Origin of the sequence: Lentibacter sp. XHP0401 (genome assembly GCF_025751535.1) — a bacterium.
GTDB lineage: Bacteria > Pseudomonadota > Alphaproteobacteria > Rhodobacterales > Rhodobacteraceae > Lentibacter.
Genome location: NZ_JAOWLC010000001.1, coordinates 387,340 through 442,236 on the forward strand (window position 1 = coordinate 387,340; position 54,897 = coordinate 442,236).

Genomic DNA, 54,897 nt, shown 5'->3' on the forward strand with positions numbered 1-54,897 from the left:
GGCGGCGAAGGGAATGCCTGCTGTTTCGCCGCCTGCGATATTGTCGAACGCTTCAAACCCGGCATTGCGCATGACTGTGACAGTGAGAAAATCCATCAGTGTGCTGCGGATGCGCGGGAAGCTGATGAGCTTGCGGCAGTCGATGTAGCTGGGCGAGGGCAGGCCGGAGGCCAGCGTGTAGGGTTCGTCGGTGTTAAAATTGACAGCGCCGATTTCGAGCAGCATGCGGGCCGTGAGGCGGGCCATTTCTTCGGGTGTCGGGTAGCTTGTCGGGATCATGATCGGGCCTTTGACGTTTGCGGAGGGGCAGGAGCCTCCGGCTGGGATATTTTGGAGAGAAAAAGTGCTTAGGGGGCGGACCAGTAGACGGGAGAGCCCGGATTGAAGACGGTGACGGGATCTGCGCCGTTCTTGATCTCTTTCGGGAAGGTCACGGGGCTGTCGGATTTGGTGAGGATTACTGTATCGGTGTTGACGGGCAGACCATAGAAGGCAGGGCCGTGAAGGGATGTGAATCCTTCGAGCTTATCAAGCGCGCCTGCGTCATCGAATGTCTGCGCAAGGCAGGCGAGGGCGACGGGGGCTGTAAAGCATCCTGCCGAGCAGCATTCGCTTTCTTTGGCATGGGTCGGATGCGGGGCGCTGTCGGTGCCCAGAAAGAAGCGCGCATCGCCTGATGTTGCGGCGGCAAGGAGCGCTTCGCGGTGATCACGGCGTTTGAGGATGGGCAGGCAATAATAATGCGGGCGCATCCCGCCGACCAGCATATCGTTGCGATCGAGCATGAGGTGCTGAACGGTGATTGTGGCGCCCAGACGCTCGGGGTTGGCTTTGACATAATCGGCGCCGTCTTTGGTTGTTATGTGTTCCATCACCACCCGCAGTTCGGGGACGGCGCGGCGGATCGGATCAAGCACGCGGTCGATGAAGACGGCTTCGCGATCGAAGATGTCGATGTCACGGTCGGTGACTTCGCCGTGGACGCAGAGCGGGCAGCCGATTTCGGCCATGCGTTCGAGCACGGGGCGGACTTTATCAAAGTCGGCCACACCCGAGGCGGAGTTGGTTGTGGCGCCTGCGGGGTAGAGTTTGACTGCCGAGATCAGACCTGCGGCATGGGCGGCGGCGAGATCATCGGGGTTTGTCTCTTCGGTGAGATAGAGCGTCATAAGGGGGGTGAAGCTGTCACCTTTCGGCATCGCCGCGAGGATGCGGGCTTTGTAGGCGCTTGCATCGGCCATGGTGACCACGGGGGGCACAAGATTGGGCATGATGATGGCGCGGGCGAAGTGGCGTGTTGTTTCGGGCAAAACGGCCTTGAGCATTGCGCCATCGCGCAGGTGCAGGTGCCAATCATCGGGGCGGACGAGCGTGAGTGTGTGTGTCATGGCCGAGCGCTTACACAAAATTCGCGCGCTGTGCCAGATGATTTAGCGCTTAGCTGTCGGCTTCAGTGAGTTCGGCCAGACGGGTTTCCAGGCCTTTGAGGCGGCGCTCGAAAGCCGGGACGCCTTCCATGCGGGCGATCACGTTTTTACAGATGACATAAGAGAGCTTGGTGCGGCCCTTGTCATCGGTATGGCGGAGAAGGTTGCGCAGATACTGGCGGTCTTCGCGACGTGCGCGGGCCAGTTTGGCGAAGATCTCGGGGGTGAGGCGACCCGTGCTTGCAAGCGCGATGAGACGCGACAGGATTTTCATGTTGCGCAGGGAATACTGGAGCGAGCCGCCCGCGTGGCGCAGGCGCAGCTTGTGCACATTGGGCCGTGTGAAGAGGGCGGCGTGCATGGCATCTTCTGTTTCTTCGGGGTCGTAGATGACGAAGGCTTCGGCTGCGGCGTCGATCATATCAGGGGCGTAGCCGTAGCGGGAGGTGAAATCGAGGCGGCGCTGGCGGATGAAACGATCATCCCATTCGGCGACGCGCGGATCAAGTGTGGCTTGCGGCTGAAGGGCCAGCACGCGCGCGCCGGGGGCTGCGATGGAATAGGCGGCTGCCGCGTAACCACAGGGGCCGGCACCGTAGAAGATGACATTGTCGAACTCTTCAAAGAATCCGTCATCCACCAGATCATCGAAATAGGCGTAGATCTCGCGATCCCGGAACCACGATTGACCATCGGAGATGAGCGAGAGGGAGGACCAGCCCAGCACCTTGGCCACTTCCCACCCGAGCGGGTGGGCATTGGGGGAAATACGCTGGATGCCATCGTAGCTTTCAAATGTCACAAGCAGCGTTTCTCCGCCTGCGATGTAGGAGGAGAAATGCTTGCGGCCGAGCGGTTGGAAATGGCCGTTGTTTTCGGAAAGGTCTGCCAAAGCTGTCAGCCAGTCACGCTTGGACAGTTCTGTCAGCGAGCCTTCGAGTGTTTTAGCCAGATCCTGCATGTCTCAATACCTTTTTGCGCGCAGTTAACCCGCGCTTTGGAGGCAGATTAGTTTTGGAATGGGGCAAAAATGCGGAAGAGACGTGTAAATTTATGGCTTTGTACGGCTTATTTGGGAATGGCTCAGGATGAGCCGGGCATACTCGGGGGGCACAGGGCGCGAGGGGGGCGTTTGGAGCAGGCGACCAAAGAGGGCGCGGTAGGGCTCGATGTCCATCAGTTGCGAGATGCGCTTTTGCCTCCAGGCAACTGATTTAGCGTGTAATTTGTCCAGTACTTTGTCGGACTTCAGCGCGGTGAGCTCGTCTTCAAACACCCTATCGAGCGCGAGGATGCTTTTGTCTTCATCGGTGTTGTAATTGCGCTCGACCCAGTAATCGACATCGAGCATGTGGTCGGAATGCACCGCGCGGCCACGGTCGGCTTTGACAAGGTAGCCTTCCATCGTGCCGAGTGCGTAGTGATTGAGCTGAACAAGGCCATAATTGTCGCGGCCATAGTCTGAAAAGATGCGTTTAGTGGTAAAATCTTCACCAAGAGCGCGGCCTTGGCCATCATACCAGCGGGCCGAGCCGAGCTTTGATGTATCGGGCTGGCGGGGGCGGTGAACGCCTATTTTGCCGTAGGTCCCATCATTTTTGTAGAGCGTTTTGAACATGGCGGCGCGCCATGGCCAATTCATGACAGCGGGGGCGGCGCGCGTGAACTGACGGGTGACGGGGGTGTCGGAGTAGCGGACCTGATCGGCATTGCCGAAGAGCCGCCATGTGAGGGTGATGGCTGTGGCCTCGGGAAGGGTTTTGAGCAGGGCTTGCAGCGTATGATCGCCGACATGGATGTTGACGAACTCGTCAATGTCGAGCGCCATGATCCAGTCGGCCTCACGCGCCAAGGGGTGTTTTGAGGCGAGGTTAAGGGCGGTGAACTGGATGCCCCTTTTATCAAAGGGGCCATCATTGCGGATGTGGGTGAGAAGGCCGAGCGCGGCGAGGCGCTCCAGCATGGTGTCGGTTCCATCATCGCAATCGTTTGACAACACGAGAAAGTCGGTGAAACCGACTGCCCTGTGGTGCGCCAGCCATTCCAGAAGGAAGGACGCTTCGTTGCGCACTGTCAGGACAGCGAGGGCTTTCACTTGGTGTCCCATTCCTTGCGAAAGCAGACCACTTTCTGATCGGAAAGGCGCGGGAAATAGGTGAGGCCGGCTTCATGCATGGCATCAAACACCGCGCGCACGCCTTTGGCTCCGATCCATTGCGGGTGCAGCTCGATGACTGCGGCTCTGAGGCCCGAATATTTCAGGTGCGGGAGCAGGTCTGCCTCGGCGCCTTCTATATCGCAGATAAAGACATCGGGCTTGATCTGGTTGAAGGTGGCATTGATGCCGAGCACCTCGACCTCTTCGACCGACTTCACCGGCATGTTCGTGACCTCGGGCTCAAGCGAGGAGGCGAGGAAGTTTTCGCGCACATAAAACTTCTGCGGCTTGCCTTTTCGGGCGGCGAGCAGGGCGTTGTAGGTTGTGATTGTGTCCACATCGTTGAGCGCGTGCATCTGGTGCTGAAAATTGATCAGGTGCGGGTTGGCTTCGAAAGTATGGATCGCTTTGACATCGCGTTTTTTTGCGAGAATTGTCGAGACAAACCCGATGCCGCCGCCAAGCTCGAGCACTGTATCACCGGCCTTTACGACGCGCATGGCAGCGTTGACTTCTTTGCCTTCATAGCCGTGCAGGCGCAGGGAGCGCTTGATTTTGGGGGTCATCACCGAGGGGTTTTTGGGCACGCGCACACCGCGCGAGCGGATCACGGGGGTGTCGGCGGTGGGGGTATCTGTCTGGTGGGTGTCCATGGTTCAGCTCTCCATATCAAGAGCGAGGGAATAGGCCACGCGCTCGGTTTCGTTGAGTTTGACTTTGAGTGCCTGCGCGTAAAGCTCCTGAAACTCGGGGGTTTCGTGCAGGTCTTTGACTTTTTCCTTGTGCCACTTCAGCCCCTCTTCGTGGAGCTTGCGCAGTTTCTTGTCGCTCATGAGCCTGTCATATTCGGCGCGGGTGCGCGCGACATTGCGCTTGATGGTGATATCGCGGTGATCGGACCAGTCCATGCGGATCCAGTAGTTTAGGCCGATGGAGCGATCAACGTGCAGCGCACGGCCACGCTGGCGCTTGATGAGGAAGCTCTCGGCGGAGCGCAGCGCATAGTGATTGAGCTGCACAAGGTCGTAACCGATTGTTTTTTTGGAGCTTCTCCAGCCGCCTTTGATGTAGTCAGCGCTCACATCTTCGCCTGATCCGTTGACCCATTTGAGCAGGCCGCGCTTTTCGTCGACCACCTGATTGGGGCGATGACAGGAGATTTTGCGGTAGGCATCAAGGTTCTGGAACATGGATTTGAAGCCCCAGACGGTGTGCGGCTTGGGGCAGTATTTCGGCGCGCAGGTCTCGAACTGCTCGATCACGAAATCATCGGAGAGCTCGTGCACATCGTTGTGGCCGAAGAGCCGCCATGTCATCGCAATATTGGTGGCGCCTTTGGTGGCTTTGAAAAGGTCTTCCAGCGTGCCGTTGCCCGTGCGCACGTTGATGAACTCGTCCACATCAATGTGGATGATCCACTCGGCGTTCTGGATCACAGGTTCTTTTTGGGATTTGTTGAGCGCGAATTGCTGGGGCGATTTGCCCTTCCAGTTGTTGTTGTCGCGGTGCTGGAGCACGCCCATCTCTTGCAGGTGGTCGAGAAGCTCTGTCGTGTTATCTTCACAGCCGTTGGTGTAGATCAGGAAGTTATCAACCCCCATAGCGCGGTGATAGGCGACCCACTCGACGATATAGGGGCTTTCGTTTTTCATACAGCCGACGATGACATTGCCTGAGTTGCCCTTGGGCAGCACACGCCGCGGCACTTCGGAATATTGGGGCTGTTCCTGATCTTCTTTCACCTTGCCCATGTCATTGTGCGGGCGGATGTGTGTGGACATGACGATCTGGTGGTTGACCTTGAACATTTCGAGGAACTCGCCGCGCTTGTCAGATGTGCCGCTTTGGTGCTTTTCCTCAAGCTCGGCATCTATCGGCACAAACTCGGCCAGACGCGCGGCGCTGTCTTCCTGCTCGGCGGTGAGCGCCTTGATATCGTCAAAGCTGGGCGCCTGCTTGCGGATAAAATGCGTTGAGGCGGCCATATATTGTGTGGCGCGCCAGCCCTCTGTCATTTCGGGCTCGTGCCAGAGCGCGGTGGGCTTGGGCGGGGTGAACCAGCCGTCTTCCAGCGTGTCAAAGCGCTTGGTGAGGGCTTCGTTATCGGCCTTAAAACGCTCGGCTATGGGGTAGAGGCTTCCTGCGTCAATGGCCGGGCCGCGCACACGGTGCGGGTAGATCAGCTTTTTGCGCATATCAAACGGCATCGAAAGCTCTTTGGCCTGCATGTAGCGCACGAAAATATCGTTGAGCTGGCGCGCGCGCGCCAGTGTCTCGGCACCTGGGCTTTTGTCCTCCTGCACAGGGTCCATCTGCCCCATGGGAATGTCGGTGCCAAGGATCGCGTTAAGCTCGGCTGCACCATTTTCGGAGCCGAGGCGCTCCATATCGAGCGAGCGTAGCGTCACGTTGCCCACACCGAAGACCTCTTCCCAGTGATCGAGCAGGGCGGTGTAATCGACCCAGCAAGGTGGGAAGTGAATATCGTTGAACTCGGCGGAGAGCGGATTTGGCTTGGTGCGCATGGCGAGGGAGGCATCCCACCAGCTTTCGGCCTTGGCCAGCTCCAGCTCGAGATCGAGCGGGAAGCGGCGGCCGTCCATCACGGTTTTCTCGTAGTTTTGCACAAGCGCATGGCTCGGCTCATCGACATAGGCGTGAATTTGGATATCGTCGGAGAAGGGCGCGAAGAAGGCGCGCAGGCGCTCAAGCTCGCTTTTCTTGTGCATGAGCGCGCCAAGTTGACCCGAACTGATGACCAGGTGATCGGGCTGCTCGGCCTCAAGCGAAGCGGCAATTTGCGATTGCAGGTGTGAATAGAGCGCTTGCTGGGCAGCGAGCAGCTCGAACCCGCGCAAATAACGCACGAGGCCCACCTCGGAGTTGGACGAGCAGGCCATATAGATGCGGATATGGTTCCAATCGGGGCTGTAAACCTTGTGTTTGGCGAGGAGCGCAGACTTTTTCTTCAGCACGGTGCGAAAGCGCGCTGTGCCGTAGTCTGTTGGTCCGATGATCAGGCTGATTTTCATGCGTTACTCGTTCTTACACTGGTTGGTCGGCAGGGGCCGCAGGCTTTGCGGGCGCCGATTTGTTTTCGTTTGCGCGGCCCCACCACGGCAGATCAATGCCAAGGAATGCGCCAACTTTCTTGGGTGCGTCAGGATCGGTGATATCAAAGGCGAGGAAGTTATCGGCGCCTGAAAAGACGCGTTCGCAGAACATGTAATGCCCCAGAACCCAGCGGGCGAGGTGGCTCTCTTCGGCGCCATAGCCTTTGGGCAGGCCGGGGACATTGGTGTTGGGCAGGCGCAGCGTGCCGAGGTTGCCCCACCGCATAATGGAAGAGGCGGTTTCAGCGGGATCGCGCATGTTGAGCAAAAAGCGCGTGTCGGGGTGGTGACGCTGGATTGCGTCGATCATCCCCCAGTCGGTTTGGGGCCAGATTGTATAGTGCAGGCCCGCTTGGCTGAGTTCGTTGAAAGCGCGGAAGTCGTTGAGGCGGTGGAACGGATCACCATGATCGAAATAATCACGATACATGACGGTGCCGAGATGTTTGCCGACAAGCTCCGGATCGGTGCTTTGGCGGCGGTGGATACGCCAGTCAACCGTGCGGATTTGTGCACGTCTGAGCGCGCGTGTCAGCGTGGTTGTGCCGGTTTTGGGCAGGCCGAGGTTGACGATTTTGAACGTATCGCTCATGCGGGCATGCCGATAAGCTCGCGCAGCTCGGCCTCGTTTGGCGGATAGGGCGAGCAGGTTTGAAGCTGCTTGCGCATGGCTTGGTAGGTATCTTGTGCCATCAGCTCTTCAAGCTTGGCCTTGTGCAGTGCGACGCATTCGTCGTGCAACGCGCCGATGCCATCAAGCGCCTTGAGGCGGTCCATTTCGGCGGCGAGCTTGTCTTTGTAGCGCAGGATACTGTCATCGAAGTAGGCGGCATCGTTGCGCTCGCGCCAGTAGGTGTCATCAAATTCGCGGAACTCGCGGTTCACATCACCACGGTCGTTTTTGACCAGATAGCTGTCAAGCGAGCGCACGGCGTAATGGTTGAGCGTGGCAAAGTTGCGCACCCCTTTGGAGGGGTATTTGCGGATGCGGCGTTTGTTGACCATCTTGATGAACTGGATCATCACAGGCTGGCCTGATCCGTCTGTCCATGTGGGCTGCTTGCGACGGGGAAGATTTTTGCCATCATGAAACGGACGGTGCGCGCCAAAATAGGTCATCGGGAAATCGGAGCGCACGAGAGATTTTACCTCGATCGCGGTTTCATGTGTCCAGATGTCGGGGTTGTGTGAATAGAGGAACTGCTCGATCACCGGCTTGTCTTCATATTTTTCGATGCCACAGCTGGCGAAGAACTGGAAAGTCACGGAAATGCACTGCGGGTTGCCGCAGGCCTCGATGAGCGCGGGGATGGTGTGATCCCCGACGTGGATATTGAGGAACTCGTCAACATCGGCGACCCAGACCCAATCGGCCTTTTTGATCGAGGCGCGGCGGCGCGACTTTTTGAGCGCTTCCATCTGGTAATTGCGGCCCTTGGCGGGGTTTACCATCGTCTCGACGATGCCGTGCTCCTGAAGCTTTTCAAGCAGGCGGTCGGTGCCATCGGTGCAATCGTTATGATAGATCATGAAATCGGTCACGCCGATCACGCGGTTGTAGGCGATCCATTCCAGAAGAAAGGGGCCTTCGTTTTTCACACAGGTCAGGGCTGTGATGTTCATGACAATCGCCCCGCGCCTGTGCCGGTTCTGTGATGCATCTGACTGCTCGCCTCTTTCATGTGCCGCGCCTTTTTGGCTTCGCCTTCGGCATTATGGCATCTTATTGTTTCCAAAAACTATGCCATTTGCATGGGTTAGCGTCAATATCCACAAGGGTATGCGCAAGTTTTTATGTAATACATGTGTGATTTTAGCGGTATTGGAAACAATGCAGATCACATGCGAAATTTGACATGCATCAAGTTTGTGTGGGCGGTCCTGTGATATTCGAAATGCGGAATGTAACAGGAGGAAACACCATGGTTTTGGATTGGAAGATTGGCGGCTTGCTGCTCGGGGGGGTCTTTTTCCTTGCCGTGTTGCTGGTGAAGCCGATCGGTGTGAGCACACAGTTTGTTATTTTGGACGGAATCATCGGCGATGTTGTGAACAGCGAGCTCGTGACACAAACGGACGAGGGTTACACCTCGACCAACGCCTATCTGGCGAAATCGGGTGGCAAATACGCCAAATCGGTTGCCAACCCGCTGAACTATTCGTTCATCTTCGTGCTGGCGATGATGGCAGGCGCTTTTCTCTCGACACGCTTGCGCGGCGGGCTGTCGGCTGAAGAGCGCAACATGCCCGAAATCTGGCGCAACACCCAAGGCTCATCGACTGCCAAGCGCTATGCGGTGGCCTTTGTTGGCGGCTTTATCGTTCTTTACGGCGCGCGCCTTGCTGGCGGTTGCACCTCGGGTCACATGATGAGCGGCATGATGCAGACGGCTGTGTCGGGCTATATCTTTGCGGCAGGCGCTTTTGCAGCGGCGGTTCCTGTGGCGATATTCATGTTCCGGAAGGAGAGCTGAGATGGAAATTCTACTCGCAATCGTAATCGGCGCGCTCTTCGGGGCTGTGCTTGACCGTGTCGGCGCAACCAACCCCACGTGGATTGGCCGGATGCTGGCGCTGACGAATTTGAACCTGATGAAAACCATTCTTCTGGCGATCGGCTTTGGCTCGGTTCTGATGTTTGGTGGCCAGATGGCCGGGCTTGTGGATGTCGGGCATATGAGCGTGAAAGCGGCCTATGTCGGTGTGTTTGTCGGCGGCCTCATGTTGGGTGCCGGCTGGGCGGCCTCGGGCTTTTGCCCGGGCACAGGTGTCTGTGCGGCGGCCTCGGGACGTAAGGACGCTCTGTTCTTTATCGCCGGCGGCTTGCTTGGTGCTGCGGCCTATATGGTGACTTATCCTGCATGGAAGGCCAGCGGAATGCTGGACGATGTTATGGGCGGAAAGGTCACGCTCGGGGCTGTGCCTGACTCGGGTTATGAGGGCTTGACGGCAATGTCCGGCGACTTGATCGGCATTGTGATGGGGCTGGCATTTGTCGTTATCGCCTTTGTCTTGCCTGAGCGTATTGGGGGAGGCGGCGTGTCTGTGCCTGCCGAGTAGTTTGTTTAAGAACCCCATGGGTAGGCGGCTCGTGCTGGAAAGCGCGGGCCGTTTGCTTGTTCGGGGGAACCATCGGGGCGGCTTGCGCCGCGCAGGTTTGATTAGGAAGAGGGGGCGCTGCCCCCGAAATGCAAAACCCTTGGTTTTGCATCATCCCCCGGGATATTTAGGGCAAGAAAAAGATCAGGCGGGTTTGCGGGCGATGAAATCGATCAGGGCGGAGCGGCCTGAATGGCCTGAGCCTTCGGTGATTTCGCGGATGTAGTCTTGGCAGGTGAGCACTTCCCAGCCAGCGAAGAGGCCGCGCAGGATGACCTCGGTATACATATTGTCAACGTGGGGTGGGCCGCCTGTTTTGTAGTCAAGCTGCTTGGGTGTGTAGCCGTGCAGCAGGATGAGGCCGCCGGGTTTTACTGCGGTCTTCATGCCCTGGAAGAGGCGGCGGCGGGACTCGGAGCCCATGAACTGGATAAAGATGCCGACGACGATGTCGTATTGATCGGTGAAGTCGTAGGCCATGACATCGGCCTGCCTGAAATCAACCGTGACGTTGCGCGCCGCTGCGAGCTTGCGGGCTTTTGCGAGAGCGGAGGGAGCTTGTTCCAGCGCAGTGACGGTGAGGCCTTTTTCGGCCAGAAAAACCGAGTTGCGGCCCTCGCCATCGGCGACGCTGAGCGCGGTTTGGCCTTCGGTGAGCAGAGCCTCATGGGTTTTGAGGAACCGGGCGGGCTCGGTTCCGAAGACGTAGTCCTGGGTTTGGAAGCGTTTTTCCCACTTAGGCATCTCCTGTTGCCCTGAGGGGGCGCTGTTTTGAGGCAGGGTCTTTAAATGCAAAACGCCCCGTGTCTGAGACGGGGCGTTTTTTAACTGTTGGCAGATTATTTGCTGGCGGTTGGACCGATCAGCATGACCATCTGGCGGCCTTCCATCTTGGGGAAGTTCTCGATCTTGCCGAGTTCTGCTTCGGTCACATCTTTGGCCACGCGCTCAAGCAATTCGCGGCCCAGATTTTGGTGGGCCATTTCGCGGCCCCGGAAGCGCAGGGTGATCTTCACCTTGTCGCCGTTTTCCAGAAACTTGGTCACATTGCGCATCTTGACGTTATAGTCGTTCACATCCGTATTCGGGCGGAACTTGACCTCTTTGATCTCGATGATCTTCTGTTTCTTGCGGGCCTCGGCTTCGCGCTTTTGCTGTTCGTATTTGAACTTGCCGAAATCCATGATCTTGCAAACCGGCGGGTTTGCATTGGGCGAGATCTCGACAAGGTCGAGCTCGGCCTCTTCAGCCATCACCATGGCTTGCGCAGGCGTAACAACACCCACGTTTTCACCATCGGCGCCGATCAGGCGGATTTCATTGCTTGTGATACGGTCATTGACGCGGGGGCCAGTGTCGCGCTGTGGAGGCGCGTTATGTGGTCTACGGGCTATGGTTTTGTTCCTTATGTGGTTGACCTTGAGAGTCTGGGGCAAGGTAGAGGGCTGTTGGTGTGGATTCAAGCGGCAATCGGCTGATTTGAGCTTATTTGGGCGGCTTTCCCCCTTGCAGCTTCCTGCGGGCTGCGCCATTTGGCACATTGAGCGCGCTCAAGGAGAATTTGGGCGCCCAACCTAAGGGGAAAGTTATGAAGAATTTACTTTGGATTGTGCTCGCAGCGATTGTGCTGGGCGCGGGTTATTTCATCTATTCAGGCCAGGACGTGAGTGAAGCTGTTGAAAGCGTCACTGAAACAGTGACAGAAGCCGAGCCTGTTGAAGCGGTGACAGATGCAGCCTCGGACGCAGCTTCAGGTGTTGCCGAAGCGGTTGAAGGTGCGGTTGACGCAGCGACAGAAACAGCCGGTGATGCAGCTGAGGCCGTTACAGACGCAGCGGAAGGCGCAGCAGACGCCGCCAGCGATGCTGTTGATGCAACCACAGAAGCGGCTTCAGACGCTGCAGATGCTGTTGCCGATACAGCCTCGGATGCAGCGGATGCGGCATCGGAAGCAGCCTCTGATGCGGTTGACGCAGTGACAGACACAGCGACAGACGCCACGGAAGCAACAACTGACGCAGCCGCAGATGCAGCGGATGCTGCGACTGAAGCAGCCACAGATGCAGCGGATGCGGCAACTGAAGCCGCGACAGACGCAGCCGACACGGCAACTGAAGCCGCCACAGATGCAGCGGATGCGGCAACAGAAACAGCCACAGACGCAACCGACGCGGCGACGGAAGCCGCGACAGACGCAGCCGACACGGCAACTGAAGCAGCCACAGATGCAACCGACACGGCGACTGAAGCCGCGACAGACGCAACCGGCGGAATGAGCGAATTGCTCACAACCGAGGGCTTCAACCTTGATAAGGTTACCGAGATGATCGAAGGCTCGGAAAAAATCGGCGCTATGGAGAAAACCATGCTGACGAAAGGTCTTGAAGCAGCCAAGGATAACCCTGAAGCTCTTGAGGCGATCCTTGCGAAAGTGAAAGAAGCCATGGGCATGTAAGCCCTTAAGCTTTACGGAAAAGAAAAGCCCCGCTTAATCAAGCGGGGCTTTTATTGTGGGGGGTGAGCCGCCTTTTAGCTGACGAGTATCGAGAAGTTGGCGGCTGTCAGGTCGCTGAAGGCGACGCCCGAAAGGCGCACAAAGGTGATCTCGTCGGCTGTGAGCAGGATATCTCCTGTCGCGCTGTCTTCCTCAAAGCTCACATCGTCTACGTCAAAGTCAAGCCCGCCGATCAACTCTATGGTGAGCATGTCTTCATCGGGGGCAAAATCGGTGATGTGGACGGGAGAGTCGGTGCTGGCCTCAAGCGGAGCAACCGACGGATCTTGCGTGAGCAGCACCTTGAAGTCATCGGCCCCGTTGCCGCCTGTGAGGACGTCGCCATCGTCGCCGCCCAGCGTGTCGTTTCCTTCGCCGCCGTCAAGTGTATCGGGCGCATCGGGCAGGGGGACGCCATTGTTGAAATCAAGGTCGACGCTGAGCATGGAATCATCGCCAAAGCCGCCAGAGAGCACGTCGGACCCCGAGACCGAAACCATCGCATCATCCCCTGTGCCGCCAGAGACGGTATCATCGCCGCTCGGGGGCAGGCTGGCAAACTGGTTCGGATCAAGCAGCAGGGAGAAATCATTGTCAGCCCAGGCATCATCGCCCGCGCCGAGGCGGACCAGATCGTCGCCGCCATTGGTTGCGACCAGATCATCACCGCCGCGTGCGTCGATGATGTCATCCCCTGCGCTGCCGTTGAAGGTATCGTTGCCATCGGTGAGGGGTTGATCGGTATCGCCGGTTTCATTCTCGTTGTCTGAAGACTCAAATACACCCGCCAGAGCGCCGGCCGCGAAGAGGCCGAGAATTACGAAAAGGGAAGCGCCCATGAGAATGTCCTTTGTGATGTTTGCCCAGGAAAGTATCGCTAAGTGTAAGGAAAACATAGCGATTTTGTGGAGGAAATATGAAAAATATGGGTGCATTATTGCGGCGGCGGAAACAATCGGGGAGCCGTTGCAAGATTGTGTAGAGGCTCGGCCCGGAAGGCCAGGAGCAGGGCGCTACTGCGGGCAGGCGAAGGGCACAAAGGTGCTGGCCATGCCCTCGTTCATCGAGATTACTGTGAGCAGGTCGGCCAGCGCAAAGTCGGCTTTGGTTTCGGGGCATATTTCGATGCTGTGGTCGCAGCCTTCATCAATGAAGCGCTGGTGCTCGGTGAGGAAACCGGAGCTTGTGCCGGAGAGATCCTGTGTTTTGAGAACCCATGCCCAGCCCTCTGCATAGAGCACGCATTTTTGCGTGGTCCAGTCCGAAGCAGGCGGGGGCTCGGCCAGCGCGGTGCCGACGAACCAAAAGAGCGCGGCGGCGCTAGTCGAGGAAAGCTTTTTCAACGACATAGGTTTTGGGCTCGGAGTTTGCGCCTTCTTCGAGGCCAAATTCTTCGAGCATCTCTTTGAGCTCCAGATTGAACGCGAGGTTGCCGCAGATCATGGCGCGGTCGCGCTCGGGGCAGATCGGCTCTACGCCCAAATCCTTGAAGGCAACGCCTGTGCGCATAAGGTCGGTGATGCGGCCCATTTTCGGGCTCTCTTCGCGGGTTGTGGTCGGGTAGTATTTGATCTTCTTCCAGAAGCCCTCGCCGATGACCTCGTTGAGGAGCTCGTCGGTTTTCAGGTTTTCGATGATCTCGGCGCCGTAAGCCAGCTCGCCGACCTCGCGGCAGGTGTGGGTGATGATGACTTCTTCATAATCCGTGTATGTCTGCGGCTCGCGCAGCAGGCTCGCAAAGGGCGCAAAGCCCGTGCCTGTCGCGAAGAACCAGATGCGCTTGCCGGGCAGCAAGGCGTCATGCACCAGCGTGCCGACGGGCTTGGGGCGCAGGATGATCTCGTCCCCTGCCTTGATGTGCTGGAGGCGCGAGGTGAGGGGGCCGTCCTGCACCTTGATCGAGTAGAACTCGAGCTCCTCATCCCAGCTCGGGCTTGCGATGGAATAGGCGCGCAGGAGCGGCTTTTGCTTGCCGGATTTCGGATCAGGCTCGCCCATGAGGCCGATCATGACAAACTCACCCGAGCGGAAGCGCAAAGACGCAGGCCGCGTGCAGCGAAAGCTGAACAGCCGGTCGGTGTAGTGCTTCACCTCCGTGACTGTCTGCGCGTCAGGGAGGGTGGGGGTTTTGATCGCTTTTGCCTCGGTCATCTTGGGCTCTCATTCTGTTTGGTATCGCTGGTTCGGGTTGTCTATCTGATAAACCCGTATCTTTTAGGCAGCTTTGATCTGAATCAGGTGCAGAGGCAATCTCTTGAGGTGCTGTTTTGCTTGAATATGGGAAACTGTTTTAATAAGAGGCGCATGTATCGCCCGTTTTGGAACATATGTTTTGATGGGGCGCAGGCGAATAGGGCTAAAAAGGATGCCGGCCATGACACTGAAACTGGACGCATTGGACCGCAAAATTCTGGGCGAGTTGCAGCGTGACGGTGCGCAATCACTGGACGAGATCGCCACGCAGGTGGGCAGTTCCAAAACCCCTGTCTGGAACCGTATCCGCAAGATGAAAGAGGGCGGGGTGATCCGCCAGCAGACTGTTTTGCTCGATGCCGAGGCGCTCGGACTTGAGGCTTGTTTCTTTGTGCTGGTGCGCACGAGCGAGCATGAGAAAGGCTGGCAGGAGGCTTTCCTGCGGGTGCTGAATGCGCGCCCCGAGGTGATGGAAGCACACCGGCTGGCGGGGGACATCGACTATATCCTCAAGGTGCGCGTGGCCAATGCGCGGGCCTATGATGTGTTTTACCAGGCGCTGATTTCGGAAGTGAAAATTCACAACGTGACGGCGCTTTTGTCGATGGAAGAGATCAAGCACACAACAATGCTGCCGCTTTAACCGCTTTGTAAGGCTTAGGCTGCGGCTGTGGCTGTCTGATCAATCGAGACAGCAACGCCATTGGGCGCTTCTGTGATGGTTAGAAAGTCAAACTCGATGTTGCCCAGCTCTTCGATGCGGATGGTCATGGCGCGTGACAGGGTTTCGCCCGCCGCGTTCTGGCCGCTAAGGGTGAAGTTGATATCAAATGTGCCGATCTCCGGATCTGACACCGTTGAAACAAGGTCAACATCAAGATTGGAGGTGAAGCCGCTGACCCCGCTGGCCCCGTCAGCAAGAGTTTCGCCGCTAAGCTCGATGAGCAGGGTGTCTTCACTTGGGTCAAAGTCTGTGATTGTGGCGAAGAGGGCAGAGCCGCTGGTGTCGCTCACGGGGACTGCCTCAAACACGCCCGTGACGGTGAAGCTGTCAGCACCCGCGCCGCCTGTGAGGGCGACATCTGTGTCGAGTGACGGGTCCGACGATCCGCCAAAATAGGTTTGGTTGTCATACTCAAACGCCAAGCTATCATCGCCTGCGCCGCCGTCTGCAGAAGACAGTATTGTTTCATAGAACCCGTCATTGTCACGAACGGTGAGGCTGTCATCGCCAGCTCCGCCTGTGATCGTGCTCAGGCCGCCAGCTGTGATTGTGTCATCACCCGCGCCGCCCGAGGCTCTGCCATCTTCGGTCAGTTCAATCGTGTCATTGCCCTCGTCGCCGAAGAGAGCTGTGCTTGTTCCGCCAGCAAACCACCCGTTTCCGCCGCCACTGATGCTGTCGTCACCAGCGCCGCCATAAGCTTCTGCTTCGCCGATATTGATGGTGTCGTCGCCGTCTCCGCCGTTGATCAGAGCGGGGCCAGAGGCCTGAAAGCCAGAGCCAGTGAGAAGGTCATTGCCTGCGCCGCCATCAACGTAGGCCACATCAGTGTCGGTCATGTTAATGATGTCGTCACCTTCGCCACCGTCCACCCCGATTGTGTTGAGCGGCAGGGTCGCAAGGGTTGTGTCAGCCGTGACAAAATCCATGATTGAAGTTGGGCCGAGTATGTTGTTAGACGCGTCACCCTGAATGACGGGCGCTCCCGTGGGACCGGTGGCTGTGCTCCAGCCTGCTGTTGTGGTTGGGTCGGTATCGGGGCCTGCGTCAGGGTTTGGATCTGGCGTGGGGTCCGGCGTTGCGTCAGGATCAGGTGTTGCGCCTGCATCAACTTCTGCATCATCACTGCTGTCAAACGACGGGATCATCAGCGCAGCGATCAGGAAAAACATGATATTCATTAAACTACCCCTTAAAACACAGGGAAGATTAACCGGTTTCCCGCAGTTTGGGAAACCTATTCATGCAAGGAAACTGGCTCAGACTGTTTCCAAAGCGGTGATAATCGGTGAAAAATCGGCCGCTGTGAGGGAGGCGCCGCCCACCAGCGCGCCGTCGACATTGGGCACGGTGAAGATATCGGCGGCATTGTCGGGCTTGACAGAGCCGCCATAAAGCAGGCGCACCGAACGGCCCACACCTGCCCCGAAGCGGCGCTCGAGGCGGCTGCGGATGAAATCATGCACCTCGCCGATTTGCGCGAGATCGGGCACAAGGCCCGTTCCGATGGCCCAGATCGGCTCGTAGGCGACCACGAGGTTTTCGCCTGTGGCATTGTCGGGGATGGAGCCTGCAAGCTGTCCACCGATGATATCGAGGGTGTTTTGAGCTTCGCGTTGGGCGAGGCTTTCGCCGAGACAGACTATGGCGGTGAGCCCTTCGGCCTGCGCTGCACGGGCCTTGGCGCGGACGATTTCGGAGTGTTCCTCATGCGCAACGCGGCGCTCGGAATGGCCGACGATGACGGCGGTTGCGCCTGCATCCTTGATCTGCGCAGCGGAGATATCTCCCGTATGCGCGCCTGATGTGGCCATGTGGCAATCCTGCGCGCCGATCATGAGAGGAGCGTGGCCACAGGCGGCGGTGAGGAGCGTGGCAGGCGGACAAATGAGGATGTCAACTTCGGAGGCCGCGTGGGTTTTTGCAAGAACCGCCAGTTCCGCAAGGCTGGCCCGCGTGCCGTTCATCTTCCAGTTGCCTGCTGCCAGTTTGCGCCGCATGATATGCTCCTTTGTGTCTTTGATCAGATCTATCAGCTTGCTCGCGCGGGGCCAATACGCATCTGGTGCGGTTGCGCTTCTGCTGTGATGGGCTAGAAGGATTCATGGAATTAAGGGACAGGTGCGATGATCGACAAGATTGATTTTGCGGCCTTGGAGGCCGGCGAGGCGGAAGCATTCGAAAAGCTGCGCCGTGGTGTGCTGGAAACAGGATTTCTGCGGGTTGCCAATACACCGATCAGTAAGGCCGAAGCGCTAAAGGTTATTGAGGCTTATGCGGCGTTCTTCAAGCTGCCTGCGGAGGTGAAGTCCAAAGTCGATATGGCGCGCACAGGGTCTAACCGAGGCTGGGGCGCGAGCGGCTCGGAGCAAGTCGACCCGATGGCGAACCCGGATTACAAGGAAGTGTTTGACTGTGGTTTCGAATTGCCCGAGGGCGACCCGCTGAAAGAGAGCGGCTTGCTTGTCTATGGTGCGAACCAGTGGCCTGATGTGCCGGTGGGGTTTGCGACGACAGTGCAGGAGTATTACACGCAGGCGATTGAGCTGTGCCGCGCGCTTTTGCGCTATATCGCCGAGGCTGCGGGGCAGGATGCAGGATACTTTGAGACGCGTTTCACAAGGCCCATGGCGCTGTTGCGCAGCAATTACTACCCCGCGCGGCCTGCTTGGGCCGGGGAGAAAGACTTCGGCATCGCCGCGCACAGCGACTATGGTTGCCTCACGCTTCTGACGGGTGATGGCACGGCGGGGCTTGAGGTTTTGGGGACAGACGGGACTTGGCATGGCGTCGAGGTGACGCCCGGGGAGTTTGTCATCAATTTTGGTGAAATGCTCGAGATGTGGTCGGGCGGAAAGGTGAAAGCTACTCTGCACCGCGTTGTGGGCACGGGGGCGGAGCGGATATCGGTTCCGATGTTTTTCAACCCGAATTACGACACAGATGTGAGTGCTGAAGGAGCCGAACCGATCTCGGCGGGCGAGTATCTGACGCGGCGTTATGACGAGACCTATGTGCATTTACAGGCCAAGGGCGCGTGAGAGAGCTTCGAATTTTCGCATAGCGAAAATCCGATCAAGCGAGGGGGCCAACCCCCTCGCACTCCCCCGGGATATTTACGGCAATAAGAAAGGACTTGAGGTGTTAGAGGTGCTGTAGCGCGGCAAAGGCGAGCGCCGTGGCTTCGGAGGGGTCGTCTGCGGCGCTGTCGGGGAGGGTCCAGTAAGGCATCTGGACGGCTTTAGATGTGTTGTTTTTCTTGTAAGACCAGCGGGTTGCCCCGAGCTTTTCAAGCTGCTCACCGAAGCCGTTCGCGCCTTTTAGGTAAAGCTGACCCGAGGAGTGCAGCAGCCCGAAGATGATACCGTTTGAATAGATCGCAAGGCCGCCCATCATTTTGCGGGTGCTGATACCGCCGACAGCTTCAAAGAGGTCGTGGACATAGGCGATTTGATCGGTAGAAACAGCCACTAGCCTTTTTCGCCGTTTTGCCCCAAATCTGCGGCGAGCGCCTCGACATCCTTGAACTTGATCGACTCTCCGCAACCGCAGGCGTCTTCGACATTCGGGTTGTTGAACTTGAAGCCCGCTTCAAGCAGCGAGACTTCATAGTCGATTTCTGTGCCGAACAGGAACATTTGCGCCATCGGGGCGATCAGGATGCGCGCGCCGCCTTGCTCCACGGTTTCATCGTGCGGGTCGAGTTCGTCGACATAGTCCATGGTATATTCCATACCCGCGCAGCCGCCTTTCTTGACGCCAATGCGCAGGCCCAGGTGGCCTTTGGCGTCCATCAGTTTGCGGATCTGTCTAGCGGCGGCATCTGTCATGGTGACAGCTTGTTTGCCTGGAATGCCGAACATGAGTATATCCTTCTAGGGAATTGGCTTGGTTACATAAAACCGAGTTCAAGGCGGGCTTCATCGGACATCATGTCCATACCCCACGGTGGCGACCAGATCAGCTCGACATCGACATGTTTGACGCCTTCGAGCGGCTCGATCGCCTCGGCGACCCAGCCCGGCATTTCGCCTGCAACAGGGCAGCCCGGGGCTGTGAGCGTCATAAGCACGCGCACTTCACTCTCCGCGTTGATCTCGATGGTGTAGATCAGGCCGAGATCATAGATATTGACGGGGATTTCAGGGTCATAGACCGAGCGGCAGGCCTCTACAATGTTCTCGTAGAGCGGGTGGCCCGTATCAGACGGGGCGATCAGCGGTGTGCCTTCAATCGGGTCGATCATTTCAGTCATGGCAGGCGTCCTTTGGTTCCTGACTGTTTATATAGGGAAAGCAGGCCGCCCCGTAAACCCGCGCGCAGTAGCTTTTTCGCGGCATGTTACGCGCTTGTTACGTGCTTGTGAGGTGTAGATGGGCGGCTTTTGGCGCCAAATCATGCTGTTTGCTGCCAATCTAACGTAAAATCCGTTCATTTCTGCCTTGCTGATTGACGCGCCGAAAGGCATCTTGGCGCAAATTCGTGTTGAAATGGGGGCGGGCAACACCCAAGTTAACACTTCGAAAACGCGGAAGGATGTGTGACTGCCTCAGGTGAGGGGTTCGTATCCTTGCCACTGAACAGGACAAGAGCATGACAAAGCAAATGAACGCCTCCTACCCGGTACTGCCGCTGCGCGACATCGTGGTTTTTCCCCATATGATCGTACCGCTTTTTGTGGGCCGTGAAAAATCGGTTCGCGCGCTGGAAGAGGTGATGAATGATGGCAAGCAAATTCTGCTCGCCGCACAGGTTGACCCGGGAGATGACGACCCGGACACAAGCGGGATCTATCAGGTTGGCGTGTTGGCCAACGTGTTGCAGCTTCTCAAGCTGCCTGACGGCACTGTAAAGGTGCTGGTCGAGGGGATCGAGCGGGTGAGCATCACCGGATACCTCGACAACCCCGAGTTTTTTGAAGCCAGTGCCGAGGCTCTGAGTGAACAACTGGGCGACGAAACAACCATCGAGGCGCTGTTGCGCACGGTTGGCAATGAATTCGAGCGCTATGCAAAAGTGCGCAAGAACATTCCCGAAGAAGCGCTGACGGCTGTTGGAGAGGCGCAAGAGCCCGAGAAACTGGCCGATCTGGTCGCCGGGCATCTGGGCATCGAAGTGGACCAGAAGCAGGAGCTTCTGGAAACGCTTGATGTGAGTGCGCGGCTTGAGAAAGTTTACGGTCTCATGCAGGGCGAAATGAGCGTGCTGCAAGTTGAGAAAAAGATCAAAACGCGCGTGAAGAGCCAGATGGAGCGCACGCAGCGCGAATACTATCTCAACGAACAGATGAAGGCGATCCAGAAAGAGCTGGGCGATGGCGAGGAAGGCGAGGGCGAATTGGCCGAGCTGGAAGATCGCATCGCGAAGACCAAGCTCTCAAAAGAAGCCAAGGAAAAAGCCGAAGCCGAGCTGAAAAAGCTGAAGAACATGTCTCCCATGTCGGCCGAGGCGACCGTTGTGCGCAATTATCTCGACTGGATGCTCAGCATTCCGTGGGGTGTGAAATCGCGCGTGAAAAAAGACCTGGGCCGCGCCGAAAAGGTGCTGGATGATGACCACTATGGCCTCGAGAAGGTTAAGGAGCGCATTGTCGAGTATCTTGCCGTGCAGCAGCGCAGCCAGAAGCTGAAAGGCCCGATTATGTGCCTTGTTGGCCCTCCCGGTGTTGGTAAGACCTCGCTTGGCAAGTCTGTTGCCAAAGCCACGGGGCGCGAGTTTATTCGCATCTCGCTGGGTGGTGTGCGCGATGAATCCGAAATCAGGGGCCACCGCCGCACCTACATCGGCTCGATGCCCGGCAAGATCATTCAGGCGTTGAAAAAGGCCAAGACAACGAACCCGCTTATCCTGCTCGACGAGATCGACAAGATGGGTCAGGATTTTCGCGGCGACCCTGCCTCGGCTATGCTCGAGGTGCTTGATCCGGAACAAAACAGCACGTTTGTAGACCACTACCTCGAGGTGGAATATGACCTTTCCAATGTCATGTTCCTGACAACCTCGAACAGCTACAACATGCCCGGACCACTGCTTGACCGTATGGAGATCATTCCGCTGTCTGGCTACACCGAAGACGAGAAGCGCGAGATTGCCAAGCAGCACCTGATCAGCAAGCAGATCAAAAACCATGGCCTGAAAGCCCGTGAATTCGAGCTGACAGATGAGGCGCTGACGGACATCATCCGCTATTACACCCGCGAGGCGGGCGTGCGGAACCTTGAGCGCGAGATTGCCAAGGTGGCGCGCAAGGCGGTGACGCAGATCGTCAAGAAAGAGGTGGAGACAGTCAAAGTGACGTCTGGCAACCTTGGTGATTTCCTCGGTGTGCGCAAATACCGCCACGGGCTTGCGGAAGACGAGAATGCCATCGGTGTTGTCACGGGGCTGGCCTATACATCGGTCGGGGGTGATTTGCTTCATATCGAGGCGCTCAAGCTGCCCGGCAAGGGCCGTATGAAGACCACAGGCAAGCTTGGGGATGTGATGAAAGAGAGCATCGAGGCTGCGTCAAGCTATGTGCGCTCGATCAGCCCGAGCATCGGGGTGAAGCCCACGAAGTTCGACAAGATCGACATTCACGTGCATGTCCCTGATGGGGCCACGCCCAAAGACGGGCCAAGCGCCGGCCTTGCTATGGTCACCTCGATTGTGTCTGTGCTCACGGGTATCCCTGTGCGCAAGGATATTGCGATGACAGGCGAAGTGAGCCTGCGCGGTAATGCCATGCCGATTGGCGGCCTCAAGGAGAAGTTGCTTGCCGCTCTCAGAGGGGGGATCAAGACGGTTCTCATTCCGGAAGAAAACGAGAAAGACCTCGCCGATATTCCGGACAATGTGAAAGACGGTCTTGAGCTTATCCCTGTGAAACATGTGAGCGAAGTGCTGAAGTATGCGTTGGTGAGTGCCCCCGAGCCCATCGAATGGGATGAGGAGGCCGAAGAAGCCGCAGCTGCTGCTCGCCTTGCAGGCACGGGCGGAACAGGGGCCACGGCGCATTAGAACGCGCTCCCACAGCAACAAGGCAGATTGAAGAAAGCGCTGCCTCGGTATGAGGCGGCGCTTTTTTGTGCTGTGGTGGCTCTTTGGCCCTTGTTGTTAAGGAAATCGCTAGTCAGCGACCATATAAGTTGCTATCCTCCAAGGAAAAAGAACCACATATAGAGGCATAACACGATGAAGCAGTCATCCACAGAAGACAAAGCCACCAAAGCGGCAAAACCTGCCAAAGCAACCACTGTTAAAAAGGCAGCCCCAAAGAAGACCGCTGCTAAGGCCGTAAAAGCGCCTAAAGCGGTGAAGAAGCCGGCACTTGCAGGCACAGGTCCGACGCTAGCCACAGTTGCGCCGACCGCAGCCCCCGAGGCCAAAGCCGCCGCACCCAAAGTCACGCCGATGGTTGTGACTTCGGCAGAGCCAACGCTGGCTCCGGCCGAGATGCGCAAGGAACAATTGCTTGATGAAGTTGCCAAACGCTCGGGGGCAAAGCGCAAGGATGTGAAGCCGATTGCCGAAGCCATGCTCGAGGTGCTGGGCGAAGCTTTGGGCGAGGCCCGCGAACTGAACCTCAAGCCGCTTGGGAAAATTAAAGTTGCCCGCACCAAGCTTGTTGCGAATGGCCGTGTGATCCAGCTGCGCCTGCGCCAGTCCGATATGGTGATCAAAGAACTTGAAGACAAAGCCGAAGCGGCCGAATAAACAGGTTTTCAAGTAGAATTCTGTAAAAGCACGTGGCCTGACAGCTGCGTGTTTTTCTTTTTTCAGTGTCGATTTGGGGCTGCGCGAAATGGCCTGTGAAAGTTTTTCGCATCTTTCCGGATTTTTCTCACAAAACGCGCTTGCAAGGCCGCGCGGCTGAGGCTAAACACCGCCGCACGGGTCGTTAGCTCAGTTGGTAGAGCGCTTCGTTTACACCGAAGATGTCGGGAGTTCGAGCCTCTCACGACCCACCATATTTCCTTTGATAGTTTTCCATCACCGCGCGTCTCGGGTTGTCGCGAATTGCGGTTTGTCAATTTGCCTGCTGTTTGGACTGCCATAATGGTCTCGAGTGACAAGAGCACCGAGGCTTGCGCCGTGGAACTGATAGATGTCCACAAGCTTTTGGTGCGTAGAAATCTGCGCGCGGGAAAGATGAGGCGATGGAATATAAAGACTACTACAAGGTTTTGGGAATTGAACGCACGGCGACGCAGGACGAGATCAAGCGCGCTTACCGAAAGCTTGTGCGCAAATACCACCCGGATGTGAACACAGGCGTGGATGCTGCCGAGGCGGAGAACAAGTTCAAGGACGTGGGAGAGGCCTACGAGGTTTTGCAAGACCCCGAGAAGCGCGCCGCCTATGACCAACTCGGGGCCAACTGGAAGGAAGGGCAGGCGTTTCGCCCGCCACCCGACTGGGACGAAGGCTTCGAATTTTCCGGAGGTGGCTATACCGAGGCCGACCCGAGCGGCTTTGGCTCGTTTTTTGACGAGCTGTTTGCGCGCCGTGGCAAGGCCTCGCCCAACATGCGTTCGGAGGCGCGGTTTCATGCGCAGGGGCAGGACAACCACGCCAGGATCGTCATTGATCTGAAAGAAGCCTATGAGGGTGGAACCCGTGATTTTACCCTGCGCGCGCCCGAGCTCGACGCTTCGGGGCATGTGGTGCTCAGGGAGCGCACGATCAGGGTGACAATCCCCAAAGGGGTGATTGAAGGCCAACACATACGTCTGCGGGGCAAGGGCGCCCCGGGGTATGGCGAGGGCAAGGCCGGAGACCTCTATCTTGAGGTGACGATCAAGGAAAATCGCGCCTACCGCGTTGAGGGCCGCGACGTGTATATGGATTTGCCTATCGCCCCGTGGGAGGCGGCTTTGGGCGCAAAGATCAGCGTGCCGACACCGAGCGGCAAGGTGGAGCTGAGCATCCCCAAACACGCGCAAGCGGGCAAGAAGCTGCGCCTGAAGGGGCGGGGTATTCCGGGCAAACACGCGGGCGATCTTTATGTTGTGCTCAAGATCGTCATTCCGCCGAGCGAAAGCGCAAAAGCACGGGAGCTTTATGAAGAGATGGCGCGCGAGATGCACTTTGATCCGCGCGCAAGACTGGGAGCCTGATCATGTCAAAATCAACCGCCCTTGTGCCTTCGGGTGAGATTGTCACGCCGCTGAGTCTGCTTGATCTGTGTCGCATTTGCGGCTCGCCTGCAGACTGGGTTATCGAGCTTGTCGAGGAGGGTATTCTGGAGCCCGAGGGGGCAAGCCAGACTGTCTGGCGCTTTGAGAGCACCTGCATCACGCGTGTGCGCAAGGTGCAGCGCCTTCAGACGGATTTGCACCTTAATATCGCCGGAGTGGCGCTTGTGCTGTCGCTGGTTGAGGAAAACGCGGGGCTGAAGCGGCGCTTGCAGCTTCTGGAGAACGATCCACGCTATGCGATCTGGATGCCTGATCTGGGCGATGGGCCTGAAGATTGACATCTATCAATTTCGGGGTGGCTGATGGGTTTAGCTATTGGAAAAATCAGGAGAGGCCGAAAATGACAACCGAACACGAGACAACCTATATCGACATTTCCGGGCGTGCGGCCCCCGCCGCCTTGCTGGCGCGGATGCACAAGGGCCTTTTCTGGGCCGGTGTTGTGATGATTGTGCTTGGTATTGCCGCGCTGGTTATGCCGCTTGTGAGCTCGCTTATTGTCGAAATCATGATCGGCTGGCTGCTGACGCTGAGCGGAGCCATATCAGTTGTCGGCGCCTTTTCATTGCGCAGCACGCGGCTGTTTCTCTGGGAGCTGGTCGCAGGGCTGATCACTTTTGCTGTGGGACTCTGGATGTTGTTCTTTCCGCTTCAGGGGCTTGTGGCGTTGACCATTCTGGTCGCGGTCATGCTTATTCTCACGGGCGCGGCTCAGTTTGCCTTCGCGCTTTGGGCGCGCTCTGTTTCGGGCTGGGCCTGGGGTATATTGTCGGCGCTTATCAGTATCGCACTGGGTGTCTATATCCTGTTTGTGCTGCCCGAAGCCTCGGCTGTGATCCTCGGGGTGATTGTGGGCATTGATTTTCTGAGCACGGGCATCGCCTTTGTGCTCATCTCACAATCGGTGCGCCGTGGACTTGAGGCTTGAGGGGGGCGTGGGGATTGATCCGTAACATTCGCGCAGTTTCTCATTTCGGTAGGATTTAGGAGCAAGACAGGGAGGCGCACCATGAAAAACTATACGGTAATCGCAGATCGGTATCGCGCCGGATATGGCGATTTGGCGCAGGTCTTGCCGAGCACGACTTCGGCCTTTGGCCGACTGGTGATGGATGCGACCGGGGATGGGGACTTATCTATCAAGGTCAAGGAGTTGATTGCCTTTGCGATTGCAATCAACCTGCGGTGCGACGACTGCCTTGCGCATCATGCCCACGCCGTGTTCAGGGCCGGTGCGAGCCGCCGCGAAGTTGCTGAAATGATCGGCGTGGCGATCCTGATGGGCGGTGGCCCGTCAACTGTTTATGGCGTAGAAGCGCTGCGCGCCTATGATGCCTTTGCCGAGGATGCTTTGGCGCGATAGCCGAGCAAGTGGGCGTCGGCCTCCTTCGCGCTTGTATATCTAGCCGTCGTCGCCAACAGGAGAGACACCGTCATGACCGATAAAGTCGCCAGCCTCATTGCCAAAATCAAGGCCCTTGAGGACGAGTTGGAAGATGCTTTTGCCGAGCGCCGCGAGCGTTTCGAATACAAGATGGAGCGAAAACGCGTTGTGTTTGAACGTGACGTTGCGCAAAGGCACGAGAGGCTCAAGCAAAAGCTCATGTCCTATCTTGGCGGCGCAACGATATCTGTGGTTCTGACGGCTCCGGTCATCTATGCGATGATTATTCCGTTTGTTTTGCTCGATATTTTTATCACCGTTTATCAGGCAGTCTGCTTTCCCGTGTACGGCATTCAAAAAGTGAAGCGCTCCGACTACCTCACTTTTGATCGCAAGCATCTGGCCTATCTCAATGGGCTGGAAAAGCTTAACTGTGTCTATTGTGCCTATGGCAACGGGCTTTTGGCCTATGCCGTCGAGATAGCTGGCCGGACAGAAAAGCGCTGGTGTCCTATCAAGCACGCAAGGCGCATGGCGGGCGTGCACAGCTACTATGCTGATTTTCTGGAATATGGTGATGCGGACGGCTACCGCGAAAAGCAGTCAGCCAAAGTGCGTGACCCTTCCAGCTAAAGAGGGATCACGCGTGCAGGCATGATCAGTGTGCCAGAAAGACGGGTTGTTCTGTCTGGGTGATCAGCGTTTGGGTTGTGCCTCCAAAGATGGATTGGCGCATCCGCGAGTGGCCGTAAGCGCCCATCACGATAAGATCGGCTCCGCTGTCTTTTGCGCGCTCCAGCAAGCTTTCGCCAATACTCAGCCCGCCGCTTGGATACTGCTGGACCGTTACGTTGCAACCATGATGGGTCAGCCATTTGGCCGCATCTGCGCCCGGGTCTTCACCATCGCGGTATTCTGTCATCACAGGGTCAATGCAGCCGAGGGTAACTTCGTCGGCCTGCCGCAGGAGAGGAAGTGCCTGATGCACGGCGCGAGCTGCGTGCATATCGGTATCCCAAGCCACAAAGACGCGCTTGGGTGCGCTGAGCGCTTCGGCCCCAAAATCGTTGACCACAACCCCGATGGGAGACTGGAACAAAACCCCGTTGGCGACCTGTTGAAACAACGCATCGCTTTCACGCAAGTCACTGGTGATAAAAGCCATGTCACAGAGCATGGCACGGCGCGCCACGTTTTCGGCAACATAGGCCAGTTCGCAAGCGATTGTGCAGACTTCGCCCGAGACATCATGCTTCTGAAGCAGTTGTTCGATCTCGTCCCCCTTTGCCTTCAGGGCTTCCTTGCGCACGGCAACATTTTCTTGCCATTCGGGCGGAAAATCGGCCATCCCGTAGGGGGCAACGCCGACAGCGTAATAGGGAAACACAGGCATATCGCCAACAACCGCAACAACAGCGCGCGCGGGGATCGCACGGATGGCTTCCAGCGTTTTTGAAAGCTCGCGAGTGGTGGCATCCATGCTTGTGGCGATCAGAATCGAGGCGTTTTTCATGGTCAATTTCCTTACTCGAATTGGCGGGACGGTTTAGTCGGATTTTCTGGATTTAGGAGAGCTGTCCGGCGTTATGGCTTTGCCCATTTTCATCAGCTTGCCCGCTTCAGCGGCGTAATCATCCATCGCTTTTTGAAAGAACTGCGCTTGAATGTGCTGTATTTCAGTCAGCCCTTTGGCGTGCAGCAGGTCGTGCTGGGTCTGGACATCCTGTTTGATACGCGCCGCCGTGAAATCAAGCATTTCACTGCCGATATTGGACATGGCTTCAAGCCAGTCGGTGCCGAATCCTTGAACCGGCTTGAAGCCAGCCTCTTGCATGGTTTTCATCAGATTGTTCACCGAGGATGCCGTGTCTTCGGGTTTGTTGCTCTTGCTCATGATGTATCCTTTCCGTTTTGGTGGATTTCCCGACATGATAACGCAACGTAAGCGCAGGGTATTGACCAAAATCAATTTGCGCCCGAACAGGGGGGCGTTGGAAGCGCTTGAGATTTGCAGATCAAGCGATCAGCGCGCGACTGGCATCGGCGACAACACGTTCTTCATTGGTGGGAATCACCAAAACCCTCAGCTTTGAAGAGGCTGCACTTATAGTGCTTTGGCCAGCCTCGTTTGCCGCGTCATCCAGAACAATACCGAGCCACGCCAGCTGCTCGCAAATCAGCTTGCGCACAAGCGCCGAGTTTTCGCCTATACCCGCAGTGAAGACCAAAGCATCAAGCCCACCGATCGCGGGCAAAAGCCCCGCGAGGCTGCTGGCGGCACGGTAACAGAAAAGCGCGATGGCCTCCTTGGCGTGCGGGCTGTCACTGGCTTGCAAAACCTGCATGTCATTGCTTAGCTCGGAAACTCCGAGCAGCCCTGATTGTTTGTAAAGCAATTCAGCAACCTCATTGGCGCTCATCCCCTTTTCCTGCATGAGGTAAAGCACAACCCCCGGGTCCAGTGCCCCGCAGCGGCGGCCCATCATGAGACCGTCAAGTGCCGTAAAGCCCATGGTGGTGGCCCTGCTTTTGCGATCCTTCATGGCGCACATGCTGGAGCCATTGCCCAGATGCGCCACAATAACACGGCCATCGGCCTGCACACCGAGGTGCTCGGGTAGCGCACCGGCGATGTAGTCATACGACAGCCCGTGAAAGCCGTAGCGCAAAATACCCTCATCGCTCAGATCGCGGGGCAGGGCGAAAAGCTGCGCCAGCCTGTCCTGCGTGCGGTGAAAGCTCGTGTCAAAGCAGGCAATCTGCGGTGTATCAGGCTGCCACTTTGCAACCGCGCGGATGGCGGCAACATTGTGTGGCTGGTGCAACGGTGCGAGCGGCTCAAGGCCCGCAAGACGGGTGATCACTTCGGGGGTCACGCGTGTTGGCCCTGCATAATACTGGCCGCCATGGACAACCCTGTGGCCCACGGCAAGCAGCGGCACATCGCCAAGCTGCGCCGCCAGCCATGGCAGCAAAAGCGCGATCACGGCTTCATGGTCACTTGCCGCGCCAAGCGCTCCGAGAGCGCCTGCATCGAGCGGAACGCCCGTGGCGTCTTTTGCGGAGAAGGCCGGCACTCCGCCGCCAAGCCCTGCTATGAGGCCTTTGAGGCGCGGTTCCAAAGCCGTTTCGCCGCCGTCAAAGACGGCAAACTTGAGGCTCGACGACCCCGCGTTGAAGGTGAGAAATGCGCTGTTCATGAGGGGATTCCAGCAGATTTGTAATGCACAAACAACTGTGCCATGGCCGTTGATGCCAGACGTGAGAGAACGCCGTCGGCGCGGCTGGTCAGCACAATCGGAATGCGTGCGCCAAGCACAAGCCCCGCCGCATCGGCCCCCGCAAGATAGATAAGCTGTTTGGCGATCATATTGCCGGCCTCAAGATCGGGGACAATCAGGATATCGGCCTGCCCGGCCACCTCGGATTGAATGCCCTTGGCTTTGGCGGCGGCCATGGAGACGGCGTTGTCAAAGGCAAGTGGGCCGTCAAGCACCCCGCCGGTGATCTGGCCGCGCTCGGCCATTTTACACAGCGCTGCAGCGTCAAGGGTTGAGGGGATGCTCGGAGTCACCGTTTCGACAGCCGACACGATGGCGACCTTTGGAGTTTCGACACCCAAGGCAATCGCAAGCTCGATGGCGTTTTGCACGATGTCGGCTTTGGTTTTCAGATCGGGTGCAATGTTGATGGCCGCATCAGAGATGAAGAGCGGCTTGGGGTAATGCGGCACATCGAGCACAAACACATGGGTCATCCGCCGCTCGGTGCGCAGGCCTGTGGCCTTGTCCACGATCGGGCCAAGAAGCTCGTCGGTATGGAGCTTGCCCTTCATGATCATCCCGACCTTGCCTGCGCGCGCGAGGGCCACGGCCTCGTCGGCAGCCGCATGGCTGTGAGCCACATCCACAATTTCGACACCTGCCAAGCTACGTCCGATCTCGGCGGCAGCGGCTTCGATCTTGGCTTTCGGGCCGATGAGAACCGGCACAATCATGTCCTGCGCTGCGGCTTCAAGCGCGCCTTCCAGCGAAACACCATCGCAAGGGTGCACAACGGCGGTCCGCACGGGGGGCAGGGGCTTTGTTGCGGCGATCAGCTCGTTAAACCGCGCGGCACGCTCGTGCAGGTGCACCTCGGGAAGGGCCACTCGCGGGCGTCGAACCTTCTCGTTAGGCGCAACAACCACGGCTGTGCCTTCAATCACGGTTTCACCGTTCTGGTTGGTGCAAAGGCAGGCCAGCGTGACAAGGTTTTGCGCGGCGTCCTTGTCTGTGACTGTCACGCGGATGGTCACCGTATCGCCCAGCCCGACAGCCCTACAAAAGCTGAGTGACTGGTTGCGATAGATCGTTCCCGGCCCGGGCAGCTCAGTGCCCAACACGGCCGAGATCAGCGCACCGCCCCACATGCCATGGGCGATGATTTTGTGGAACATATCCGAACTGGCATAATTTTCATCGACATGGGTGGGGTTCACATCGCCCGACATGACAGCAAACAGTTCGATGTCCTCAAGCTTGAGTGTGCGTGTCAGATCGGCGCTATCGCCGGTTTTGATTTCATCAAACGTGCGGTTTTCAATATATTGCATCAATGCTTGCCTTGTAATTATGCAGCCCCAAGCACCGGAAAATCCGGTGTGTCAAAATCAGGATATCCGCTTATTCATGAAAGACATAGGTTCCCGGTGCGTCACATAGCGGGAGATAGTCTTTTGAGCCAATCACGGGAGGCGCAACAGGCGCGCTCGACATATCGCCCAGCCATTTGGCAAGCTCGGACCACCACGACCCTTCATGCGTATTTGTTTCTTCCATCCAGCGCTCGGGGGCGATGTAGGGTGCATCCTTTGCTTTGCAACTTATGCGATAGTGGCGGTGTGGGTGTCCTGGCTCGGAAACAATACCTGCGTTATGCCCGCCGTTTGTGAGAACAAAGCTGACATCGGTGTCGGACAGCAGGTTGAACTTGTAGACAGACTGCCACGGCGCGACATGGTCGCGCTCGGTTCCCACGATAAACACAGGCGCGCGGATATCGGAAATCGCAACGGGCTGGCCCGCAACCTTATAGCGCCCCTCGGCCAGATCATTGTTGAGAAACAACTGCCGCAGGTATTCGGAGTGCATCCTGTAAGGCATCCGAGTTGCATCGGCATTCCATGCCATGAGGTCGTTCATTTCTGTGCGCTCGCCCATGAGGTAGTCGTGGACGATCCGCGACCAGACCAGATCATTTGAGCGTAAAAGCTGGAACGCGCCCGCCATCTGCTTGGTGTCGAGATAGCCTTTGTCCCACATCATATCTTCAAGATAGGCAAGCTGGCTGTCGTTGATAAACAGTGTCAACTCGCCCGCTTCGGTGAAATCAACCTGCGCGGCCAGCAGCGTCAGGCTTTTCAGCCGCGTGTCCTTGTTGCGTGCCATGCTGGCCGCTGCGATTGAGAGCAGCGTGCCGCCAAGGCAATAGCCAACTGTATGGATTTTCTGCCCGCCTGTTATGCTGTCGACGGCATCGACTGCGTCCATCACGCCATGCGAGAGGTAATCCTCCATGCCGAGGTCACGGTCTTCGGCATCAGGGTTGCGCCACGAGACCATAAACACCGTGAAGCCCTGCGATGTCAGATATCGCACGAAAGAGTTTCCAGCGCTCAGATCAAGGATGTAATATTTCATGATCCATGCCGGCACGATCAGGATCGGCTCGGGGCGCACTGTATCGGTTGTCGGGGCGTATTGGATCAGCTCGATCAGGTGGTTGCGATAAACTACTTTGCCCTCGGAGGTGGCCATGTTTTTCCCGACAACAAAATCTTCGGTTCCGGCGGGTCGTTTGCCGGCATTCGCGCGGGCGGTGTCCTCGACAAAGTTCTGCCAGCCGCGCCAGAGGTTCATGCCGCCTTCATGCACGGTTTTGGCTATCACCTCGGGGTTGGTAAAAGCGTAGTTCGAGGGCGAGAACACATCAAGGATCTGACGCGCGGTGAAGGTGACAACATCTTCGTGCTGCTTGGTGACGCCCTCAACCCCCGTGGTGGCATTGTGCCACCATTGCTGGTTGAGCAAAAAGGCCTGCGACATGGCGTTGAACGGCCAGTTTTGCCAAGCCTCGCCGCGAAAACGCTTGTCTTGGGGCAGGGGGGTGATGCAGGTTTCATCGGTGTCGGGGTTGCCCGCACACAGCGCTGTATAGCTGCCAAAACGCGCTGCTTTCCTGAAAGCCTTTTCCACAAGCTCAAGCTGCTTGCCGGGGGTGGAAGACAAATGCAGCGCCCAATCCGAGCAGGCCGCCGCCAAGGCGATGGGCGATAAGCCCCCTGTAAACCGCGCTTGAGCGGCTTTCAGGCTCTTGTCGAGCGCCTGTTCCATGCCGGTGTGTGCCTGCGGCACGGCCTCGCTGCTGAATATTTTGTAAAATGGGGTCACGTTTGTCATAGCCAGTCTTTGTATAAAAACAATTCTGTCTCTCAACCCCTATCCCGCGAGAGGCGACACCGGAATGATCTGTATCAATCATCTGCGTGGCTGCGGTTCCACTTAGACGATTGTCAAAATCTGTGCGGGCAATACCTGCTCCGTCTGGCCGATCTTCGGGGTATCGGGCAGGATACGGTATTTCTCTGCTCCGATCAGGTCAATCCGGCCGGCGGCTTTCAGCTCTGAAAACGCGCGACTGACCGTTTCGACAGACAGTCCGAGATGATCGGCAATATCGCGGCGGCACATCGGAAGCGCGACAAATCCGTGGCTTGTGCGTGTGTTGGCGAAATCGGAGAGAAACAGCATCACCCGCTCGGAAGCCTTGCTGGTAACCAATGAAAAAAGCTGCTTTTCGCGTTTTTCGAGCTGGCGGCAAAGATAGGCGCGAAACTCGTGTCTCAGGGAGGCATCCACTGCAAGTGCCTGCTCCACACGCGTGCGCGCGACAGATTTCAGGATCACATGATCTGTGGCTTCCGCCGTGAAATGCCATGTTTCAATGTCGGTGACCCCGACAAACTCGCCTTTTGTGGCAAAGCTGAAAATCTGGCGGTCGCCCTCGGCGCTCAGGGTGCAGCAACGCACCGTGCCTGAAACAATCAGGTATACGGCATCCGCAGGGGTTCCGTGCAGGGCAATGATACTATCGGGCTGGTAGTGTGTTTCAAAGGCGCATTCGCTGAATATCGCCCTGAGAGTGGGGTATCTGTCGCCGCTTTCATTTCGCACAGTATTTCGAACTGTCGCGCGTCCTGAAACGGGTGCTGCTCTGTTCGGTCCGATTTGCATTGCCATACCCCCAGTGCCCGGCTTGTCAGCAATATACTGCACTCGCAAAGCGCAGCGGAGCCTTACGCAGACAAATGGTGTGACCGCGTTACTGCGGATCCGCCTCCGATCAACCTTGACGTGCAGCCGCATGAAAGGGAAGTGGCACACTGCAAATTTCGCCATTATAGGCCATTTTCCGCGGAGCGCGTGCAGCCTACGGGGCGCAATCGGGCGTGGCTTGCGAGAAAGCCAACCGCGCTTTGCGCATCAGGGGGGCTGAAACTGCGCCAATCCCCTTGCATCATGGTCGCGCGCCCCCTAGAAGAACGCTGATTTAGCCGGTGTGAAAGCGCTGGCCCGTACGCCCATACACAACGCCGATATACAAAGGACGACAAAATGCAGGTCACCGAGACCCTGAACGAAGGCCTAAAACGCGCCTATTCCATCAAGCTCACAGCCGCTGAACTTGACACAAAAGTCGATGAAAAGCTCAAAGAAGCGCAACCCGACATCGAGATGAAGGGCTTTCGCAAAGGCAAAGTTCCTATGGCGCTCTTGAAAAAGCAGTTTGGCGACAAGGTTATGGGCGAAGCCATGCAAGAAAGCATCGACGGCGCCATGAAGGAGCATTTTGATGCTTCCGGTGATCGCCCCGCGATGCAGCCAAAAGTCGAAATGGTCGATGGTGACAAATGGAAAGAGGGCGACGATGTCGAAATTTCGATGTCTTACGAAGCTCTTCCAGAGATTCCTGAAGTTGATCTCAAAGGCATCAAGCTTGAGCGCATGGTCGTAAAAGCGGGTGACGCAGAAGTTGAAGAAGCGCTGAAATCGCTTGCCGAAACAGCTCAGAACTTTGAATCACGCAAAAAAGGCTCGAAGTCCAAAGACGGCGACCAGGTCGTGATCGACTTCCTCGGCAAAGTTGACGGCGTGGCCTTTGACGGCGGCGCGGCAGAGGACTACCCGCTCGTGCTTGGCTCAAACAGCTTCATCCCGGGCTTTGAAGAGCAGCTTGTCGGCGTGAAAGCAGGCGATGAGAAAAACGTGGAAGTGAACTTCCCCGATGAGTATCAGGCCGAGAACCTTGCAGGTAAAGCCGCCGTGTTTGAATGCAAAATCAAAGACGTAAAAGAGCCTAAGGCCGCCGAGCTTAACGACGAATTGGCGACAAAGTTCGGCGCAGAAGATCTGGCCGCTCTCAAGGGCCAGATTGGCGAGCGCCTTGAGGCTGAGTATGCGGGTGCAGCACGGGCCGTTATGAAGCGTGGTCTGCTTGATGAACTCGACAAACTCGTAAGCTTTGATCTGCCACCCTCCCTGCTTGATGCAGAGGCGGGCCAGATTGCCCACCAGCTTTGGCACGATGAAAACCCTGATGTCGAGGGCCACGATCACCCCGAAATCACGCCAACAGACGAGCACATCAAACTCGCCGCGCGCCGCGTGCGCCTTGGCCTTCTGCTGGCCGAGCTCGGCCAGAAGGCCGAAGTTCAGGTGACAGACGCCGAAATGACACAAGCGATCATGAATCAGGCGCGCCAGTATCCTGGCCAGGAGCGTCAGTTCTTTGAATTTGTTCAGCAAAACCAGCAAATGCAGCAGCAGCTTCGCGCGCCGCTGTTTGAAGACAAAGTCATCGACTATGCCTTCGAGCTTGCCGCTGTGAGTGAAAAAGAAGTCAGCAAAGATGATCTGCAAAAAGCTGTTGATGCGCTCGACGACGAGTAAGCACACCACTTAAGACACGAAAGGCCGCTCCAATCAGGGCGGCCTTTTGCGTTCCGAGGGCCGCTTCAAGCGGGTCGCAGGCCCGTTTCGACAAGCATTCCGCGCCGCTTGGCCTCGTAATAATAGCCGCGCGCATACCAACTGATGGCTGTGTCGATATCACCGTCCGACAAAAGCCATGCCCCGCGCAGATATTTGCCGGCATATTTCAGGTTGGTTTCCGCATCCAGCAAGCTCGCAGGCGGGCCCTTGTGGCCCATGCTGCGGGCCGTTGCGGGCAGGATTTGCAAAAGCCCGTAATAAGGCCCGTTGCGGGCAGCGGGGTTATGCGTGCTTTCACGAATGGCGAGTTTGTGGACAAGCTTGCGGGGCAGTTCGTAGTGATCCGCATATTGGTTGATCAAGGCGCGCAACTCTGGCGTCTCATTCCGGTAAAGTGGCGGTTCGTTTCTCGCGAGGGCGGCTGGCGTTTCGGTCGCCTGTGGCGCATTGCCACAGGCCGAGAGAACGAGGCTTGAAAGAAGCATTTGAAGAGCAACGCGGCGGTTCGGGGTCATGACAATGCCTGTTAACTGTTAAACTGGCTGTGATGTAACCGTTCTTAAAGCCGCATAGCCAGCGCACAGACTCTTCATGCGCGTGAAGACGCCGATTTCTAAAGCTTGCCAAGCGCTGTTTTGATTGAGCCAACAAGAGCCTCTGTCGGCTCGATGCCGAAACTGAGGCGCAAGAAGCCCTCAGGCACAGCATCCCCCCAACGTGCGCGCCTGTCTCCGGACGAGTGCAGCCCGCCAAAACTTGTCGTTTGTGTAAAGCCCGCATGGGATAGAAAGCTGTCGGCGGCTGCCGAGCTTGCAAATGTCGCGCCGATGAGAAAGCCCTGATCAAGGGCTTGCGCATGCGAGGCGGGGTAGATCACGCTCTGCACGGCCGCACTTGCCTTAAGCAACGGAAGAACCGCGCGGGCGTTCTCGCACATGCGCGAGAGGCGGATTTCAACGGTTTCAAGCCCGCGCAACAGCAACCAGGCTTCGTGTGGCGCAGGGATATTGCCGGTAAGGTTCCGCACCGAAAGCAGCCGCTCCATATAGGCCGCGTCACGGCTTGCAACATGGCCCATGAGCAGGTCGGTATGACCGGCCATTGCCTTGGTATCCGAGACAATCACAATATCGGCGCCAAGGTCGAGCGGCTGTTGCAAGAGCGGCGTGCAAACCGTGTTGTCGACCACAAGCTTTGCCCCCGCCGCGTGGCAACGGGTGGAAAGGGCTGCGATATCAATAATATCAAGGCCCGGATTGGAAGGTGTTTCAACAACCACAGCGGCAATCCCTGCAAGATCGGCCTCAAGAATATCGGCGGCAGGACATGTCACGAGCTTAAGGCCGAATGGCGCCATGATATCGGACACAAGGTTGCGCGCGGCGTAATAGCCATCCGAAAGCATGAGCACCGTGTCACCCGCTTTGAGCAGCGCCATGAACGCGGCGGAGTAAGCCCCCATGCCTGACGGAAAGAGCAGGCAGGGTGCAGCTTCGAGCGCGGCAAGACGTGCCTCGGTAGCCTCGATTGTAGGGTTGGTAAAGCGCGCATAAGTGCGGCGCGCATCGGGGTTGTGCGGCAAAGAAAAGGCTGATGACAGAACCAGTGGCTCTGGCACAGGGTCACCCGCCTCAAGTGCTTCGGTGCGGGTGTGGAGCATGGCCAGAAGGCGCGACTGGATCGGATCGGGGAGGGACATGGAGTAGCCTTTTGTGCAGGGATTCGGCGCAAACTATAAGCGCTTCATCGGCACGGGCCATGAAAAAAGCCGCGCTCCTTGTGGGGCGCGGCTTTCATTTTTGGCAAAAGGAAGCTTTTAGCTCTCTTCGCTTGTTTCTTCATCGTTTTCGTCAACATCAACGCCGGCAGCTTCTGCCAGATCGTCATCGTCATTTGCCGCAGCACCGATATCGTCAAACAGCTCGGCGATTTCGAACTCTGCTTCGGCTTCCGCTTCGGCGGCGAGTTCCTGGATCGACTTGCCTGAGGCTTGCAGCTCGGCTTCTTCGGGCGAGCGGGCCACGTTGATTTCGATGGTCGCGCTCACTTCCGGGTGCAGACGCACGAACATGTTGTGCACACCGAGATATTTGATCGGCGCTTCAACAGAAACCTGTTTGCGGTCAATCGAGAAGCCAGCTTCGGTCGCTGCTTCGGCTGCGTCACGTGGCGTGACCGAACCGTAAAGCGAACCACCGTCAGACGCCTGACGAATCACGACGAACTGCTGTCCATCAAGACGGCCCGCCATATCTTCGGCTTCTTTTTTGGTTTCGAGGTTCTGCGCTTCAAGCTGTGCTTTTTGCGCTTCAAAACCGGCGATGTTGGCTTGTGAAGCGGTCAGCGCTTTCTTCTGTGGCAGAAGGAAGTTGCGCGCATAGCCTGCTTTCACATCTACAACGTCGCCCATCTGGCCAAGCTTGGCCACGCGTTCGAGAAGGATAACTTGCATTGTCTCTCTCCTTATTTCACGGCGTAAGGCAGCAGGGCGAGGAAGCGGGCGCGTTTGATGGCACGGGCCAGTTCGCGTTGCTTCTTGGCCGATACGGCGGTGATACGTGAGGGCACGATTTTGCCACGCTCGGAAATGTAGCGCTGGAGCAACTTCGTATCTTTGTAATCAATCTTCGGCGCGTTATCCCCTGAGAAAGGGCAAACTTTGCGACGGCGGAAAAATGGTTTCGTAGCCATGGTTTACATTCCTTTCTTAAGCTGGACGGCGCTCGCGGCGCTCTTCACGTTTTTGCATTTGGGCCGAGGGGCCTTCTTCGTGGGCATCAACCTTGATGGTCAGGATGCGCATCACGTCGTCATGCAGGCGCATAAGGCGTTCCATCTCCATAACAGCAGTCGCAGGTGCGTCTGTACGGAGGTAGGCGTAGTGGCCCTTGCGGTTTTTGTTGATCTTGTAGGCCATGGTTTTCACGCCCCAGTACTCGCTTTCGGAGACTGAGCCTCCGTTGTCCGCGAGGACGGTGCTGAAATGTTCGACAAGGCCTTCGGCTTGCGTGTTGGACAAGTCCTGACGCATGATGAAAACATGCTCATAGAGCGGCATGTGCTATTCCTTCGTTTGGTGCGCATTTCATAGGAGGGTCATGAAAGCCTTCTGCGACCCATCCACGAGAGCTGCGCGGTTTACTTTTATACAGAAGACCAGTGCGCTTAACCCGATTTGCGCGGGTGGGCAAGTATCAATCCCGCCACACGGCACGTAATCCGCTCTGAAAGTCCGGTTGCACCGTCAGCTTGCCTTATTTCGCCCATATTCGGGGGAGTGGTGCCTCAAACTTTCCTCTTTTGCCGCAAGGTTTTGCCCCAAGCTTAAGTCAAACTTGTCTCAAATCAGATGTCACGGGCGCAAAATAGTGCTGGATCGGGAGAAAGACATGACAATGCAAAGCGCAATCACAAAGACAGCAATCGCTCCGGCAGCCATCGCACAAACACACGCCCGCTCGGCAGCAGCCACAAGTGATCAACACGCCTTGCAGGCCCTCCCGCCGCTTCGTCTGTTTCACGTTTTCGCAGGCTGCGTTCTCTTTCTTGCGGCCCTCGGCCTTTGGGCGGTTCCGGGGTCAAGCTGGGATCAGACAGCGCAGCTCATCAAGCTTTTCATGACAGCCGTTGCCATAGTGTCAGGCCTTGCGTTGATGGCACCTATTCGCCGCTGCTACCCTGAAGTCACGCTTGATCCACGCTCCGAGCGCCTGCAAGTGATCGAGCGCAACGATTTTGGCCGCATCTCCAAAAAAACCACATATGCCTATGATGACCTGAGCGAAGTTGATGTCCGCGATGGTGTGTTTATCGCCCGCGATCATCACGGTCGCGCGGTGGTCGAGCTTCCGCTCGGCACGCAGGTTGAAGAACTCGACGCTTTGCGCGCAGCCCTCGGTCCAAGCTTCGCACGCACGGCATAAACCTCAAATCTCCATTGTTTTCCAAGGCCAGCACCTCCCGCGCTGGCCTTTTTCGTTGCGGGCGCGCCTCGCTTCGGGCTATTTGCTCTCAACAACAATGAGGGGGGCAAGATGAGCCGCGCATTCGTATTTCCAGGGCAGGGTGCCCAAACCATCGGCATGGGCCGCGCTTTGGCTGAGGCCTATCCAGCCGCAAAAGCTGTGTTTGATGAAGTTGACGAAGCTCTCGGTGAAAAGCTGAGCGCGCTCATCTGGGAGGGCGAGATCGAAGCCCTCACGCTCACGCAAAATGCCCAGCCAGCCCTTATGGCCACTTCGCTCGCCGCCCTGCGCGCGCTTGAGGCTGAAGGTGTGAAAATCACGGATGCCAAGCTTGTGGCCGGTCATTCGCTTGGCGAATATTCCGCCCTTGCCGCCGCCGGCGCGCTCAGTGTCGCCGATACGGCCCGCTTGCTGCGCATCCGAGGCCGCGCCATGCAAGAGGCTGTGCCCGTTGGCGTCGGCGCGATGGCAGCGCTTCTGGGGCTTGATTTTGCCACGGCACAGAGTGTTGCCGCAGAGGCTGCGCAGGGCGAAGTCTGCCAAGCCGCCAATGATAATGATCCAAGTCAGGTTGTCGTGTCGGGGCACAAAGCGGCTGTCGAGCGCGCGGTCGAGCTGGCCAAAGCCGCAGGCGCCAAGCGGGCGATGCTTCTGCCCGTGAGTGCCCCGTTTCATTGCGCGCTAATGGAGCCTGCCGCACAGGTCATGGCCGAAGCGCTCGAAGCGGTCGAGATTATCGCCCCCGCCGTGCCGCTCGTTGCCAATGTGCGCGCCGAAGCGGTGACAGACCCTGCCATGATCCGTGCGCTTCTGGTCGAGCAGGTTACAGGCTCGGTGCGCTGGCGCGAGAGTGTGCTCTACATGGGGGCAGAGCAAGGTATCAGCGAGATATGGGAAATCGGCGCAGGCAAGGCTCTTTCGGGGATGGTGCGCCGCATCAACAAAGAGATCACCTGCCGCAATGTCGGAACCCCTGAAGACGTAACGGCAGCACTTGAAGCGCTCAACGGCTAATAAAGGAATAGAACATGTTTGATCTGACAGGAAAATGCGCGCTCATCACAGGTGCGTCCGGCGGAATCGGCGGAGCCATCGCCAAAGCGCTGCACGGGGCAGGGGCCACTGTCGCGCTTTCGGGCACGCGCGAAGAGCCGCTCAAGGCGCTGGCTGCCGAGCTTGGCGCGCGGGCGCATGTGCTGCCGTGCAACCTTTCTGACGGCGCGGCGGTCGATGCGCTCCCCAAACAGGCGATCGAGGCTATGGGCGCGCTTGATATTCTCGTAAATAACGCGGGAATCACCCGTGACCAGCTTTTCATGCGCATGTCCGATGACGAATGGCAGAGCGTTCTGGATGTGAACCTCACCTCAACAATGCGCCTCTGCCGCGGTGTTATGCGCCCGATGATGAAAGCCCGCTGGGGCCGTATCATAAACATCAGCTCGATCGTTGGTGCCACGGGCAATCCGGGTCAGGCCAACTATGCGGCTTCCAAGGCAGGCATGGTCGGAATGACCAAATCTATCGCCTATGAGGTTGCCAGCCGTGGCATCACCGCCAACGCGATTGCGCCGGGTTTCATCGCGACAGCGATGACCGACAAACTCACGGATGATCAGAAAGACAAGATCAACACGCAAATTCCCGCGGCCCGCATGGGCCAGCCTGAAGAGATCGCGGCTGCCGTGCTTTACCTTGCCAGCAATGAGGCGGGCTATGTCACGGGCGCGACTTTGCATGTCAACGGCGGCATGGCGATGCTGTAAATTTCAGCGCAATGTCGTTCCTGCTCTTGTAAAGGAAATGGCGTTCGCTAATTTGGACAAAGCATTTGCCAATCCGTCGGCGTATGCTATAGGCCACCGAGATTTCCGGATGTTCACCTAACCGTGAGCACTCGGGCCCTCCCGTAGGGGGGACGAACCGCCCCTCGGGGCATTTCAAACCGCCTGCCCTGTGGGGCATGGGCAAAACCCGGGCCAAGAGCCCAATTAATGAGGATGAACACATGAGCGACGTTGCAGACCGCGTAAAGAAAATCGTTGTCGAACACCTTGGTGTGGAAGAAGATAAAGTTGTGGAAAACGCATCTTTCATCGACGATCTGGGCGCAGACAGCCTTGATACCGTTGAACTGGTTATGGCATTTGAAGAAGAGTTCGGCATCGAAATTCCCGATGACGCAGCTGAAACCATCCAAACTTTCGGCGATGCGGTTAAGTTCATCAAAGAAGCTGCATAAGCTTGAAGCTTTGGCCCTTTGGCCGGCTTGATATGTTTTCAAAACGGCCTGCCTCTGGCGGGCCGTTTTTTTGTAGCGGCCTTGTGAATAATCCGCGCATGTCGCTTTGCACACGCGGTTTTCGGCCCTTGCTCCGCCTTTCCGGGACATGGACGGGCTTGCCCAAGGCCCCCAAGCCGCGCTAAGAGCAGCAAAGAGTTTCAAAAGGGGGCGGATATATGCGTCGTGTGGTTGTAACAGGTCTGGGTCTGGTCACGCCGGTTGGCGGCGGGGTCGATGACAGCTGGAAGAATATTCTGGCAGGCAAATCGGGCGCAGCCCGTATCACCCAGTTTGACCCCGAACGCGTCACCACAAAATACGCCTGCGAAGTAAAGCACGGCGACGGCACAGACGGCACATTCAACGCTGACGACTGGATGGAGCCCAAAGAGCGCCGCAAGGTTGACGACTTTATCCTCTACGGCGTCGCCGCCGCCGCCCAGGCTGTGGCTGACGCAGACTGGACACCCGAAGACGAGGAAAGCCGCCTGCGCACGGGCGTTATGATCGGATCTGGCATTGGTGGCCTCAAGTCGATTGAGGCGACAACATTGCTCATGGCTGAAAAAGGCCCGCGCCGTGTTTCGCCTTTCTTCATCCCGGGCGCTTTGATCAACCTTATTTCCGGTCAGGTTGGCATCCGCTATGGCTTCAAAGGGCCTAACCATGCGGTTGTGACGGCCTGTTCCACAGGTGCACACGCCATTGGTGATGCCTCGCGCCTCATCCAGCATGGTGATGCAGATGTGATGGTTGCAGGTGGCGCGGAAGCGGCGATCTGCGAAATCGGAATCGCGGGCTTCAACGCCTGCAAAGCGCTCTCCACGGGCTATGATGACGACCCCACAAAAGCCTCTCGCCCATGGGATAAAGACCGCGACGGTTTTGTCATGGGCGAGGGTGCTGGTGTTGTTGTGCTTGAAGAATACGAGCACGCCAAAGCACGCGGCGCGAAAATCTATGCCGAAGTGGCGGGTTACGGCCTCTCGGGTGATGCCTATCACATCACAGCCCCGCCCCCCGACCATGAGGGCGCCGAGCGCGCGATGCGTGCGGCTTGCGTCAACGCGGGCATCGACCCGACAGAGATTGATTATGTCAACGCCCACGGCACCTCGACCATGGCCGACACCATCGAACTGGGCGCTGTCGAGCGGATGATGGGGCCGGAGGCCTCGGCCAAGCTTTCCATGTCGTCCACAAAGTCGATGACAGGCCACCTTCTGGGCGCGGCTGGCGCAATCGAGGCGATCTTCTCGATCCTTGCGATCCGTGACCAGATCGCGCCCCCCACGATCAACCTTGATACCATCGACTGTGAAACAACCGTTGATCTCTGCGCCAACGAGGCGCGCAAGCGCAAAATCGATATCGCCCTCACCAACAGCTTCGGCTTTGGCGGCACAAATGCCTCGGTTGTCTTTCGGAAGGTAGAATAAGCTCATGTGGCGGCACATTGCGTCCAACGCGCTGACGATGCTCATCGTCGCGGTCTTTCTTGTCGGCGGACTGATCCTTTGGGGTCAGAATGAATATTCTGCCCAAGGTCCGCTCGATGAGCAAATCTGCTTGCGTGTCGAGAGGGGCAGCAATGTGGGTATCGTGTCGGAAAACCTCGAAAAACAGGGGGCAATCAGTTCGGGGATGCTCCTGCGTATTGGTATGGATTACACCGACCTTGCCGGCCAGCTCAAGGCCGGCAGCTATCTGGTTCCGCCCAAATCTTCCCCTAAAGAAATCGCCGATATTATTACCCGTGGCGGCGCAAGCACCTGCGGCACAGAAATTGTCTACCGCATCGGCGTGACCCAGCTTTCAAACCTTGTGCGCGAGCTTGACCCTGCCACAAGCGAATACATTGAAAAAGCCAAGTTTGACCCCGCCACCGAAGAGGCGCCAGCCGAATACATCGCCGTGCGTGAGCGACCCGACACGCGCGTCCGCATCGCCATTGCCGAGGGTGTGACCAGCTGGCAGATCGTCGAAGGCCTCAAGCGAATATCGCTTCTCGAAGGCGAAATTGCCGAAGTGCCTGCCGAGGGTAGCCTTGCTCCACAAAGCTATGAAGTCCGCAAAGGCGACAAGCGTGAAGAACTGCTGGTCGAAATGGCAGCGCGTCAGGAACGCATTCTGGCTGAGGCTTGGGAAAACCGCGTTGACGGCCTGCCTGTGAACAGCCCCGAGGAGGCGCTCATCCTCGCCTCGCTGATCGAAAAAGAAACAGGCGTAGCTGAAGAGCGCCGCCAGGTTGCCAGTGTTTTCGTGAACCGCCTGCGTCAGGGCATGAAGCTGCAAACCGACCCGACAGTGATCTACGGGATCACCAACGGGCAGGGCGTGCTGGGCCGTGGCCTGCGCCGCTCCGAGCTGCGCGCCGAAACGCCCTATAACACCTATGTGATTGATGCGTTGCCACCCACGCCCATTGCCAACCCGGGCCGCGCGAGCATCGAAGCGGCGCTTGATCCTGACAGCACCGACTACATCTTCTTTGTGGCCGATGGCACAGGCGGACACGCTTTCGCTGTGACACTTGATGAGCACAATGCCAATGTCGCCCGCTGGCGCGAAATAGAAGCAGAGCGCGCCACCGATTGAGACCTGTGAGGGCGTGCGATTCTTCTGCCTGAAAAGGGCTTAGGGCAGGGGTTTTTCTTTAAAATTGTCGTGCAAATGCGGACAAGCTCTCGCATCTCCGCTTAATGCCGTAGAAAAATCAATCAATTAGCGCCATTTTTTCCCCGTCACAGCGCTGTCATATCTGCCTGCTTTGCTGCACTTATCAAGTGTCATCAAGGCGCTTGCCCGAAACGGACCACGATATATAGTGGTTCTTGCAAGCGGGGCGGCCACATCTGCGCTAAGCCCCGCATGGAGCAGAGAAACGGTAAGATGGACGGACACTTCAGGACAGACTTTGTGCGTAACCCGGCCGCACTCAAGCAGAACCCGGCCTTGGTGCTTAACGCCGATTACAGACCACTCTCTTATTACCCGCTGTCGCTTTGGCCATGGCAGGAAGCGGTCAAGGCCGCATGGCTCGACCGCGTCGATATCATCGCCGAGTATGAGGAGGTTGTCCGCAGCCCCTCAACGGTGATCAGGATCCCCTCCGTTGTGGTTCTCAAAGATTATGTCAAACCTCAAAAGCGCGTGGCCTTCACGCGCTTTAATTTATTTCTGAGGGACGAATTCTGCTGCCAATACTGCGGGGCCAAGGGCGATCTTACATTTGACCATGTGGTTCCGCGCGCCGCAGGCGGCGTGACAAGCTGGCAGAATGTGGTTGCCGCCTGTTCGCCTTGCAACCTGCGCAAAGGCTCCAAGAGCCTGCGACAGGCGGGGCTTCACCTGCGCAAGCCACCGCGCCCGCCCGCCAGCGAAGAGCTGCGCAATATAGGCCGCAAATTCCCGCCAAACCACCTGCATGAAAGTTGGATGGACTATCTGTATTGGGATGCCGAGCTGGAAGCCTGAGGCTCGGAGCAGGGCCGCAAAAGAAAAAGCACCGCAGTTTCCTGCGATGCTCATGATAAACCAGAGATATAAAAGAGCGCTTAGGACGCGTCTTTAGGGGCTGCCGGTGACGCTTGGGCGGGGCCGCCTTTGGCGCCAGAGTTGAGCGGATCATCCTGGCGCTGCACAGAACCTTCAAAATGCGCACCGCTTTCGATGGCGATGGTTTTGTGGATGATATCGCCTTCAACGCGCGCTGTTGACGTGAGGCGCACCTTCAGACCGCGCACACGGCCTACGATACGACCGTTCACAACCACATCATCTGCAATCACCTCGCCTTTAACCGTTGCGCCTTCGCCGACTGTGAGCAAATGCGCGCGGATGTCGCCTTCAATCGTGCCTTCAACCTGAATGTCGCCCGTTGTGCGCAGGTTGCCTGTCACATGGAGGTCGGATGACAATACAGAGGCAGGCGGCTTGGCTTTAGGAGCCGAGGCCTTGAACTCGCTGCCGCCGGGCATGGCTGGCTTGTGTGGGGCAGCGGGTGCACCCTTGTCAGCGCTCGAAGCAGGGGTTGTGCTGTCGGCTTTGGGGCCAGGTTCATTGATTTTGCTTTTAGAAAACATCGTTAGCTGCCTTGATATAGATCATTGGGTTCACGGCTTGCCCGCCAACACGAACTTCATAGTGCAAGTGAGGGCCGGTCACACGTCCAGAGGCTCCCATATCACCAATTCGTTGCCCGCGCGAGACCCTTTGTCCAACTTTCACGCGAATTTGGTTCTGGTGGGCGTAGCGTGTCTCGATGCCGAACTCGTGCTGGATCTTCACAAGACGGCCATAGCCCGAGCTCCAGCCCGCATGTGTGACAACGCCATCAGCCGTAGCATAAAGCGGTGTCCCCACAGGGCCGGCAAAGTCCACGCCTTTGTGCAGGCGGCGTCCGCCTGTTTTCGGGTCGCGGCGGTAGCCAAAGGGCGAGGTGAAGCGGTAGCCCGCTTTGACAGGGTTTGCAAAGGGCGCTTTGGCGGCGGCAAGGCGGTACATGTTCAAGCGGTCAAGCTCGCTGATAATACGGTTGGCGCGGCGCTCTGCTGAGGAGGGCTCTTCTCCGCGGGTCGAAAACGACAAAGGCGTGAGTGCGCCGCCTTGGCCGGAATAGCCGCGACGCACCTGTTTGAGTAACGAGTCTGTGCTCATGCCAGCCGCGCGGAACATACGGTCGAGCGGCTTCACAGAAACGGTCATCGCCTCTTCAAGCTGCCGGAAAATCTGGTCGTTCTGGTCTTTCATCAGCGCAATACGCTCTTCCAGCACAATCGCCTGATCCAGCGCATATTGTGCATCGGCGACAACCTTGTCTCGTTCGGCGGCCGTTTCGGCCAGCGCCTGAGTGATCAGCCCCAAAGCGTTGCTGTTGCTCGAGTTCATACCGGCCAGTTGCACTGTGCCGCCGTTTTCGGTTGCAGTGGTAATTGCCGTGAGCTGTGCGCGTGCCGCGTCACGTTCGTTCATCGCCGAGCGGAGAGTGGTCTGGATAATCTCGATACCGGTTTCCATCTCGCGGCGGCGGGTTTCCGAGGCCAGAAGCTCCGATTGCATCCGCGAAATCTGCTGCAAAGCCGAGTTGAAACGCTCTTGCGCAGCCAGCGCCTCTTCAGCGCGCACATCGCGTTGCTCGGAGATAAAGTTCAGCCGCGCCTGATAGGTCTGCTGGTCACGCTTGGCTTGCTCGCGAAAGTTGCCCGCGCCAATGCTGTCCATCAAAAGGATCGCTGTTGCAATGATCGACCAGGCAACAACCGCAGCGGCACCCAGAAAGGCAAACAGCTGTACGAAAGGGCGCAAACGGATGAAGCGGGTGTCTTTATCTGATCTCAGAAAGACGCGACGTTCCGGAAAATAGCGTTCCAAAAACGAGTCGATACGGATTGCAAGCTGTGTGCGCAACGATAAGTTCCTCGGCCGTTTCAATCAATGGGCGGCAAGAGCATTGAGTGAACGCTGCCGCTACCAGACGGCGCATCCCCCAACAGCCACCTCAGAGGTGATTAGCGTCCTGTTAACAGTGGCGCAAGTTTTTTGCCCCCCTTTGTTACGTATCACCTTGGTAACATGGTAATTGCGGCGAAATTTTGCCGACCGCCCGCCAGATGTCTTAAGGGCTTCAGCGCACTTTCGCCTGGGTTTCTTCCGCAAGGGGCCAGTAAAAGTCCGGTGGAAGTCCGGCCTCGGCACGTTTTTCCTCGTTGAAGGGTGGTTTCAGGCTGCTGTGGAAATAGTGTTTCACAAGGCGGTGGAATTCGGGTTTCGGATCAATCTCGTGCCGTCCGCAAAGATAGTGAAACCACTTCGAGCCATAGGCGACATGGCCCACTTCCTCCGCATAAATCACTTCAAGCGCTTGCACCACATCATCGGCCTTCGCCTTGCGGAAAATCTCGATCATTCCCGGCGTTACATCGAGCCCGCGCGCCTCAAGCACCATAGGCACAACAGCCAGACGCCCCATGAGGTCGTCCGCCGTGTCCTCGGCCGCGCGCCACATACCCGCATGGGCCGGCAAAGCACCATAATGGCTGCCCATCGCTTCAAGGCAGTCACTTACAAGATTGAAATGTTTGGCTTCTTCGTCACCCGCTTTGACCCAGTCGTCATAAAAACCAAGGGGAAACGGCACATGCGAAAACCGCGCGATAAGATCCCAGTGCAAATCCACTGCGTTCAGCTCGATATGCGCGACCGCATGCAAAAGGGCGGCACGCCCTTGCTCGCTTCCGGGCCTGCGCCGTGGCACATCACGGGGGCTGAGCAATTCGGGCTTTTCGGGGCGCGCAGGGTGCATCGGCGGGGAGGCTGTGCCGATCTCAAGGGGCGTGCCCGCCTCGCGCGCCGCAAACCATGTGGCCGCATGGCGGCGGGCCAGCGCGGTTTTTTTGCGCCCGTCCGCCGTGTTGAGAATCTCAACAGCCATCCCTGCCAGTGTTTCACTCATCCGAAAGCGCCTTCACGGCCTCAAGCACCTCGTCAACATGGCCCGGCACTTTCACTTTGCGCCACGCGCGCACAACCTGACCGTTGGCATCAACCAGAAAGGTCGAGCGCTCGATGCCCATAAAGACCTTGCCATACATCTTCTTTTCTTTCCAAACGCCGTAATCCTCACAAGCGCTGCCATGCTCGTCTGACAAAAGCGGCACACTCAAGTCCTGCTTGGTGCGGAACTTGGCGTGGCTTTCGAGGCTGTCCTTTGAGATGCCGAATACCTTCGCACCTGCGGCTTCAAAGGCCGCCAGATCTGCAGAAAAGCCCTTGGCTTCGGTCGTGCAGCCGGACGTGTTATCGCGAGGGTAGAAAAACAGTACAACGGGGCTGCCCTTCAAGGCGCTCAGGCGCACGGTTTCGCCGGTGTCTCCGGGCAAGTTGAAATCAGGGGCGAAAAATGGCGTATCTTGGGTCATGAATGCTTTACCTCTACCGTCTCGTGGGGTTTCATATTATCGCGTGAACGCACGTGCAAGGCCAGCGCTCTGCCGCTTGCCTGTTTGCTATACGCTCACATGCGCGCACCCGATGAAAGAAATTGCCAGCCGCTGAAGGGCCGGCCCGAAAGCGGACAATGACCACAGAGCCCGAAAGCCAGAAAATCGCGCCAGAGCCAGCCGCGCCTAAAAAGCGCAGAAGCCTGCGCAAGCGTGCGGCCGTTGGCGTGCTCAGCCTTGCGCTTCTGGTGGTTATGCTTGTGGCGGGCTTCATTGGTCTGCTGGCTCTGCGCAGCGAACCGCTTGTCGTGCCCGCATGGGCCGAAGCCCGCATCCTTGAGCAGATCAACCGCAATCTTGCGCCGTATTCTGCCCGTCTCGGCGAAACATCCGTGGTCATCGAAGATGGCTGGGCGCCGCGTGTTCTGCTCAGTGATGCTGAGCTTTTTGATGGTGCAGGGGCGCGTATCGTATCTCTTGAAAGCCTGTCTGTCGGCCTTGCCATGCATCCGCTCACCAGCGGTGCGTTGCACCTGACCGATCTGCGCGTTGCAGGAACACGCCTTGGTGTGCGTCGCGATACCGAGGGTGCGCTCTGGCTCAGCTTCGGCGAAGAGCTGACCCCTTCGGGAGGCGAGGAACAGGGTAAGGGTTTTACCGAAATTATGGCCCTGCTTGATGGCTGGCTGGCGCGCGATGCGTTTTCAAAGTTCCACCGCGTTGATGTCAGTGATGTGACGGTGCGTTATGAAGACGAGCGCGCCGAGCGTACCTGGACAGTCGATGGCGGGCGTGTCGAGCTTTTGCATGAAGACGGTGATCTGAGCGCGCGCGCAGATTTTGCGCTGCTCACAGGCCGCGCTACGGCGGCGGGTGTTGAGCTTGGTTTCGAGCGCCGCGCTGCCGCGCCACTGGCCTTCGTCAATCTCAATCTTACCGATTTCCCCGCCCGCGATCTGGCCACACAATCGGCTGCGCTCTCCTGGCTTGAGGCCCTGCGCGCGCCCATTTCAGGTGCTTTGCGCCTCTCGGTGGACGACAAAGGCGAGCTGGGTCCGCTCAGCGCCACGCTGCAAATCGCCAAGGGCGTGCTTCAACCCAATGATGCCGCGACGCCAGTGCCTTTCACGTCTGCGCGCACCTATCTCACCTATGATCCAAAACGCCGGATCGTCCAGTTTGACGAGATTGATCTCAAAAGCGAGTGGGTCAGTTTGCGCGCGGACGGCCAGCTTGGCCTGGTAATGGAAGAGGGCGGCTGGCCCGAGGCTTTTGTGGGCCAGTTGCGCCTTGGGGCCATTTCCGCCAACCCGACAGAAATATTGCCCGAGCCTGTCAGCTTTGATGGCGGTTTTGTTGACCTGCGCCTCAGCCTTCAGCCCTTCCGCGTCGAGCTGGGCCAGCTTGGCCTGCGCGATGGAGAGACCAACCTTCACATAGAAGGCAGCTTTGAAGCCCTGCCCAAAGGTTGGAGCTATCAGATACAAGCCGCTGCAAAGGCGCTTGAACTCTCCAAAGTACTGGCGCTCTGGCCTGAACAAACCAGCCCCAAAACCCGCCAATGGGTGTCGGAAAATGTACTGGAAGGCCATATCAACGAGGCCCAGTTTGCCTTGCGTGCCGGCCCCGATGTAAAACCCGAACCGCTGATTTCCTTTGGTTACGAGCGCGTGAAACTGCGCTTTCTCAAAACCCTGCCGCCGATCGAAGGCCTCGCAGGTCACGCCAGCATTCTGCGCAAACGCTTTGCGGCACGCGCCACGAGCGGCACAATCGTCGCGCCCGAGGGCGGGCGGCTCAACGTGGCCGGCACCGAGTTTATCATCCCGCGCACGCTACCTGCCCCCGCCAAAGCACGGGTCAATCTGAAGGCCGCAGGCCAGATCACAGCTCTTTTAAGTGTGGTCAGCCAGGAGCCGATCAACGCGCTGCGTGGCACAAACCTGCCTGCTTCTCTGGCCGACGGGCGCGCTGTGGTCGAGGGCACAATCGGCTGGACCATGCAGAAAAATCCACCACCGGAAGCGCTCTCCTATGACATAAGTGCCAAGTTGAGTGATGTGCGCAGCAGCGTTATCGTGCCGGGCCGTGTGCTGGCCAGCCCGGCCCTTGAGGCAAGCGTAACACCCGAAGCCCTTGTGATTTCGGGGGCAGGGCGGCTGGATACCATTCCCGTGTCGGGCAGCTTCCGCGCGCCGCTTGGCAAAGATGCCGCGCCCGCAACCGTTCAGGGCACGGTCGAGCTTTCACCCGAATTCGTGCGTGAATTTCGCCTTGGCTTGCCGACAGGCACAGTTTCGGGGCGCACAAATGCCGACATTGCCCTCACACTGGCCAAAGGGCAGGGGCCAAGCTTCAGCCTCACCTCCGATCTTGCAGGTCTCGGTCTCGCCATTCCGCAGATCGGCTGGAGCCACGGCGCGGGCAACACAGGCAAGCTCAGCGTCACAGGCCGTCTCGGCAATGACATGAAAATAGAGGGCGTGAGCCTGTCGGCCTCGGGGCTCAATGCCAACGGCACCGTGACGCTCTCGCAAGGCCAGTTCCAGAACGCCAGCTTCGATCGGGTCACCATCGGCAACTGGCTCAGCGTGCCGCTAGAAATTGTCAGCCTCGGGCAGGGCCGTTCCCCGCGTCTCGACATCGGCGGTGGCAAACTTGATCTCAGCCAAACCACCCTTGGCGCAGGCGGATCGTCTGGCGGGCAGGGTGGCGGGCCAATCTATGCGCGGCTTGACGAACTGGTCATTTCCTCTGGCATCTCCCTGCGCAGTTTTCGCGGCGAGTTCAGCACGGCAAAGGGCTTTGAGGGCAATTTCTCGGGCAATGTGAACGGCGGTGCGCTCGTGTCAGGGCGCGTTGTGCCGCAAAGCGGGCGCAGCGCGTTCCGGATTACGTCGGAAGATGGCGGGGCGGTGCTTAAATCGGCGGGTCTTTTGAAAAATGCCTCAGGCGGCACATTCGATCTGACAATGGCCCCCGCCAGCGCGCGTGGCAGCTACAATGGCGCGCTCACAATGACATCTGTGCGCCTCAAGGATGCCCCGGCCATGGCCGCACTGCTCAATGCCGCAAGCATCATCGGCCTGCTGGAGCAGCTCGGTGGGCAGGGCATCCTTTTTAACGAAGTTGAATCGCGCTTCCAGCTTACACCCAGCCGCGTCGTGGTCAGCAAAGCCAGCGCTGTGGGCACTTCGATGGGTATCTCGATGGACGGGTATTACAACCTGTCCTCTGGTGCGATGGACATGCAAGGCGTGGTCTCTCCGTTCTTCCTCGTCAATGGTATCGGCGCGATTTTTACCCGAAAAGGCGAAGGCCTCGTCGGCTTCAACTACACCCTGCGCGGCACAGCGTCTGACCCGAAAGTGCAGGTCAACCCGCTTTCGATCTTTACGCCGGGGATGTTTCGCGAGATATTCCGCCGCCCACCGCCTGAAATTAAGCGATAAGCGAGCCTCATGAAACTCTCCGATTTTGATTTCGAGCTGCCCGAAGCTCTCATCGCCACACGCCCCGCGCGTCCGCGCTCGTCCTCGCGCCTTCTGGTGGCCGAGGGGGCCGCGCTTGGCGCGCCGCTGGTTGATGCGCAGGTGTTCGAGCTTTGCCGCTGGCTCAAGGCAGGCGACAGGCTGGTCCTCAACGACACCAGGGTTATTCCCGCCCGTCTCTTTGGTGCGCGTCACCGCACGGGCGAAGCAGGGGCCACAAGCGCCCAGATGGAAGTGACACTCCTCAGCCCTACGGCGGCCGGCACCTGGACAGCTCTCGTGAAGCCTCTCCGCAAGATCCGTGATGGCGAAGAAATAACTTTTGATGCAGGCCTCAAAGCCACGCTCCTCAGCCGCGCCGACGGTCAGGCGGAGCTTCAGTTCAACCTTGAGGGCGATGCGTTTGAAGCCGCGCTCAACGAGGCCGGCGCCATGCCGCTTCCCCCCTATATAGCAGCCAAACGCGCGGCCGATGATCAGGACAAGGAAGACTACCAGACTATCTTCGCACGCCAAACAGGAGCTGTCGCTGCGCCCACAGCCTCGCTGCACTTTGATAAAGCGCTGCTTGCTACGCTTGCGGACGCTGGCATCACCTTCACCCATGTCACGCTGCATGTCGGCGCAGGCACCTTCCTGCCCGTGAAGGTTGAAGATGTCACAACCCACAAGATGCACGCCGAATGGGGCGAAGTCACAGAGCAAGCCGCCGCCGAAATCGCCGCGACAAAGGCCGCAGGCGGGCGCGTCATACCTGTCGGCACAACGGCGCTGCGCCTCATCGAGAGTGCCGCGCGCGACACCGGCCAAATCGCTCCTTGGCAGGGCGAAACCGATATTTTCATCTACCCCGGGTTCAAGTTCAATGTGGCCGACGGCCTCATGACCAACTTTCATCTTCCAAAATCCACGCTGATGATGCTCGTTTCGGCCCTCATGGGTCACGAACGTGTCATGGAAATCTACGATCATGCCCTCAGCGACGAATATCGCTTCTTTTCTTACGGCGATTCATCGCTTCTTTTGCCATAAGGCCGAAACATCTGCATAATGTCGTTTTCAATCCCGACAGAGGTGTGTTTGAAGTCCACGCAGGCCGGAAGGCAAAAGGATAGTTTATGCTACAGGTTCTCTCTTCGTCATGGGCACTGATGCTTGGAATGATGCTCTTGATGGTCGGCAACGGCCTGCAAGGCACGCTTCTTGGTGTGCGTGGTGATATCGAGGGCTTTTCTGCCTTCCAGATGTCAATCGTCATGTCGGCCTATTTCGTAGGCTTCCTCGGCGGTTCGCGCATGGCCCCGACGATGATCCGTCGTGTCGGCCATGTCCGTGTCTTTGCCGCTCTCGGCTCGTTTATTTCTGCCGTTCTCATCCTCTACGCCACATGGACAGACCCTTGGGCCTGGACCTTTATGCGCGTGATCATCGGCTTCTGTTTCTCGGGCGTTTACGTTACCGCCGAAAGCTGGCTCAACAACTCCGCCGATAACCAGAATCGTGGCAAGGCGCTCTCGCTTTACATGATCATGCAGATGGTCGGGATCGTCATTGCCCAGGCGCTGCTTCTGGTGGCCGATCCTGCGGGCTATGTGCTCTTTGTCATCATTTCGGTGCTGGTTTCGATCTCCTTCGCACCCATTCTGCTCTCGGTCAGCCCCACGCCTGCCTTTGAAGCAACCAAGCCCAAGACCCTGCGCCAGATTATGGAAATCTCGCCTCTGGGCTGTGTCGGTATGTTTCTGCTTGGCGGCGTGTTCTCCGCCCAGTTCGGCATGAGCGCGGTTTACGGCACGAAAGTCGGCCTCAGCTTGGGGCAAATCTCTCTCTTCGTGTCGATGTTTTACATTGGTGCCACGCTCATCCAATATCCGCTCGGCTGGCTGTCTGACCGGATGGACCGCCGCCAGCTCATCATGGTTGTCGCCGCGGTTTGCGCCGTGGGTGCGTTGATCGGCCTGCTCTCGAACGGATATTATCCGCTGCTCCTGCTTGCCGCTTTCGTCATCGGCGGGCTGTCCAATCCGCTTTACTCCTTGCTCGTGGCCTACACCAACGACTTTATCGAGGTCGAGGATATGGCCGCCGTCTCGGGCGGGCTTGTGTTCATCAACGGGATGGGGGCTATCTCGGGGCCGCTTCTCACGGGTTGGCTCATGGGCGCATTTGGGGCAGGGGCCTACTTTTTGCTCATAGCCACGTTGCTTGCGGCTCTCGCTGTGTATGCCGCCTACCGTATGACACAGCGCGCAGCCCCCACGGGCGATGACATGAGCAGCTACGCGCCGGTCTCGATGTCGTCCTCTGCATTGGCCGTGGAATATGCGCTCGAAGCGGGGTCGGAAGACGACGAAAGCACGGAAGCGTCATAAAACTGTTAAAAATGTTGCAAAACTTTACTTTCATTTGAACCTTTTGGGGCTAACGTTCACTGTAACGAGGGTCCAAATGGCGAGGAGTTGAGCCCATGAGCACGCAAGTGACACCGGACGAGGTTTTGGCATTCTGGTTGGAGGACGTCGGGCAAGCGGGCTGGTATAACAGCAGCGATGCGCTCGATAGCACAATCCGCACGCGTTTCCAAAGCACGTGGGAGCGTGGCGCAGCCGGCGAGCTGAGCGACTGGTTGATGAGTGCAAACAGCGCTTTGGCCTATGTCATTCTTCTCGACCAGTTCCCGCGCAATATGTTTCGTGGCAAGGGCGAAGCTTTCCAGACCGATAAAAAGGCGCTCTGCGCCGCCAAATGTGCCATCACCAAAGGCTGGGACATGAAGATAGACGAACCTGCGCGCCAGTTTTTCTACCTTCCGCTCATGCATGCCGAAAGCCTGTCGGATCAGGATCGCTGCATCCGCCTGTTGATGGATCACATGCCACAAACCGGCGCGGGCAATTTGCTTCACGCTCGCGCGCATCGCGAAGTGATCCGCGAGTTTGGCCGTTTCCCTTATCGCAACGAGGCTCTGGGGCGCAGCTCAACATCCCATGAGATCGCCTATATGGAAAAAGGCGGCTACGGCGAAACAGTGCGCGCGCTGGAAGCCGCCTGAGCTTTTTTCACGCCTCACAGGTATAGCTGCAAGACGTTTGCACGGGCTATGCTGTGATGATTGCTCCGTGAGTAAAACTGGTTTAACGTCAAACTAATTTTCAAGCGGGGCTTTCCTGCTCGATTCTTGTGACAAAACCGGAGACAGACATGGCAGCCAAATCCTTTGATATGATCGTGGTCGGCGCAGGCCCGGGCGGCTACGTTGCCGCCATCCGCGGCGCACAGCTCGGCCTCAACGTCGCGATTGTCGAGCGCGAGCATATGGGCGGCATCTGTCTCAACTGGGGGTGCATCCCGACAAAAGCTTTGCTGCGCTCCTCCGAGGTTTTTCACCTTATGCACCGCGCCAAAGAGTTTGG

General features: G+C 57.8%; 58 protein-coding genes and 1 tRNA gene (2 of these 59 cut by a window edge). 26 read left to right on the forward strand and 33 right to left on the reverse strand.

Features of this window, described 5'->3' with window-relative positions:
* The 8 genes from OE750_RS02020 to OE750_RS02055 all read right to left on the reverse strand — a co-directional run.
* Positions 1-279 carry the start of an orotate phosphoribosyltransferase gene (locus OE750_RS02020; protein ID WP_263760818.1) on the reverse strand. It extends 399 nt beyond the left edge of the window, so the window shows 279 of its 678 coding nt (coding positions 1-279); its start codon is at positions 277-279; its stop codon lies beyond the left edge, outside the window.
* 68 nt (positions 280-347) lie between these two features.
* Positions 348-1,388 carry a dihydroorotase gene (gene pyrC, locus OE750_RS02025; RefSeq protein ID WP_263760820.1) on the reverse strand — a complete coding sequence of 347 codons (1,041 nt, stop codon included), beginning with the start codon at positions 1,386-1,388 and terminating at the stop codon, positions 348-350.
* A 49-nt stretch (positions 1,389-1,437) separates the two neighbouring features.
* Positions 1,438-2,388: a phosphoadenosine phosphosulfate reductase gene (locus OE750_RS02030; protein ID WP_263760822.1), complete on the reverse strand. Its 951-nt coding sequence runs from the start codon at positions 2,386-2,388 to the stop codon at positions 1,438-1,440.
* A gap of 90 nt (positions 2,389-2,478) precedes the next feature.
* Positions 2,479-3,534, reverse strand: coding sequence for a glycosyltransferase family 2 protein (locus OE750_RS02035; RefSeq protein WP_263760825.1), 1,056 nt, complete (start codon positions 3,532-3,534; stop codon positions 2,479-2,481).
* On the reverse strand, positions 3,519-4,238 hold the full coding sequence (locus OE750_RS02040) for an FkbM family methyltransferase (RefSeq protein WP_263760827.1): 720 nt from the start codon (positions 4,236-4,238) through the stop codon (positions 3,519-3,521). Before OE750_RS02040 ends, OE750_RS02035 begins: the two co-directional genes overlap by 16 nt.
* A 3-nt stretch (positions 4,239-4,241) precedes the next feature.
* Complete coding sequence (locus tag OE750_RS02045; RefSeq protein ID WP_263760829.1) at positions 4,242-6,617, reverse strand: glycosyltransferase family 2 protein; 2,376 nt, start codon at positions 6,615-6,617, stop codon at positions 4,242-4,244.
* Positions 6,618-6,630: 13 nt separating this feature from the next.
* The gene (locus tag OE750_RS02050; protein ID WP_263760831.1) at positions 6,631-7,290 is read right to left on the reverse strand and encodes a sulfotransferase family protein; all 660 of its coding nucleotides are present in this window, start codon (positions 7,288-7,290) and stop codon (positions 6,631-6,633) included.
* Positions 7,287-8,321, reverse strand: a complete 1,035-nt coding sequence (locus OE750_RS02055; RefSeq protein WP_263760833.1) for a glycosyltransferase family 2 protein — start codon at positions 8,319-8,321, stop codon at positions 7,287-7,289. Before OE750_RS02055 ends, OE750_RS02050 begins: the two co-directional genes overlap by 4 nt.
* A gap of 299 nt (positions 8,322-8,620) precedes the next feature.
* Here OE750_RS02055 and OE750_RS02060 point away from each other — a divergent pair, with 299 nt between their 5' ends.
* Together OE750_RS02060 and OE750_RS02065 are read left to right on the forward strand one after the other, a co-directional pair.
* Complete coding sequence (locus OE750_RS02060) at positions 8,621-9,172, forward strand: YeeE/YedE family protein (protein WP_263760835.1); 552 nt, start codon at positions 8,621-8,623, stop codon at positions 9,170-9,172.
* A gap of 1 nt (position 9,173) precedes the next feature.
* Entirely contained in the window at positions 9,174-9,758 is a 585-nt protein-coding gene (locus OE750_RS02065) for a YeeE/YedE family protein (RefSeq protein ID WP_263760837.1), read from the forward strand.
* A gap of 183 nt (positions 9,759-9,941) precedes the next feature.
* On the opposite strand, the gene OE750_RS02070 is transcribed toward OE750_RS02065, so the two are convergent.
* Positions 9,942-10,541: an SAM-dependent methyltransferase gene (locus tag OE750_RS02070; RefSeq protein ID WP_263760839.1), complete on the reverse strand. Its 600-nt coding sequence runs from the start codon at positions 10,539-10,541 to the stop codon at positions 9,942-9,944.
* 95 nt (positions 10,542-10,636) lie between these two features.
* Positions 10,637-11,191 (reverse strand): translation initiation factor IF-3, encoded by a 555-nt coding sequence (infC, locus tag OE750_RS02075; protein WP_412176187.1) that lies wholly within the window; start codon positions 11,189-11,191, stop codon positions 10,637-10,639.
* A 194-nt stretch (positions 11,192-11,385) separates the two neighbouring features.
* On the opposite strand from infC, the gene OE750_RS02080 reads away from it, so the two are divergent.
* On the forward strand, positions 11,386-12,252 hold the full coding sequence (locus OE750_RS02080; protein ID WP_263760843.1) for a translation initiation factor 3: 867 nt from the start codon (positions 11,386-11,388) through the stop codon (positions 12,250-12,252).
* 74 nt (positions 12,253-12,326) lie between these two features.
* Here the strand turns inward: OE750_RS02080 and OE750_RS02085 are convergent, their stop codons facing one another.
* From OE750_RS02085 to OE750_RS02095, 3 genes are all read right to left on the reverse strand, one after another.
* Positions 12,327-13,130 carry a calcium-binding protein gene (locus OE750_RS02085; protein ID WP_263760845.1) on the reverse strand — a complete coding sequence of 268 codons (804 nt, stop codon included), beginning with the start codon at positions 13,128-13,130 and terminating at the stop codon, positions 12,327-12,329.
* A gap of 174 nt (positions 13,131-13,304) precedes the next feature.
* Complete coding sequence (locus OE750_RS02090; protein WP_263760847.1) at positions 13,305-13,640, reverse strand: hypothetical protein; 336 nt, start codon at positions 13,638-13,640, stop codon at positions 13,305-13,307.
* Positions 13,612-14,442, reverse strand: a complete 831-nt coding sequence (locus OE750_RS02095; protein WP_263760849.1) for a ferredoxin--NADP reductase — start codon at positions 14,440-14,442, stop codon at positions 13,612-13,614. Before OE750_RS02095 ends, OE750_RS02090 begins: the two co-directional genes overlap by 29 nt.
* A gap of 223 nt (positions 14,443-14,665) precedes the next feature.
* On the opposite strand from OE750_RS02095, the gene OE750_RS02100 reads away from it, so the two are divergent.
* Positions 14,666-15,127 (forward strand): Lrp/AsnC family transcriptional regulator, encoded by a 462-nt coding sequence (locus OE750_RS02100; protein ID WP_263760851.1) that lies wholly within the window; start codon positions 14,666-14,668, stop codon positions 15,125-15,127.
* Between the two features lie 14 nt (positions 15,128-15,141).
* On the opposite strand, the gene OE750_RS02105 is transcribed toward OE750_RS02100, so the two are convergent.
* Complete coding sequence (locus tag OE750_RS02105) at positions 15,142-16,389, reverse strand: hypothetical protein (RefSeq protein WP_263760853.1); 1,248 nt, start codon at positions 16,387-16,389, stop codon at positions 15,142-15,144.
* Between the two features lie 78 nt (positions 16,390-16,467).
* The gene (tpiA, locus tag OE750_RS02110; protein WP_263760855.1) at positions 16,468-17,208 is read right to left on the reverse strand and encodes a triose-phosphate isomerase; all 741 of its coding nucleotides are present in this window, start codon (positions 17,206-17,208) and stop codon (positions 16,468-16,470) included.
* 126 nt (positions 17,209-17,334) lie between these two features.
* Here tpiA and OE750_RS02115 point away from each other — a divergent pair, with 126 nt between their 5' ends.
* On the forward strand, positions 17,335-18,249 hold the full coding sequence (locus OE750_RS02115) for an isopenicillin N synthase family dioxygenase (RefSeq protein WP_263760856.1): 915 nt from the start codon (positions 17,335-17,337) through the stop codon (positions 18,247-18,249).
* A 103-nt stretch (positions 18,250-18,352) separates the two neighbouring features.
* Here OE750_RS02115 and OE750_RS02120 read toward each other — a convergent pair whose 3' ends face one another.
* From OE750_RS02120 to OE750_RS02130, 3 genes are read right to left on the reverse strand one after another with little or no spacing between them, the layout of a single operon-like run.
* Positions 18,353-18,679 carry a TfoX/Sxy family protein gene (locus OE750_RS02120; protein ID WP_263760858.1) on the reverse strand — a complete coding sequence of 109 codons (327 nt, stop codon included), beginning with the start codon at positions 18,677-18,679 and terminating at the stop codon, positions 18,353-18,355.
* Positions 18,679-19,071, reverse strand: coding sequence for a HesB/IscA family protein (locus OE750_RS02125; protein WP_263760860.1), 393 nt, complete (start codon positions 19,069-19,071; stop codon positions 18,679-18,681). Before OE750_RS02125 ends, OE750_RS02120 begins: the two co-directional genes overlap by 1 nt.
* Before the next feature lie 29 nt (positions 19,072-19,100).
* Positions 19,101-19,463, reverse strand: a complete 363-nt coding sequence (locus tag OE750_RS02130; protein ID WP_263760862.1) for an SUF system Fe-S cluster assembly protein — start codon at positions 19,461-19,463, stop codon at positions 19,101-19,103.
* A 338-nt stretch (positions 19,464-19,801) separates the two neighbouring features.
* Between OE750_RS02130 and lon the strand changes: the two genes are divergently transcribed.
* The 8 genes from lon to OE750_RS02170 all read left to right on the forward strand — a co-directional run bounded on the left by lon (position 19,802) and on the right by OE750_RS02170 (position 26,404).
* Positions 19,802-22,207, forward strand: a complete 2,406-nt coding sequence (lon, locus tag OE750_RS02135) for an endopeptidase La (protein WP_263760864.1) — start codon at positions 19,802-19,804, stop codon at positions 22,205-22,207.
* Between the two features lie 174 nt (positions 22,208-22,381).
* Complete coding sequence (locus OE750_RS02140; protein ID WP_263760866.1) at positions 22,382-22,903, forward strand: HU family DNA-binding protein; 522 nt, start codon at positions 22,382-22,384, stop codon at positions 22,901-22,903.
* Positions 22,904-23,081: 178 nt separating this feature from the next.
* Positions 23,082-23,157: transfer RNA gene (locus OE750_RS02145), tRNA-Val, on the forward strand.
* A 189-nt stretch (positions 23,158-23,346) separates the two neighbouring features.
* The gene (locus OE750_RS02150; RefSeq protein ID WP_263760868.1) at positions 23,347-24,306 is read left to right on the forward strand and encodes a DnaJ C-terminal domain-containing protein; all 960 of its coding nucleotides are present in this window, start codon (positions 23,347-23,349) and stop codon (positions 24,304-24,306) included.
* Positions 24,307-24,308: 2 nt separating this feature from the next.
* The gene (locus OE750_RS02155; protein WP_263760870.1) at positions 24,309-24,665 is read left to right on the forward strand and encodes a chaperone modulator CbpM; all 357 of its coding nucleotides are present in this window, start codon (positions 24,309-24,311) and stop codon (positions 24,663-24,665) included.
* Between the two features lie 62 nt (positions 24,666-24,727).
* Entirely contained in the window at positions 24,728-25,315 is a 588-nt protein-coding gene (locus tag OE750_RS02160; RefSeq protein WP_263760872.1) for an HdeD family acid-resistance protein, read from the forward strand.
* Positions 25,316-25,396: 81 nt separating this feature from the next.
* The gene (locus tag OE750_RS02165) at positions 25,397-25,750 is read left to right on the forward strand and encodes a carboxymuconolactone decarboxylase family protein (RefSeq protein ID WP_263760874.1); all 354 of its coding nucleotides are present in this window, start codon (positions 25,397-25,399) and stop codon (positions 25,748-25,750) included.
* A 72-nt stretch (positions 25,751-25,822) separates the two neighbouring features.
* Positions 25,823-26,404 carry a hypothetical protein gene (locus OE750_RS02170; protein WP_263760876.1) on the forward strand — a complete coding sequence of 194 codons (582 nt, stop codon included), beginning with the start codon at positions 25,823-25,825 and terminating at the stop codon, positions 26,402-26,404.
* Positions 26,405-26,429: 25 nt separating this feature from the next.
* Here the strand turns inward: OE750_RS02170 and OE750_RS02175 are convergent, their stop codons facing one another.
* The 6 genes from OE750_RS02175 to OE750_RS02200 all read right to left on the reverse strand — a co-directional run bounded on the left by OE750_RS02175 (position 26,430) and on the right by OE750_RS02200 (position 33,051).
* Complete coding sequence (locus OE750_RS02175) at positions 26,430-27,284, reverse strand: universal stress protein (protein WP_263760878.1); 855 nt, start codon at positions 27,282-27,284, stop codon at positions 26,430-26,432.
* 33 nt (positions 27,285-27,317) lie between these two features.
* Positions 27,318-27,665, reverse strand: a complete 348-nt coding sequence (locus OE750_RS02180) for a phasin family protein (RefSeq protein WP_263760880.1) — start codon at positions 27,663-27,665, stop codon at positions 27,318-27,320.
* Positions 27,666-27,786: 121 nt separating this feature from the next.
* The gene (locus OE750_RS02185) at positions 27,787-28,971 is read right to left on the reverse strand and encodes an acetate/propionate family kinase (RefSeq protein ID WP_263760883.1); all 1,185 of its coding nucleotides are present in this window, start codon (positions 28,969-28,971) and stop codon (positions 27,787-27,789) included.
* Complete coding sequence (locus OE750_RS02190) at positions 28,968-30,365, reverse strand: bifunctional enoyl-CoA hydratase/phosphate acetyltransferase (protein WP_263760885.1); 1,398 nt, start codon at positions 30,363-30,365, stop codon at positions 28,968-28,970. Before OE750_RS02190 ends, OE750_RS02185 begins: the two co-directional genes overlap by 4 nt.
* Before the next feature lie 70 nt (positions 30,366-30,435).
* Positions 30,436-32,211 carry a PHA/PHB synthase family protein gene (locus OE750_RS02195; protein WP_412176185.1) on the reverse strand — a complete coding sequence of 592 codons (1,776 nt, stop codon included), beginning with the start codon at positions 32,209-32,211 and terminating at the stop codon, positions 30,436-30,438.
* Positions 32,212-32,313: 102 nt separating this feature from the next.
* A complete protein-coding gene (locus tag OE750_RS02200; RefSeq protein WP_263760886.1) occupies positions 32,314-33,051 on the reverse strand; it encodes a Crp/Fnr family transcriptional regulator in 738 nt (245 codons plus the stop codon).
* 375 nt (positions 33,052-33,426) lie between these two features.
* Between OE750_RS02200 and tig the strand changes: the two genes are divergently transcribed.
* A complete protein-coding gene (tig, locus tag OE750_RS02205; RefSeq protein ID WP_263760888.1) occupies positions 33,427-34,761 on the forward strand; it encodes a trigger factor in 1,335 nt (444 codons plus the stop codon).
* A gap of 65 nt (positions 34,762-34,826) precedes the next feature.
* On the opposite strand, the gene OE750_RS02210 is transcribed toward tig, so the two are convergent.
* The 5 genes from OE750_RS02210 to rpsF form a co-directional block, all read right to left on the reverse strand.
* Positions 34,827-35,318 carry a lytic transglycosylase domain-containing protein gene (locus OE750_RS02210; protein WP_263760890.1) on the reverse strand — a complete coding sequence of 164 codons (492 nt, stop codon included), beginning with the start codon at positions 35,316-35,318 and terminating at the stop codon, positions 34,827-34,829.
* A 98-nt stretch (positions 35,319-35,416) separates the two neighbouring features.
* Positions 35,417-36,502 carry a PLP-dependent transferase gene (locus OE750_RS02215; RefSeq protein WP_263760892.1) on the reverse strand — a complete coding sequence of 362 codons (1,086 nt, stop codon included), beginning with the start codon at positions 36,500-36,502 and terminating at the stop codon, positions 35,417-35,419.
* A 117-nt stretch (positions 36,503-36,619) separates the two neighbouring features.
* Positions 36,620-37,255, reverse strand: coding sequence for a 50S ribosomal protein L9 (gene rplI / locus OE750_RS02220; protein WP_263760894.1), 636 nt, complete (start codon positions 37,253-37,255; stop codon positions 36,620-36,622).
* Positions 37,256-37,266: 11 nt separating this feature from the next.
* A complete protein-coding gene (gene rpsR, locus OE750_RS02225) occupies positions 37,267-37,494 on the reverse strand; it encodes a 30S ribosomal protein S18 (RefSeq protein WP_026756163.1) in 228 nt (75 codons plus the stop codon).
* 16 nt (positions 37,495-37,510) lie between these two features.
* On the reverse strand, positions 37,511-37,861 hold the full coding sequence (gene rpsF / locus OE750_RS02230; protein WP_263760898.1) for a 30S ribosomal protein S6: 351 nt from the start codon (positions 37,859-37,861) through the stop codon (positions 37,511-37,513).
* Positions 37,862-38,192: 331 nt separating this feature from the next.
* On the opposite strand from rpsF, the gene OE750_RS02235 reads away from it, so the two are divergent.
* The 7 genes from OE750_RS02235 to OE750_RS02265 all read left to right on the forward strand — a co-directional run bounded on the left by OE750_RS02235 (position 38,193) and on the right by OE750_RS02265 (position 44,529).
* On the forward strand, positions 38,193-38,726 hold the full coding sequence (locus tag OE750_RS02235) for a hypothetical protein (RefSeq protein WP_263760900.1): 534 nt from the start codon (positions 38,193-38,195) through the stop codon (positions 38,724-38,726).
* A 111-nt stretch (positions 38,727-38,837) separates the two neighbouring features.
* Positions 38,838-39,782, forward strand: coding sequence for an ACP S-malonyltransferase (gene fabD, locus OE750_RS02240; RefSeq protein WP_263760902.1), 945 nt, complete (start codon positions 38,838-38,840; stop codon positions 39,780-39,782).
* 14 nt (positions 39,783-39,796) lie between these two features.
* Positions 39,797-40,534, forward strand: coding sequence for a 3-oxoacyl-[acyl-carrier-protein] reductase (gene fabG, locus OE750_RS02245; protein WP_263760904.1), 738 nt, complete (start codon positions 39,797-39,799; stop codon positions 40,532-40,534).
* 242 nt (positions 40,535-40,776) lie between these two features.
* Positions 40,777-41,010: an acyl carrier protein gene (locus OE750_RS02250; RefSeq protein ID WP_089890617.1), complete on the forward strand. Its 234-nt coding sequence runs from the start codon at positions 40,777-40,779 to the stop codon at positions 41,008-41,010.
* Positions 41,011-41,228: 218 nt separating this feature from the next.
* Positions 41,229-42,491: a beta-ketoacyl-ACP synthase II gene (gene fabF, locus OE750_RS02255; RefSeq protein ID WP_263760909.1), complete on the forward strand. Its 1,263-nt coding sequence runs from the start codon at positions 41,229-41,231 to the stop codon at positions 42,489-42,491.
* Between the two features lie 4 nt (positions 42,492-42,495).
* Positions 42,496-43,650, forward strand: coding sequence for an endolytic transglycosylase MltG (gene mltG, locus OE750_RS02260; protein WP_263760910.1), 1,155 nt, complete (start codon positions 42,496-42,498; stop codon positions 43,648-43,650).
* 294 nt (positions 43,651-43,944) lie between these two features.
* Positions 43,945-44,529, forward strand: a complete 585-nt coding sequence (locus OE750_RS02265) for an HNH endonuclease (RefSeq protein ID WP_263761202.1) — start codon at positions 43,945-43,947, stop codon at positions 44,527-44,529.
* Between the two features lie 80 nt (positions 44,530-44,609).
* Here the strand turns inward: OE750_RS02265 and OE750_RS02270 are convergent, their stop codons facing one another.
* The 4 genes from OE750_RS02270 to OE750_RS02285 form a co-directional block, all read right to left on the reverse strand.
* Entirely contained in the window at positions 44,610-45,137 is a 528-nt protein-coding gene (locus tag OE750_RS02270) for a bactofilin family protein (protein ID WP_263760912.1), read from the reverse strand.
* Positions 45,127-46,461, reverse strand: a complete 1,335-nt coding sequence (locus OE750_RS02275) for a M23 family metallopeptidase (RefSeq protein WP_263760914.1) — start codon at positions 46,459-46,461, stop codon at positions 45,127-45,129. Before OE750_RS02275 ends, OE750_RS02270 begins: the two co-directional genes overlap by 11 nt.
* 217 nt (positions 46,462-46,678) lie before the next feature.
* Positions 46,679-47,506, reverse strand: coding sequence for a ferritin-like domain-containing protein (locus OE750_RS02280; protein WP_263760916.1), 828 nt, complete (start codon positions 47,504-47,506; stop codon positions 46,679-46,681).
* Positions 47,499-47,972 carry a peroxiredoxin gene (locus OE750_RS02285; RefSeq protein ID WP_263760918.1) on the reverse strand — a complete coding sequence of 158 codons (474 nt, stop codon included), beginning with the start codon at positions 47,970-47,972 and terminating at the stop codon, positions 47,499-47,501. Before OE750_RS02285 ends, OE750_RS02280 begins: the two co-directional genes overlap by 8 nt.
* A gap of 158 nt (positions 47,973-48,130) precedes the next feature.
* On the opposite strand from OE750_RS02285, the gene OE750_RS02290 reads away from it, so the two are divergent.
* From OE750_RS02290 to lpdA, 5 genes are all read left to right on the forward strand, one after another.
* Entirely contained in the window at positions 48,131-51,445 is a 3,315-nt protein-coding gene (locus OE750_RS02290; RefSeq protein ID WP_263760920.1) for an AsmA-like C-terminal region-containing protein, read from the forward strand.
* A 9-nt stretch (positions 51,446-51,454) separates the two neighbouring features.
* On the forward strand, positions 51,455-52,516 hold the full coding sequence (queA, locus tag OE750_RS02295; protein WP_263760923.1) for a tRNA preQ1(34) S-adenosylmethionine ribosyltransferase-isomerase QueA: 1,062 nt from the start codon (positions 51,455-51,457) through the stop codon (positions 52,514-52,516).
* 86 nt (positions 52,517-52,602) lie between these two features.
* Positions 52,603-53,856 (forward strand): MFS transporter, encoded by a 1,254-nt coding sequence (locus OE750_RS02300; RefSeq protein ID WP_263760925.1) that lies wholly within the window; start codon positions 52,603-52,605, stop codon positions 53,854-53,856.
* A gap of 95 nt (positions 53,857-53,951) precedes the next feature.
* Positions 53,952-54,536 (forward strand): DUF924 family protein, encoded by a 585-nt coding sequence (locus OE750_RS02305; RefSeq protein ID WP_263760928.1) that lies wholly within the window; start codon positions 53,952-53,954, stop codon positions 54,534-54,536.
* Positions 54,537-54,685: 149 nt separating this feature from the next.
* A protein-coding gene (lpdA, locus tag OE750_RS02310; RefSeq protein ID WP_263760930.1) for a dihydrolipoyl dehydrogenase crosses the window boundary here: on the forward strand, positions 54,686-54,897 show its 5' end (the start). 1,183 nt of this gene lie beyond the right edge of the window; only the first 212 of its 1,395 coding nucleotides appear in the window; it begins with the start codon at positions 54,686-54,688; its stop codon lies beyond the right edge, outside the window.

Bases quoted from the DNA above. Each gene is read 5' to 3' on its own strand.
- pyrC (WP_263760820.1), bottom strand. From the start codon at position 1,388: ATGACACACACACTCACGCTCGTCCGCCCCGATGATTGGCACCTGCAC.
- OE750_RS02030 (WP_263760822.1), bottom strand. From the start codon at position 2,388: ATGCAGGATCTGGCTAAAACACTCGAAGGCTCGCTGACAGAACTGTCC.
- OE750_RS02035 (WP_263760825.1), bottom strand. From the start codon at position 3,534: ATGGGACACCAAGTGAAAGCCCTCGCTGTCCTGACAGTGCGCAACGAA.
- OE750_RS02040 (WP_263760827.1), bottom strand. From the start codon at position 4,238: ATGGACACCCACCAGACAGATACCCCCACCGCCGACACCCCCGTGATC.
- OE750_RS02045 (WP_263760829.1), bottom strand. From the start codon at position 6,617: ATGAAAATCAGCCTGATCATCGGACCAACAGACTACGGCACAGCGCGC.
- OE750_RS02050 (WP_263760831.1), bottom strand. From the start codon at position 7,290: ATGAGCGATACGTTCAAAATCGTCAACCTCGGCCTGCCCAAAACCGGC.
- OE750_RS02055 (WP_263760833.1), bottom strand. From the start codon at position 8,321: ATGAACATCACAGCCCTGACCTGTGTGAAAAACGAAGGCCCCTTTCTT.
- OE750_RS02060 (WP_263760835.1), top strand. From the start codon at position 8,621: ATGGTTTTGGATTGGAAGATTGGCGGCTTGCTGCTCGGGGGGGTCTTT.
- OE750_RS02065 (WP_263760837.1), top strand. From the start codon at position 9,174: ATGGAAATTCTACTCGCAATCGTAATCGGCGCGCTCTTCGGGGCTGTG.
- OE750_RS02070 (WP_263760839.1), bottom strand. From the start codon at position 10,541: ATGCCTAAGTGGGAAAAACGCTTCCAAACCCAGGACTACGTCTTCGGA.
- OE750_RS02080 (WP_263760843.1), top strand. From the start codon at position 11,386: ATGAAGAATTTACTTTGGATTGTGCTCGCAGCGATTGTGCTGGGCGCG.
- OE750_RS02085 (WP_263760845.1), bottom strand. From the start codon at position 13,130: ATGGGCGCTTCCCTTTTCGTAATTCTCGGCCTCTTCGCGGCCGGCGCT.
- OE750_RS02090 (WP_263760847.1), bottom strand. From the start codon at position 13,640: ATGTCGTTGAAAAAGCTTTCCTCGACTAGCGCCGCCGCGCTCTTTTGG.
- OE750_RS02095 (WP_263760849.1), bottom strand. From the start codon at position 14,442: ATGACCGAGGCAAAAGCGATCAAAACCCCCACCCTCCCTGACGCGCAG.
- OE750_RS02100 (WP_263760851.1), top strand. From the start codon at position 14,666: ATGACACTGAAACTGGACGCATTGGACCGCAAAATTCTGGGCGAGTTG.
- OE750_RS02105 (WP_263760853.1), bottom strand. From the start codon at position 16,389: ATGAATATCATGTTTTTCCTGATCGCTGCGCTGATGATCCCGTCGTTT.
- tpiA (WP_263760855.1), bottom strand. From the start codon at position 17,208: ATGCGGCGCAAACTGGCAGCAGGCAACTGGAAGATGAACGGCACGCGG.
- OE750_RS02115 (WP_263760856.1), top strand. From the start codon at position 17,335: ATGATCGACAAGATTGATTTTGCGGCCTTGGAGGCCGGCGAGGCGGAA.
- OE750_RS02125 (WP_263760860.1), bottom strand. From the start codon at position 19,071: ATGTTCGGCATTCCAGGCAAACAAGCTGTCACCATGACAGATGCCGCC.
- OE750_RS02130 (WP_263760862.1), bottom strand. From the start codon at position 19,463: ATGACTGAAATGATCGACCCGATTGAAGGCACACCGCTGATCGCCCCG.
- lon (WP_263760864.1), top strand. From the start codon at position 19,802: ATGACAAAGCAAATGAACGCCTCCTACCCGGTACTGCCGCTGCGCGAC.
- OE750_RS02140 (WP_263760866.1), top strand. From the start codon at position 22,382: ATGAAGCAGTCATCCACAGAAGACAAAGCCACCAAAGCGGCAAAACCT.
- OE750_RS02150 (WP_263760868.1), top strand. From the start codon at position 23,347: ATGGAATATAAAGACTACTACAAGGTTTTGGGAATTGAACGCACGGCG.
- OE750_RS02155 (WP_263760870.1), top strand. From the start codon at position 24,309: ATGTCAAAATCAACCGCCCTTGTGCCTTCGGGTGAGATTGTCACGCCG.
- OE750_RS02160 (WP_263760872.1), top strand. From the start codon at position 24,728: ATGACAACCGAACACGAGACAACCTATATCGACATTTCCGGGCGTGCG.
- OE750_RS02165 (WP_263760874.1), top strand. From the start codon at position 25,397: ATGAAAAACTATACGGTAATCGCAGATCGGTATCGCGCCGGATATGGC.
- OE750_RS02170 (WP_263760876.1), top strand. From the start codon at position 25,823: ATGACCGATAAAGTCGCCAGCCTCATTGCCAAAATCAAGGCCCTTGAG.
- OE750_RS02175 (WP_263760878.1), bottom strand. From the start codon at position 27,284: ATGAAAAACGCCTCGATTCTGATCGCCACAAGCATGGATGCCACCACT.
- OE750_RS02180 (WP_263760880.1), bottom strand. From the start codon at position 27,665: ATGAGCAAGAGCAACAAACCCGAAGACACGGCATCCTCGGTGAACAAT.
- OE750_RS02185 (WP_263760883.1), bottom strand. From the start codon at position 28,971: ATGAACAGCGCATTTCTCACCTTCAACGCGGGGTCGTCGAGCCTCAAG.
- OE750_RS02190 (WP_263760885.1), bottom strand. From the start codon at position 30,365: ATGCAATATATTGAAAACCGCACGTTTGATGAAATCAAAACCGGCGAT.
- OE750_RS02195 (WP_412176185.1), bottom strand. From the start codon at position 32,211: ATGACAAACGTGACCCCATTTTACAAAATATTCAGCAGCGAGGCCGTG.
- OE750_RS02200 (WP_263760886.1), bottom strand. From the start codon at position 33,051: ATGGCAATGCAAATCGGACCGAACAGAGCAGCACCCGTTTCAGGACGC.
- tig (WP_263760888.1), top strand. From the start codon at position 33,427: ATGCAGGTCACCGAGACCCTGAACGAAGGCCTAAAACGCGCCTATTCC.
- OE750_RS02210 (WP_263760890.1), bottom strand. From the start codon at position 35,318: ATGACCCCGAACCGCCGCGTTGCTCTTCAAATGCTTCTTTCAAGCCTC.
- OE750_RS02215 (WP_263760892.1), bottom strand. From the start codon at position 36,502: ATGTCCCTCCCCGATCCGATCCAGTCGCGCCTTCTGGCCATGCTCCAC.
- rplI (WP_263760894.1), bottom strand. From the start codon at position 37,255: ATGCAAGTTATCCTTCTCGAACGCGTGGCCAAGCTTGGCCAGATGGGC.
- rpsR (WP_026756163.1), bottom strand. From the start codon at position 37,494: ATGGCTACGAAACCATTTTTCCGCCGTCGCAAAGTTTGCCCTTTCTCA.
- rpsF (WP_263760898.1), bottom strand. From the start codon at position 37,861: ATGCCGCTCTATGAGCATGTTTTCATCATGCGTCAGGACTTGTCCAAC.
- OE750_RS02235 (WP_263760900.1), top strand. From the start codon at position 38,193: ATGACAATGCAAAGCGCAATCACAAAGACAGCAATCGCTCCGGCAGCC.
- fabD (WP_263760902.1), top strand. From the start codon at position 38,838: ATGAGCCGCGCATTCGTATTTCCAGGGCAGGGTGCCCAAACCATCGGC.
- fabG (WP_263760904.1), top strand. From the start codon at position 39,797: ATGTTTGATCTGACAGGAAAATGCGCGCTCATCACAGGTGCGTCCGGC.
- OE750_RS02250 (WP_089890617.1), top strand. From the start codon at position 40,777: ATGAGCGACGTTGCAGACCGCGTAAAGAAAATCGTTGTCGAACACCTT.
- fabF (WP_263760909.1), top strand. From the start codon at position 41,229: ATGCGTCGTGTGGTTGTAACAGGTCTGGGTCTGGTCACGCCGGTTGGC.
- mltG (WP_263760910.1), top strand. From the start codon at position 42,496: ATGTGGCGGCACATTGCGTCCAACGCGCTGACGATGCTCATCGTCGCG.
- OE750_RS02265 (WP_263761202.1), top strand. From the start codon at position 43,945: ATGGACGGACACTTCAGGACAGACTTTGTGCGTAACCCGGCCGCACTC.
- OE750_RS02270 (WP_263760912.1), bottom strand. From the start codon at position 45,137: ATGTTTTCTAAAAGCAAAATCAATGAACCTGGCCCCAAAGCCGACAGC.
- OE750_RS02280 (WP_263760916.1), bottom strand. From the start codon at position 47,506: ATGAGTGAAACACTGGCAGGGATGGCTGTTGAGATTCTCAACACGGCG.
- OE750_RS02285 (WP_263760918.1), bottom strand. From the start codon at position 47,972: ATGACCCAAGATACGCCATTTTTCGCCCCTGATTTCAACTTGCCCGGA.
- OE750_RS02290 (WP_263760920.1), top strand. From the start codon at position 48,131: ATGACCACAGAGCCCGAAAGCCAGAAAATCGCGCCAGAGCCAGCCGCG.
- queA (WP_263760923.1), top strand. From the start codon at position 51,455: ATGAAACTCTCCGATTTTGATTTCGAGCTGCCCGAAGCTCTCATCGCC.
- OE750_RS02300 (WP_263760925.1), top strand. From the start codon at position 52,603: ATGCTACAGGTTCTCTCTTCGTCATGGGCACTGATGCTTGGAATGATG.
- OE750_RS02305 (WP_263760928.1), top strand. From the start codon at position 53,952: ATGAGCACGCAAGTGACACCGGACGAGGTTTTGGCATTCTGGTTGGAG.